We start from the raw sequence: 45,291 nt of genomic DNA, 5'->3' as shown, positions 1-45,291 counted from the left end.
ACCACTGGAACGAGCCCGACGCCGGGGCACCGGAGACCTCGGTGCCCGAGCTGTTCGAGGCCGCGGTGGCGGCCGACCCGGCGGCGGTGGCCCTGGTCGCGGACGGGGCCGAGATGTCCTACGGCGAACTGGACGCCCGCGCCAACCGGCTGGCCCGGCTGCTGTCCGGGCTCGGCGTCGGCCCCGAGACGCGGGTGGCGGTGGCGCTGCCGCGCGGGGCGGACCTGGTGGCCACGCTGCTCGCGGTGGGGAAGACCGGCGGTGCGTACATCCCGCTGGACCCCGAATACCCGGCCGAGCGCGTCGAGTACATCATGACCGACGCCGCGCCCGCGGTGGTGGTGACCGACTCCTCGGTGACCTCGGTGCCCGCGGCCGACGCGGTGGCGCGGGTGCTGCTGGACGACCCGGCGGTCCGCGACCGGCTGGCCGCCCTGTCCGGCGAGACCCCGGGGCTCGCCCCGGTGGCGGGTGACCACCCCGCGTACACCATCTACACCTCGGGTTCCACCGGCCGCCCCAAGGGCGTCGTCGTCACCCGGGACAACCTCACCAACTTCGTCCAGGACATGCGGGACCGGTTCGCGCTGCGGCCCGGGGACCGGCTGGCCGCCGTGACCACCATCGCCTTCGACATCGCGGGCCTGGAGCTGTACACCCCGCTGGTGTCCGGCGCCGGGGTGGTCCTGGCCACCCGGGACGAGGTGATCGACGTCCCCAGGCTCGCCGCGCTGCTGAGGAGCACCGGCGCCTCCGTCATGCAGGCGACCCCCACCCTGTGGCAGGCGCTGGTGTCCCAGCACCCCGAGGCGCTCTCCGGGCTGCGGGTGCTGGTCGGCGGTGAGGCGCTGCCCGCCGGGCTCGCCTCCCGGCTGTGCGAACTCGGCACCGAGGTGACCAACCTCTACGGCCCCACCGAGACCACCATCTGGTCGACCGCCGCCCGCCTCGCCGGGCCTGACGGCAGTGGGGTGCCGAGCATCGCACCGAGCAGTAGCGCAGTGCAGCCGACCGCCGCCTGCCTTGCCGGGCCTGACGGCAGTGGGGTGCCGAGCATCGCACCGAGCAGTAGCGCAGTGCAGCCGACCGCCGCCCGCCTCGCCGAGGTGTCCGGCCCCCCGGCCATCGGCCGGCCCATCGCGAGCACCCAGGTCTATGTCCTGGACGCCGGGCTGTCACCGGCCCCGCCCGGGGTCCTCGGCGACCTCTACATCGCCGGGCGCGGTGTGGCGCGCGGCTACGCGGGCCGCCCGGACCTGACCGCGGAGCGGTTCGTCGGCTGCCCCTTCGGCGCGCCCGGCACCCGGATGTACCGGACCGGTGACATGGCCCGGTGGACGGACGGCGGGGAGCTGGAGTTCGCCGGCCGCACCGACGACCAGGTCAAGGTGCGCGGCTTCCGTATCGAGCTGGGCGAGATCGAGACCGTGCTCGCCGAGGTGCCCGAGGTCGCCCAGGTGGCGGTCGTGGCCCGCGAGGCCGGATCGGGCGAGCAGCGGCTGGTGGCGTACGTCGTCGCGGCCCCGGACGCGGCGGTGCCGGTGCCCGCGCTGCGCCGGGCGGTCGCCGCGCGGCTGCCGGAGTACATGATCCCCTCGGCGTTCATGGTGCTCGACGAGATGCCGCTGACGCCCAACGGGAAGACCGACCGCAAGGCGCTTCCCGCGCCGGACCTCACCGCACTGTCCACGAGCGTGGCCCCGCGCACCCCGCAGGAGGAGATCCTGTGCGGCCTGTTCATGGAGGCGCTGGAGCTGGACTCGGTCGGCATCCACGACGACTTCTTCGAGCTGGGCGGGCACTCGCTGCACGCCACCCGGATGGTCAGCCGGACCCGGACGGCCTTCTCCGTGGAACTGCCGCTGCGTGCGCTGTGGGAGGCGCCCACGGTGGCGCGGCTGGCGGAACGGCTCCGTGACGCCGACACCGCGCGGCCGCCGGTGGTCCCGGTGGAGCGCCCGGAGCGGATCCCGCTGTCCTACGCCCAGCGCAGGCTGTGGTTCCTCAACCGGTTCGAGAACGGCGCCGCGGCGCACAACATCAGCCTGGGGCTGCGGCTGACGGGCACGCTGGACCACGAGGCGCTGCGGGCGGCCGTCCGGGACGTCACGGCCCGGCACGAGACGCTGCGCACGGTCTTCCCGGAGACCGGCGGCGCCGCGCGGCAGCTCATCCTGCCCCCGGACCAGTGCCCGGCCGAGATGGCCGTCACCACCGTCGAGGAGCGGACGCTGGACGCGGCGATCGCCGAACAGGCGGCGCGCGACTTCGACCTGGCGACCGAGACCCCGCTGCGGGTGACGCTGTTCCAGATGGCCCCGGACCACCATGTCCTGCTGATCATCCTGCACCACATCGCGGGTGACGGCTGGTCGGTCGGCCCCTTCGCCGCCGACCTGACCTCGGCCTATCTGGCGCGGACGGCCGGCCGGGCCCCGGACTGGGAGCCACTTGCGGTCCAGTACGCCGACTACACGATCTGGAACTACTCGGTCCTCGGCGAGGAGAGCGACTCCGGGAGCCTGGTCAGCGAGCAGCTCGAATTCTGGCGGCGGCGACTCGAGGGCGGCCCCGATGTGCTGCCGCTGCCGACCGACCGCCCGCGTCCGCCGGAGGCCGACTACACGGCCGAGACGGTCGAGGGGCGGATCTCGCCGGAGCTGCACCGCGCGCTGGCCCGCGTCGCCCGCACGACCGGGACCAGCCTGTTCATGGTGTTGCAGGCCGGTCTGGCCTCGTTGCTCTCCGCGCATGGCGCGGGCACCGACATCCCCATGGGCTCGCCGATCGCCGGGCGCAACGACAAGGCGCTCGAGGAAATGATCGGCTTCTTCGTCAACACACTGGTGCTGCGCACCGACACCTCCGGCGACCCCACCTTCCGCGAACTGCTGGACCGGGTCCGCGAGTACGACCTGGCCGCCTACGCCCACCAGGAGGTGCCCTTCGAGCGCCTGGTCGAGCTGCTCAACCCCGAGCGCTCGCTGGCCTGGCACCCGCTGTTCCAGATCTGGCTGAACGTACAAAACCTCGAGACCACCACCACCTCGCCGACCGGTCTGCCCGGGGTCGACGCCGTCGCGTATCCGGTGCCGGTCAACGCGACCCAGTTCGACCTGGCCTTCACCTTCAACGAGAACACCGGGCCCGGCGGCGCCCCGGCCGGTCTCCAGGCGCTGATCGACTTCCGGCTCGACCTCTTCGACCGGGAGACGGTCGAGGCCCTGTTCGAGCGTCTGACGCGGCTTCTGGAGCGGGTCACCGAGGACCCGGACCTGCGGGTGGGCGACATCTCCCCGCTCACCGAGGAAGAGCGCGCCGTGCTGGCCGCCGCGAACGACACCGCGCGCGACCTCCCCCCGGCGACCTTCCCCGAGCTGTTCGCCCGCCGGGTGGTCGAGGCGCCCGACGACCCCGCGGTGGCCTTCGAGGGCCGCGAGATGTCGTTCGCCGAACTGGACCGCAGGGCCAACCGGATCGCGCATGTGCTGCGCGCCGAGGGCGCGGCCCCCGAGCGGTTCGTCGCACTGGCGCTTCCCCGGTCCCTCGACTGGCCGGCCGCGGTACTGGCCGTGCACAAGGCGGGCGCGGCCTATCTGCCGCTCGATCCGGCGTACCCCGCCGAGCGCCTCGCCTATATGCTCTCCGACGCCCGGCCCGGCGTGGTCGTCACCACCCGGCCGATCGCCGAGACCCTGCCCCCCATGGGCGACACCACGGTCCTCCTGCTCGACGACGAGGCCACCGGGGCCAGGATCGCGAAGGCGCCGGAGACCGCGCCGGAGGTCCGGCTGTCGGTGGACCACCCGGCCTATCTGATCTACACCTCCGGCTCCACCGGCAGGCCGAAGGGCGTGGTGGTCCCGCACACCGGCTTCGCCAGTCTGCTCACCGGCTATGCGGAGGCGCTCGGACTCGGTCCGGGCAGCCGCGTCCTCCAGTTCGCCTCGCCGAGCTTCGACGCCGCCTTCGCGGAGCTGTGCAAGGCGCTCCTCTCCGGCTCCACGCTGGTGATGGCGCCGTCCGAGCGCCTGGACCCCGGCGCCCCGCTGGCCGCGCTGCTCGCCGAGCAGCGCGTCACCCAGGCGACCATCCCGCCGGCCGCGCTCGGTGTGATGACGGACGGTGAGGTGCCCGCGAACATCACCCTGCTGGTGGCGGGCGAGGCGACCCCGCCGGAGCTGGCCGGCCGCTGGTCGGCGGGGCGGCGGATGGTGAACGCGTACGGTCCGACCGAGGCGACGGTGTGCGCCACCATCAGCGCGCCGCTGTCCGGCGTGGCCGAACCGCCCCTCGGCACACCGATCCCCAACGCCCGGGTGCGGGTGCTCGACGCGGCGCTGCGGCCGACGGCCCCCGGGGTGGTCGGCGAGCTGTACCTCTCGGGTCCCGGGATCGCCCGCGGCTACCTCAACCGGCCCGCAACGAGCGCGGAGCGCTTCGTCGCCGATCCGTTCGGCCCGCCCGGCACCCGGATGTACCGCACGGGTGACCTGGCCAAGTGGACCCGCGACGGGGTGCTGATGTTCGTCGGCCGCGCCGACGAGCAGGTCAAGCTGCACGGCTTCCGGATCGAGCTCGGCGAGATCCGCTCGGTGCTGCTGCGCCGGTCCTCGGTCCGGCAGGCCGAGGTGATGGTGCGCGAGGACCGCCCCGGTGAGCCGCGGCTGGTGGCCTACGCGGTGGCCGAGGGCGCGGCCGGGCCGCTCACCGGTGCCGACCTGCGCGCCCAACTGGCCGCGGAGCTGCCCGAGTACATGGTCCCCGCCGCGGTGGTGGTGCTCGACTCGCTGCCGGTGACCCCGAACGGCAAGACCGACCGCAAGGCGCTTCCGGCGCCGGAGTACACCACGGCCACCGCCCCCGCCGACGAACCGCGCACCCCCCACGAGGAGCTGCTGCGCGGGCTGTTCGCGGAGGTCCTCGGGCTGCCGCGGGTCGGCATCCACGACAGCTTCTTCGACACCGGCGGGGACAGCATCATGTCCATCCAGCTAGTCCGCCGGGCCCGGGACGCGGGCGTCAAGCTGACGCCGCGGGATGTGTTCGAGCACAAGACGGTGGCCGCGCTGGCCAAGGCCACGGCCGTCGAGGAGGCTCCCGCGGAGGTCGCCGCGGCCGAGCCCGTGGCGGTCTCCGCGGGGGTCGGCGACGTACCGCTGACGCCGATCATCCACTGGATGCGCGAACGGGGCGGCCGCCCCGACCGGTTCAGCCAGACCAACATGATCGTGGTCCCGGCGGACGTCGGCGAGCAGCGCCTGCGGTCCGCGTTGCAGACGGTGCTCGACCACCACGACGCGCTGCGGATGCGGCTGCGCCGCACCGGTGGCGTGGTGTGGGGTCTGGAGGTGCCCGAGCGCGGCGCGGTCCGGGTGGCGGACTGTCTGCGCCGGGTCGATCTGACCGGTCTGGACGAGGAGCGGGCGCGTGCCCGGATGGTGGAGGAGACCAAGGGCGCCTGGGACCGGCTCGACCCCGAGGCGGGGCTGATGCTCCAGGCGGTCTGGTTCGACGCCGGCCCGGACGTCTCCGGCAGGCTGCTACTCACCGTCCATCACCTGGCGGTCGACGGCGTGTCCTGGCGCATCCTGCTGCCGGACCTGACCGCCGCGTGGTCCGCGCAGACGGACGGCGGCGGCTCCGGGCTCGACGCCGTCGGCACCTCGTTCCGGGAGTGGGCGCAGCGGCTCTCCGACGCCGCCCAGCGGCCGGAACGGATCGAGGAGCTGGAGTTCTGGCTGGACACCCTCGCCGAGCCCGACGCGGCGCTCGCCGACCGGCCGCTCGACCCCCGGCGGGACATCACCGCGACGGCGAAGCGGCTGATGCTCACGCTGCCGGCCGAGGAGACCTCGGCCCTGCTCACCACGGTGCCCGCCGCGTTCCACGCCCGGATCAACGACGTCCTGCTGAGCGCGTTCGCGACCGCCGTCGCCCAGTGGCGCGCACAGCGGGGCCACCAGGCCGGCCATGTCCTGGTCAACCTGGAGGGCCACGGCCGTGAGGAGCTCGACGAGGGCGTCGACCTGTCCCGGACCGTCGGCTGGTTCACCAGCCTGTTCCCGGTACGGCTCGACCCCGGCCCGCACGACTGGGCCGAGTACCGCGCGGGCGGTCCGGCGACCGGCCGGGTGCTCAAGCGGGTCAAGGAGCAGTTGCGCGCCCTGCCGGACAACGGGATCGGTTTCGGTCTGCTGCGGTACCTCAACCCGCAGACCGCTCCGGTGCTCACCCGGCTGCCCGAGCCCCAGATCAGCTTCAACTACCTGGGGCGCTTCCCCGGCGCCGTGGCGACCGAGAAGGCCACCCCGGCCGACTGGGGGCCTGCCCCGGAGGGCTTCGACCTCGACGGGGGCAGCGACCCCGGGCGCCCGCTCGCGCACACCGTCGACATCACCGCGATGACCCAGGACCTGCCGGACGGCCCGCATCTGGTAGCCGATGTGTCCTGGGCGGGCGAGCTGCTGAGCGAGGACGAGGTCAACGAGCTGGGCCAGAACTGGCTGACCGCGCTCACCGCTCTGGTCAGGCACGCCGAGGGGCCGGAGGCGGGCGGCTACAGCCCCTCCGACCTGACGCTGGTCCCGCTGACCCAGGACGAGATCGACGCGGTCGAGTCCGCGGGGGCGGAGCGGCTGGAGGACGTCCTGCCGCTCACGCCGATGCAGGAGGGGCTGCTCTTCCACGCCCAGTTCGACGAGGACGAGCCCGACCTCTACACCGTGCAGCTCGGCATCGACCTCGCGGGCCCCCTGGACGCGGAGCGGCTGCGCGGCGCGGCGCGGACCCTGCTGCGGCGCCACGCCAACCTGCGCGCGGGCTTCCGCCAGCAGGGCCTGAGCCGCCCCGTACAGGTGGTGGCCGCCGACTTCGAACTGCCCTGGGTAGAGCTGGACTTCGGCCATCTGCCCGAGGCGGAGCGGGCCGCCCGGCTGGACGCGCTGATGGACGAGGACCGGGTGCTCCGGTTCGACCCCGAGCGGCCGCCGCTGCTGCGCTTCACCCTGATCCACATGGGCGACAAGCTGGCCCGGTTCCTGATGACCAACCACCATCTGCTGCTCGACGGCTGGTCGGGCCCGCTGCTGATGCGTGAGCTGTTCACGCTGTACGAGGCGGACGGCGACGAGTCGGCGCTGCCGGAGGTCACCCCGTACCGCGACTATCTCGCGTGGCTCGGCCGGCAGGACAGGCAGGCGGCACGCGAGGCATGGCGCACGGTGCTCTCCGGGGTGGACGGCGCGACGCTCATCGCACCCGACAGCGACGGACGGACCGTCGAGGTCCCCGGCGACCTGCTCGTGGAACTCCCCGAGCACACCACCACGGAGCTGACCGCGCTGGCCCGACGCCATGACGCGACCCTGAACACGGTCGTGCAGGCGGCCTGGAGCGTGGTGCTCTCCGGGCTGACCGGCCGCACCGACGTGGTGTTCGGCGCCACCGTCTCCGGCCGCCCCGCGGACCTCCCGGGTGTGGAGACCATGGTCGGCCTGTTCATCAACACCGTCCCGGTCCGCGCCGAGCTGAGGACGACCGACACCTGGATGACGCTGCTTGAGCGGCTGCGGGGCCAGCAGACGGCGGTGATGGACCACCACTACCTGGGCCTCCAGGACGTGCTGCGCCTGGTCGAGCCGGACACGCTGTTCGACACGATCGTGGTGACCGAGAACTATCCGCTGGACGGCGACGGAATGCCCGCAGTCGAGGACGGGCTGCGCATCATCGGCCTGTACGGCTCGGACGCCAACCACTACCCGATCAGTCTGGTGGCGATGCCGGGACGCACCCTGCGGCTGCGTCTCGGCTACCGGCCGGACCTCGTGGCCCCCGACGCCGTGGCGGCCATCGGCGGCCGGCTGGTCCGCGCGTTCGACGCCATGATCGGCGCGCCGGAGCAGCCGGTGAACCGGGTCGACCTGCTGGCCGCGGACGAACGTCGCACACTGCTGGAGGAGTTCACCGCCACGGCGCGGCCCGAGCCCGTCGCCCTGGTGCCCGAGCGCTTCCAGGCCCAGGCCGCCCGCACCCCGGACGCCCCGGCGCTGCTGGCCGCGGACGGCACCCGGCTCAGCTACGCGGGGCTCGACGCGGCCGCCGACCGGCTGGCCGCCGAGCTGATCGGGGCCGGAGTGGGTCCCGAGCGGCTGGTGGCGCTGGCCCTGCCGCGCTCGGCCGACCTGGTGATCGCCGCCCTCGCGGTGCTCAAGGCGGGCGGCGGCTATCTGCCGGTGGACCCGGGCGACCCGGAGGACCGGCTGGCGCACGTGCTCACCGACGCGACTCCGGTGCTGGTGCTGACCCGCTCGGACATCGCGCCCGGCCTGCCGCGGACGGCGGCGCCGGTGCGGCTGCTGGACCGGCCGTCGGACGGGCCCGCTGGTTCCGGCGGTCGCTGGTGGGATGCGCAGACGGCGCCGGTGCGGCTGCTGGACGAGGCGGTTACGAGTGAGTCGGCCGGGCCCGCCCCCGCCGCCTCCGGCGGCCCCCGGTGGCGGGCGCAGAGCCCCGCGTATGTGATCTACACCTCGGGGTCCACCGGGCGGCCCAAGGGCGTGGTGGTGGAGCACCGTTCGTTCGCCCAGTACCTCGACTACGCCGCCGAGGCGTACCCGTCGCTGGGCGAGCGGGCCCTGCTGCACTCGCCGGTCTCCTTCGACATGGCCGTCACCTCGCTGTTCGGCCCGCTGACCACCGGCGGCTGTGTGCATGTGGCGGAGCTGGAGCAGCCCGCGCAGGGGCGGGTCCGGCCGACGTTCTGCAAGGTCACCCCCTCCCATCTGCCGCTGCTGGCCGGGGTGGACCCGGAGTGCTCCCCGACCCGTGAGCTGGTGATCGGCGGTGAGCAACTGCTGGGCGAGGCGCTGGCCCCCTGGCGCGCCGCCCACCCGGACGTGGCCGTGGTGAACGAGTACGGGCCCACCGAGGCCACCGTCGGCTGCGCGGTGCTGCGGCTGGAGCCGGGCGAGGAGACCCCGTCCGGCGCGGTGCCGATCGGCCGGCCCACTCCGAACACCCGGCTGTATGTGCTGGACGCGGGGCTGCGGCCCGCGCCGCTCGGCGCCGTCGGTGAGCTGTACATCGGCGGCGGCCAGTTGGCCCGCGGCTATCTGGGCCGGCCCGCGCTGACGGCGGCCCGGTTCGTGGCCGATCCGTTCGGCGCGCCGGGCGGCCGGCTGTACCGCACCGGCGACCTGGCGCGCTGGAACGCGGACGGGCAACTGGAGTACCTGGGCCGGGTGGACGAGCAGGTCAAGATCCGCGGCTACCGGGTGGAACTCGGCGAGATCGAGGCCGCGCTGGCCCGGGACCCCGAGGTGGCCCAGGCCACGGTCGTGCTGCGCACCGACGAGGGCGCGGGCAAGCGGCTGGCCGCCTATCTGGTGCCGGCGGCGGGCGGCGGGCTGGACGCCGCCGCGGTGCGCGAGCGGCTGGCCGCGGCCGTCCCGGACTATATGGTCCCGGCCGCGTTCATGGTCCTCGACGAGCTGCCGCTGAACGCCAACGGAAAGGTCGACCGCAAGGCGCTGCCCGCACCCGACTACAACCCCCGGGAGTGGAGCGGACCGCGCACCCCGCAGGAGGAGATCCTGTGCGGGCTGTTCCGGGAGGCGCTCGGTCTTGACGTGGTGGGTGTCCACGACAGCTTCTTCGACCTGGGCGGCGACAGCATCATGTCGATGGGCCTGGTCAACCGGATCCGGTCGGCGTTCGGCGTGAAGCTCGGCATGCGGACGGTGCTGACCGCGCCCACCGTCGCCGAACTGGCCCAGAAGCTCACCGGCGACGCGGAGCAGGACTCGCTCGATGTGCTGCTTCCGCTGCGCGAGCACGGCAGCCGCACCCCGCTGTTCTGTGTCCACCCCGCGGGCGGGCTGAGCTGGAGCTACTCGGCGCTGCTGCGGAGCGTGGACGCCGAGCATCCGGTCTACGGCCTCCAGTGCCGAGGACTCAACGGCGAGAGGGACGCGCTCCCCGCGACCCTGGAGGAGATGGCGGCCGACTATGTCGCCCAGATCCGCCGGGTCCGGCCCACCGGACCGTACGCCCTGCTCGGCTGGTCGCTCGGCGGCACGGTCATCCACGCCATGGCGGCGCTGCTCCAGGCCGAAGGCGAGGAGGTGGCGCTGCTGGTCAACCTGGACGAGTACCCGCTCGACCGCTCCCAGCCGCTGCCCGACCGGCTGCCGGACGAACAGGACGCGCTGCGGGTGCTGCTGGACTTCGAGGGCTACGACGTGGACGCCCTGGGCGACGCCCCGCTGACCCACGGCCAGGTGGTGACCATGCTGCGGGAGCGGCAGTCCGTGCTGGCCAGCCTGGACGAGGACAACGTGGCCGCCCTGGCCCGTGCCTTCGCCAACAACCGCCGGCTCTTCCTGGCCTATGAACCGGCCCCCTACCGGGGCGATCTGCTGGTGCTGGTGGCCGAGGAGGACCCGTCGGTGCCCGCGGCCGACCTGGCCGGGCGCGCCGAGCGGTGGCGGCCGCATGTCGACGGACGGATCGAGTACCGGCGGATCACTCACGCCCATCCGTACCTGATGCGGCCCGAACCGGCCGCCGAGATCGGCCGCGTACTCAACGAGAAGCTCCGGGAACTCAAGTGACCCGATTGGTGGAGAGATGAGCGTGCAGACAGCGATGAGCCGCGACGGGATACCGGAGGAGATCTCGGCCATCAACCTGGTCGATACCGGGACCTACCTCGAGCACGATATGGACGCGTACTGGCGCCGGCTGCGCGCCGACCACCCGCTGTACTGGCATCCGCCGGCCGACGGCACACCCGGCTTCTGGGTGGTCAGCCGCTACGCCGATGTGATGGCGCTCTACCGGGACAACCAGCGGCTCACCTCGGAGAAGGGCAACGTCCTGGTGACGCTGCTGGCGGGCGGCGACTCGGCGGCCGGCCAGATGCTGGCGGTGACCGACGGCCGGCGCCACAAGGACCTGCGCAATGTGATGCTCAAGGCGTTCTCGCCGCGAGCCCTGTCCAAGGTCGCGGAGCTGGTCCGGGTCAACGCCCGCCGGATGATCGCCGACGCGGTCCGGCGGGGGGAGGGGGACTTCGCGGCCGAGGTGGCCTCGGTGATCCCGCTGACCACCGTGGGCGGCCTGCTCGGGGTGCCGGTCAAGGACCACGCCTATCTGCTGAACCTGACCAAGTCCTCGCTCAGCTCGGACGAGGCGGACCAGGCCCCGGAGGAGGCGTTCCTGGCGCGCAACGAGATCCTGCTGTACTTCAGCGATCTGGTCGCCGAGCGGCGCGCCGATCCGCAGGACGACGTGATCAGCACGCTCACCGCCAGTGACATCAACGGCGTGCCGCTGACCGATCAGGACATCGTCTTCAACTGCTACAGCCTCATCCTGGGCGGCGATGAGACCAGCCGGCTCACGATGATCGACTCCCTCTACAACCTCAGCCGCGAGCCGGAGCAGTGGAAGCGGCTCAAGGAGGGCTCGGTGACGCTGGAGTCGGCCACCGAGGAGGCGCTGCGCTGGGCCACCCCCGCGATGAACTTCGGCCGCACCGCGCTGGTCGACATCGAGATCGCCGGGGGGACCATCAAGGCGGGCGACGTGGTGACGCTGTGGAACACCTCGGCCAACCGCGACGAGTCGGTCTTCGACGACCCGTACGTCCTGGACCTGGGCCGTTCGCCGAACAAGCACATCACCTTCGGCTACGGTCCGCACTTCTGCCTCGGCGCCTATCTGGCGCGGGTCGAGGTGAAGGAGATGCTGGACGCGATGCGGACGTTCAGCAATGGCATCGAGCTCACCGGTGAGCCGCGCCGGATCCACTCCAATCTGATGGCCGGGATGTCGACCCTGCCGGTCCGGTTCCTGCCGGACGAGGCGGGGCTGGCCACCGCCGCCGACGGCTGACCGGCCCCGGCACCGCACCCGGACGAACGGCCGCCCGGCGCCCCCTCCCACGAGGGGGGCGCCGGGCGGCCGTGTTGTCCGTCGTCGGGCCCGTCAGCCCGTCAGGGCGGCCCCGGTCTGCCGGGAATCGACGGCCGGGGGCCGGGCGGAGCGCCGTCGCCGGTAGTAGTGCACGGTCAGGACGGCGAGCAGCGGTCCCCAGGCGACCAGCGGCGCGTACGCGATCCAGAAGGCCACGGACTGCCAGCCGTGGATGACCAGTCCGAGCGGCTCCCCGGTGATCTTCATGTCGAAGGCGACCATGGTCAGTGCGTAGGGGAAGATCAGCAGCACCAGCGAGCCGAGACCAGCCGGGATGACGGCCGCCAGGACCGGCACCCGGCGCCCGCGCAGCCCCGGCATCCAGTTCGGCCACACCTCGCCCCACCGTGCGACCAGCCCGAACGACAGGAACGCCAGCGCCTCGCTGAAGACGCTGAGTCCGATGACGTACCACCAGCCGCCGTCGAAGACATGCGGGGCTTCCGGGGAGCCGGGGGCTGATGAGTTGTGCTCCAGCAGCGGCGCGCCCAGGTTGATGCCCGCGATCCGCCAGATGCAGGAGGGCAGCGTGGTCAGGGTGATGGCGTAAGCGGTGCGCACCGCCCAGCGGGGCACGTCCGCCGCCACCCGGCCGTGCAGCTTCGTCAGGATGGTGTGGGCGGTCATGGGGCGTCCTCCTCGTCCGGATGCCGGGTCGGTGCGGAGGACCGAGTGCTTCCGCCGACCCGGCCGGCGGTGCCTGCCTGTGTCTCTCTTAAAAGGTCGCAGCGACCGCTGCCCCGCACATCCACCGCAGGAAGGGCCCAACTCAGCCGCACGGGGGAGGCGGTCTGCGCCGCACGCAGGAGGGGCACCCGGCCCGCGCCCTGAGCGGGTGCCGGGCTCAGCCGACGCGCAGCGGAAGCGCTTCGAGCAGTCGCGCGGGGAACACCTTGTGCTGTAGCTCCTCCGCGGGCACCGCCAGCTCGATCCGCTCGTACCGGTCGAGCAGGGCCGTGAGGGCCGCCTCGGCCTGGATCTTGCCGAGCGAGGTGCCCAGGCAGTGGTGGATGCCGTGGCCGAAGCCGAGGTGGCCGGCGGTGTTGCCGCGGATGTCGAAGACATCGGGATCCGCCCGGTAGGCCGGGTCCCGGTTGGCCGCGCCGGGCGAGACGACGACGAAGTCGTTCTCCGCGATCGGCGCGCCCCCGAGTTCGAACGGCTCCGCGGCGACGGACGGCATGGCGATATGCACCGTCGTGTCGTACCGGGCGATCTCGTCGACGGCGGCGGGTACCAGGGAACGGTCCGCGCGCACCATCTCCATCTGCTCGGGGTGGCGCACCAGCGCCGAGACGCCGTTGCCGATCAGATGGCTGGTCGGGCCGAAGCCCGCGCTCATGACCTGGAACACCATGGAGGCGAGCTCCGCCAGGGTGAGCCGGTCCTCCAGGTCATGGGCCCGGACCAGCTCGGTGAGCAGATCGTCCGCTGGTTCCGTGCGGCGCAGCTCCACCCAGGTCAGCACCAGCTCCGCCAGGTCTTCCCCGACCTGCCGCATCTCCTCGGGCCCCACGAAGTTCAGCGCGTTGCACAGCTCCTTGAACCGTGGCTGCGCCGCCGCGGGGACGCCCAGCAACTCGCCGAGCACGGCGACCGGCAGCGGGTACGCGAGGGCCTCCAGCAGGTCCAGCTCGGTCCGCCCGGCGACCGCGTCGAGGAGCTCGCCGATCACCTGCTCGATCCGCGGCCGCAGCGCCTGGATCCGGCGCATGGTGAACGCCTTGCCGACGAGTGTGCGCAGCCGGGTGTGGTCCGGCGGGTCCATTGTCAGCAGGTGGCTGGTGAGCACCTGCTCGCCGAAGGTCTTCTCCTCCGGCACCGGCAGGTGCTCGACACCGGCGGTCGCCGCTGCGGCCCGCAGCATCCGGCCCTGGTCCTTCACCAGGCGCGGATCGGACAGCGCCGCCCGCGCCGCGGTGTACCCGACGACCAGCCACACCGGTGTCGGGCCCAGGCCGACCCGGACCACCGGGCCCCGCTCGCGCAGCCGTGCGTAGAACGGATACGGGTCGCGGTAGAACTCCGGCCCCAGTTCCTCCAGCACTTCGACAGTGGATTGCGTCATCGCATGCCTTTCCCATCCTGGCTGTGACTCCGTTACGAAATGTGTTCGCCGCCACGTTTATCAGTCACCTCGGAACCGCTCCACGGCACATCGAAATATTTACTCTTTGCTTTCCTCCGGAATTCGTGATCCGGAATATGGGATTCGGAATATGGGATTCGGAATACGGGATTCGGGGTGCGGGATTCCGAGTGCTGGATTCGGAGTACTGGATTCGGAGCGTCCGGCTCTTGTTCGCCATTCGAGCAGTTCGAATATCGTCGGGTCATTGATGGCATCAAGCTGTCATCTCGGTGGTCACTTTCCCGGGGGCCAGGAATACTCCTCGGAACTGATGGGTCTGAACTCCGCGTTCCGCATGGTCGAGGCCGCGCAGGGCGCCGTCGAGAGCAGTATTTTCACGGAATTCGAAATTCCTGTAACAGTTGAGGAAGGGCTTCAGTGGCCACTGACGGAAATATCGACGCAGTACCCCATGCCCTCGGACGGATCGATGGTGACTGAGGAATGTCGCATGGATTCTCGATCGGCGTCGTCGGGGGCGGCGCGGCGGCGGTCTGCCTGATCGACGCCCTGGCCCGGGCCCGAGGCGGGCCGGGGAGCATTACGGTGTTCGAGCCATCGCCCCATCTGTGGCGCGGACGCGCGTACCAGGTCGACACCGGGACCCTGAAGGTGAACGCGGCACCGGACGACATGTCGGTGCGCGCCGGTGACCCCGGCCATTTCGAACGATGGCTGGAGATCCGGGACCGCGCCGTCGGCGTCCAGGAGGGCATCGACGGCCGGTCCGGCGTCCGCTTCGCGCCGCGCGCCGTTTACGGCGAGTACCTGGAGCAGAGCGCCTACACGGCATTCGCCGATCTGCGCCGCCAGGGCTGGCAGGTGAATCTCATCGGGGAGTCGGTCGAGGCCGCCGGCCGGACCGCCGACGGGGTGGAACTGCGCTCCGGCCGGGGGAACGTCCGCTCCTTCGACTATGTGGTCCTCTGCGTCGGCGGCGACGGCCCCAAGGACGTCTACGGCCTCGCCGCCGCGCCGGGATTCGTGGCCGACCCCTATCCGGTCCTGGGTGCGCTCCAGGAGATCGGGGACCAGGACCACATCACCGTCGTCGGTAGCGGTCTGACCGCCGTCGACATCGTCCTCTCGCTCGCCGCCCGGGGACACCGAGGCCGGATCGCCCTGGTCTCCCGGCGCGGTCTGCTCCCCGGGGTGCGGCAACGGCCGGTCCCGTTCACCCCGCGGCACTTCACCCGGGAGCGGATGCGGTCGCTGGCCCGGCGCGGGCGGGAGCTCTCCCTCTGCGAACTCGGCGCGATCATGCGAGCGGAGTTCCGGGACGCCGGTGCCGACCTCGATGCGGTGGTCTCCGGCATCCTGCGGGCCGACCGGGAAGACCCGGTGGACCGCCTGCGGTGTGAGCTCGCCGAGGTCGACTCGCCCCAGATGGGGCTGCGCATCCTGCGGCATGCCGTACCGGAGGCCGGTCCGGACGTATGGCCCCTGCTGCGGGCGCGCGACAGGGCCCGGATACTGCGTGCCCACCACCGCACCGTCATGAGCCTGTGCTGCCCGATGCCGCCGGACAGCGCCGCCGGGCTGCTGGAGCTGTTCGCGGCGGGACAACTGGCGAATCACTCCGGCCTGCGGAGCATCACCCCGAGCCCCGGCGGCGGCTTCGACGTCGTCGCCGCGCCCGGTACCGGTTTCACCACCGACAGGGTGATCAGCGCGGTCAACGCCGCCGGGAGCAGGATCCCCACCGCCGCCCGGCCCCTGGTCTCGTCGCTGACGCGCGGCCGGGCCGCCAGCCGCCATCCGTACGGCGGACTGCACCTGGCCCGTGCCACCAGCCGGCTCACCGTCGACGGCAGACCGGACCCGCGGCTGTACGGACTCGGCGACATCGGGGCCGGAACGCTCTTCTTCACCTGGGGCATCCCGTCGCTGGTGGACAGGAGCACCGACATCGTCGCCGCGATCCTCGGCCACGCCGAAGGGCTGACCGCCGCCCGGTCCGCGGACGTCCTCGTCACCACCTGAGATTTCCACCCCGTTCCGTCCAGAGAGGAAACGAACCGTCATGACCACTACGGCCGCCGCACCGGATGCCGCATACCTGGCCGACACCGCCACCGGACTCCCCATCCCGGGTGAACCGGTCTTCACCAGCCCGGACGAGGCCCGGCGCCACCGCAAGCAGCGACTCGCCGCGGCCCTGCGGCTGTTCGGCAAGTACGGCTTCGGCGAGGGCATCTCGGGCCATATCTCGGTCCGCGACCCCGAGCACCCCGACCAGTTCTGGGTCAACCCCTTCGGGGTCTCCTTCAAACAGGTGAAGGTCGCCGACCTGATCTGTGTGGACTCCACCGGCCGGGTCGTCCAGGGCAGACACCGGGTCAACCCCAGCGCCTTCGTGATCCACTCCGAGATCCATGAGCGCCACCCCGGCGCCACCGCCGCGGCCCACGGCCACACGGCGCACTCCCGTGCACTCGGCGCGCTCGGCAGGCTGCTGGATCCCATCGACCAGGAGTCCGCGGCGTTCTACGGGCGCCAGGTTCTCTACGACGAGTACCAGGGCCCCTCGGTCTCCCTGGAGCAGGGCCGTGACATCGCCGAGCGGCTCGGCGACAACCGTGCCATTCTGCTGCGCCACCACGGGCTGATCACGGTCGGCGACTCGCTGGACGAGGCCGTGCACTGGTTCTTCACCTACGATAGCTGCGCCCAGGTGCAACTGCTGGCCCATGCGGCCGGTACCCCGAAGGCGTTCACCCATGAGCAGGCCCTGGCCGCCGCCGCAGGGTTCGGGGACGCCCAACTCGGCTGGTTCAGCTTCCAGTTGCTGTGGAACGAGATCGTCGCCGAACAGCCCGACCTGCTCGAGGAGTAGGCCCGCGAACCGGGCCGCACCGGCCCGGGCTCCGGGCGTACTCAATTCTTTGCACTGTCGTTGTCGCACCTCACGGGCGTCGGACAGGCTGCGAAGCGTGAAGGCTGTTCAGCCGACCGTCTCCTTTCTCCCATCGAATGTGGAGTGAGTGCATGTCTCTCCCGCAGGGTGTTCGATTCCGCTTGACCGACGGCCAGCGGGGAATCTGGTACGCCGTCCAGGGCGACTCCGCCAATCCGCTCTTCGGCCTGGCGGAGCGGGTGGACATCCAGGGCCCCGTCGACGCCGGGCTGTTCGAGGCCGCCCTGCGCCGGGTGGTGGACGAGACCGAGGCCCTGCGGGTGTCCTTCGGCGCGGACGCCGACGGCCCGTACCAGGTGGTGGCGCCCGGCCTCGACTGGCCGTTCCACCTCGTGGACGTGTCGGGGCAGGACGATCCGGAAGCCGCCGTGCGCGACTGGACGTCGGCCGACCAGCGGCGGCCGGTGGACCTCACCGCCGGACCGCTGTTCACCTTCGCGCTGTTCCGGCTCGCCGAGGACCGGTACGTCTGGTACCAGCGCCATCACCACATCGCGCTGGACGGCCTGAGCGTGGGCATGGTCGCGCGCCGGGTCGCCACCGTGTACTCGGCCGCCGCGGCGGGTGAGCGGTGCCCGGAGTCCGGCCACGGCGGGCTGCGGGAACTGATCGAGGCCGACGCCGCGTACGGCGACTCCGAGGAGATCGCCGGCGACCGGCGGTACTGGGCCGAGCAGTTGGCCGACCGCCCCGAGGCCCAGGGCCTGACCGCACAGCCCACCCGCTATCCGGACGGCCCCCTGCTGCGGGTCGTGTCCACGCTGGAGCCGGCCGCCGTCGAGTCGATCCGGTCGCTGGCCCGCGAGGTGGGTACGGCCTGGCCGACGGTGGCCGTCGCCGCCCAGGCGCTGTATCTGCACCGGATCACCGGCCGTACCGATGTCGTCCTCGCCCTCCCGGTCGCGGCCCGGCCCGGCGGCGACGCCGCGAACGTGCCCGGCATGGTGTCCAACCTGGTGCCGCTGCGGCTGTCCGTACGGCCCGGGGACACCGTCGCCGAGCTGCTGGGCCAGGTCTCCCGGCGGATGCGCGGCGCCCTGCGCCACCAGCGCTACCGCTATGAGGAGCTGCGCCGCGACGTCGGCGCGCTGGCGGACGGCAGGCGGCTGGTCGGCCCGCGCGTCAACCTCATCATGTTCGACTACGACCTGGACTTCGGCGGCCACCCGGGCGTGGTGCACAACCTGACCATCGGCCACGACGACGATCTGACCGTCGTCGTCGACAACCGGGCGGGCGACGGCGGGCTGCGGGTGGAGCTGAACGCCAGCCCCGAGCTGTACTCCGCCGCCGAGGTGGAGCGCCACGGCGAGCGGCTGACCGGACTGCTGCGCGCCCTGGCCGGCGGTGCGCCGGACCGGCCGCTCGGCGCGCTGGACATCGCCACCGAGGCCGAACGCCGCCAGGTGCTGGTGGACTTCACCGGCGACCCGGCGGCCACCGACGTGCTGCCCGCGGCGGCGGACGGTGGCACGGCCCCGGACGCCACCGCCACCCTCACCGAGCTGTTCGAGGCGCGGGTGCGGGAATGCCCCGAGGCGCCCGCGGTGTCCCTCGGCGCGGACACGCTGACCTACGCCGAGCTGAACACGCGGGCGAACGCGCTGGCCCGGCTGCTGGTCGCGCGGGGCGCCGGTCCTGGCCGGTTCGTCGGATTGGTGCTGCCCCGCTCGGTCGACCTGGTGGTGGCGCTGCTGGCGGTGGTGAAGTCGGGCGCCGCCTATGTGCCCATCGACCCCGCGTATCCGGCCGACCGGATCGCGTACACCGTCTCCGATGTGGACCTGACCCTGCTGGTGACGGACACCACGGCCGAGGTGGCGCTCCCCGAGGGCGTGGCGCGGGTGGTGCTTGGCGAGGAGGAGGTGCGGGCGCGGCTCGCCGCCCTGCCCGGCACCGATCTGACCGATGCCGAACGGCCCTCGCCGCTGCTGCCCCTCGCCCCCGCGTACGTCATCTACACCTCCGGTTCCACCGGGCGCCCCAAGGGTGTCGTGGTCTCCCACCGGAATGTGGTCCGGCTGTTCGCCGCCACCCGCCGGTGGTTCCCCTTCGGCGCCGACGAGGTGTGGACCCTGTTCCACTCCTATGCCTTCGACTTCTCGGTATGGGAGCTGTGGGGGCCGCTGCTGCACGGCGGGCGGCTCGTGGTGGTCCCGTTCGAGGTGTCGCGCTCGCCCGAGCGCTTCCTGCGGCTGCTGGCGGACGAGCGGGTGACCTTCCTCAACCAGACTCCGTCGGCCTTCTACCAGCTCGTGGGCGCCGACCGGGAGGACCCGGCGACCGGTGACCGGCTGGCGCTGCGCCATGTGGTCTTCGGCGGTGAGGCGCTGGACCTGGGGCGGCTGGCCGACTGGTACGAACGGCACGGCGACGGCGCTCCCTGCGCACCGCTGCTGGTCAACATGTACGGCATCACCGAGACCACGGTGCATGTCAGCCATCTCGCCCTGGACGCCGAACTCGCCGCCGCCGGCGCCGGTTCGCTGATCGGCCGGTCCATCCCCGATCTGCGGGTGCGGGTGCTGGACGGCGCGCTGCGCCCGGCGCCCCCCGGCGTGGCCGGGGAGATGTATGTGGCGGGCGCCGGTGTCGCGCAGGGCTATCTGAAGCGGCCGGGTCTGAGCGCCTCCCGGTTCGTGGCCGACCCGTTCGCGGGCGACGGCAGCCGGCTGTACCGCACCGGTGACCTGGCGCGCTGGACCGCGGACGGGCTGCTGGAGTATCTGGGCCGCGCCGACGACCAGGTGAAGATCCGGGGATTCCGGATCGAGACCGGCGAGATCGCGGCCGCGCTGTCGGCCTGCCAGGGTGTCGCCGACTGCGCCGTGGTCGCCCGCGACGACCGGGGCGGTGAGCGGCGGCTGGTGGCCTATGTGGTGCCGCGGGACCCCGGTGAGGCGTTGGATCCGGCATCTTCTTTTGGTACCTGGGCTGTTGGGTCCGCGCCGCGGGACCCCGGTGAGGTGCTGGATCCCGGACTGCTGCGCAAGAAGCTCGGCGAGTCGCTGCCGGACTATATGCTGCCCGCCGCGTTCGTCGCCCTGCCCGCGCTGCCCCTGACCCCCAGCGGCAAGCTCGACGCCCGGGCGCTGCCGGAGCCCGAGGTGGCCGGCGGGGCGGCCGGACGCGACGCCCGCACCCCGGGCGAGCAGGTGCTCGCCGGGCTGTTCGCCGAGGTGCTCGGCGTGCCCCGGGTCGGGGTGGACGACAACTTCTTCGCCCTCGGCGGTCATTCGCTGGCCGCCACCCGGCTCGCCGGCCGGGCCCGCTCGGTGCTCGGCGTGGAACTCGCCGTGCACGAGGTGTTCGACCGGCCCACCGTGGCCGCCCTCGCCGAACTGCTGGACACCGCGCGGGCGGCGCGGACCGCGCTGGTCCCGGTGGACCGGCCCGAGCCCATGCCGCTGTCGTTCGCCCAGGCCCGGCTCTGGTTCCTGGACCGGCTCGACGGCCCCAACCCCACGTACAACATCCCCTTCCTGCTGCGGATGTCCGGTGACCTGGACGTGGCGGCGCTGCGGGCGGCGCTGCGCGATGTGCTGCTGCGGCACGAGGGCCTGCGCACCGTCTTCCCGGACACGGCGGGTGAGCCCCGGCAGCATCTGGTGGCCGCCGAGGAGCTGCCGCCGCTGCCGTACGCCCGCGAGGTCACCGCCGCCGACCTGCCCGCGGCCCTCGCGGCCGCCGCGAGCCACAGCTTCCGGCTCGCCACCGAACTGCCGCTGCGCGCCGAGCTGTTCCACCTCGGCGACGGTGAGCATGTGCTGTCCGTCGTCGTCCACCACATCGCCGGGGACGGCTGGTCCCTGGCCCCGCTGGTGCGCGATCTGTCGGCCGCCTACACCGCCCGCTGCGACGGCCGGGCCCCCGGCTGGGAGCCGCTGCCGGTCACCTACGCCGACTACACCCTGTGGCAGCGGTCGCTGCTGGGCGAGGACTCCGACGAGACCAGCCCGCTGGCCCGCCAACTGGCGTACTGGAAGAGCGCGCTGGCCGGTCTCCCCGAGGAGCTGGCCCTGCCCACCGACCGGCCCCGGCCCGCCGTGGCGAGCCACTCCGGCGCCGTACTGGACTGCGAGATCGGCCCCGAACTCCACCGTGAGCTGCTCGCCGTCGCCCACGCCGGGGGCGCCAGCGTGTTCATGGTGCTCCAGGCGGCGCTGGCCGTGCTGCTGTCCAAGCTCGGCGCGGGCGACGACATCCCGGTCGGCAGCCCGATCGCCGGACGGACCGACGAGGCCCTGGACGACATGGTCGGGTTCTTCGTCAACACGCTGGTGCTGCGCACCGACACCTCCGGGCGGCCGTCCTTCACCGACCTCGTGGACCGGGTCCGCCGGGCCGACCTGGCGGCCTACGCCCATCAGGACGTGCCGTTCGAGCGGCTGGTCGAGGTGCTCAACCCGGACCGCTCGCGGTCCCGGCACCCGCTGTTCCAGATCCTGCTGAGCATGCAGGACCACCCGGACCGCACGCTGGAGCTGCCCGGGCTGACCGCCTCGGTGGCCCCGGGCGACCTCACCATCGCCAAGTTCGACCTGCAATTCGACTTCAGCGAGCGGCGGGACGAGGCGGGAGCGCCCGCCGGGATCGGCGGACAGGTGCTGTACGCCACCGATCTGTACGACGCCGAAACCGTGGGCCGGATGGTGCGGCGGTTCCTGAAGGTGCTGGAGTCGGCCGTCGCCCGGCCCGGGACGAGCATCGCCGAGATCGACGTCCTGGCGCCCGAGGAGACCCGCCGGCTGGCCGTGGAGTGGGCCGGTCCGGTCCGCGAAGTGCCCGCGCTCAGCGGCTCGGTCCCCGCCCGGTTCGCCGAGCGGGTGGCCGCCGCCCCGGACGCGACCGCGCTCATCGCCGCCGACGGCACCGAGATCGGCTACCGGGAGCTGGAGACGCGCGCCAACCGGCTCGCGCACCGGCTGCTCGCCGCGGGCGTGGGCCCGGAGGCGCGGGTGGCCGTGCTCCAGCAGCGCTCGGTGGAGCTGGTCGTCTCGCTGCTCGCCGTGCTCAAGGCCGGCGCCGCGTATGTGCCGCTGGACTCGCGCGCCCCGCAGAGCCGCTGGGAGCAGGTGATGGAGCGGACCGAACCGTCGGTGCTGCTCGTCGACCGGGCCCAGCCGGAGCTGGAGTTCGGCCACCGGGCCACCACCCTCGTGGTGGACGGCGACCTCGATGACCTCGCCGTCCAGCCCGACCAGCCCCCCGCCGTGGCCGTCCAGTCCGACCAGCCGCCCGCCGTGGCCGTCCAGCCCGACCAGCCCCCCGCCGTGGCCGTCCAGCCCGAGCGGCTCGCGTATGTGATGTTCACCTCCGGCTCCACCGGCCGCCCCAAGGGCGTCGCGGTCACCCACCGCGATCTGCTGGCGTTCGCCCTGGACGGCTGCTTCGCCGCGGACGCCCACCGCCGGGTGCTGCTGCACGCGCCGCACGCCTTCGACGCCGCCAACTACGAGCTGTGGGTGCCGCTGCTCACCGGCGGCACGGTGGTCATCGCCCCGCCGCAGGACATGGACGTCCGCACCCTGCGCCGGATGATCGCCGACCACGGCATCACCGGACTGCATCTGACCGCCGGGCTGTTCCGCGTCGTGGCCGAGAACGACCTGGACTGCCTGACCGGTGTACGGGAGCTGCTGGCCGGCGGCGACGTCGTGCCCGGCACGGCGGTGCGCGCCCTGCTGGAGCGCTTCCCCGGCATGGTGTTCAAGGACACCTACGGCCCGACCGAGACCACCTCCTTCGCCACCGCCCACCGGGTGACCTCCGCCGACCGGGTGCCCGATGTCGTACCGATCGGTGCCCCGCTGGACAACACCCGGGCCCAGGTCCTGGACGGCCAGTTGCGCCGGGTGCCGCCGGGCGTCGTCGGCGAGCTGTACATCGCGGGCGAGGGCCTGGCGCGCGGCTACTGGCGGGCGCCCGCGCTCAGCGCGGAGCGGTTCGTCGCCGACCCGTACGGTCCGGCGGGGAGCCGGATGTACCGGGTGGGCGACCTCGCCCGCTGGACCGGCGAGGGCGTGCTGGAGTTCGCCGGCCGCGCCGACGACCAGGTGAAGATCCGCGGCTTCCGGATCGAACCCGGTGAGGTGGAGGCCGCGGTCGCCCGCGGGCCCGGTGTCGCCTCCGCGGCCGTGATCGTGCGCGAGGACCGCCCCGGGGACAAGCGGCTGGTCGCCTACGCGGTGCCCGCCCCGGGCCACCGCCTGGACACTTCCGCGCTGCGCGACCAGCTCGCCGAGGCGCTGCCCGACTACATGGTGCCCGCCGCCGTACTGGCCCTGGACGCCCTTCCGCTCACCCCCAACGGCAAGCTCGACCGCAAGGCCCTGCCGGAGCCGGAGCTGACCGGCGAGGGAGCGGGCCGGGCGCCGCGCACCCCGCAGGAGCAGGTGCTGTGCGGCCTCTTCGCCGAGATCCTCGAACTGGCCTCGGTGTCGGTGGACGACAACTTCTTCTCCCTGGGCGGGCACTCGCTGCTCGCCACCCGGCTGGTGCTGCGCATCCAGGCCGTCCTGGGCGCCGATGTGGCGGTGCGCGACCTGTTCGACGCGCCGACCGTCGCCGAGCTGGCCCGGCTGGTCGACCGGGCCACCGGGGCGCGCACCCCGCTGACGCCCCGGGAGCGCCCGGAGCCGGTGCCGCTGGCGTACCCGCAGCGCGGACTGTGGTTCATCAACCAACTGGACCGCGCGGACGGCACCTACAACCTGGGGGTGTCGCTGCGCTTCACCGGACGGCTCGACCGCGGCGCGCTCTACACCGCGCTGCACGACGTCATCGCCCGGCACGAGAGCCTGCGCACCCTCTTCCCCGACCACGACGGAGTGCCCTCCCAGGTGGTGCTGGACGCCGACGGGGCCGAGGCCCAGATCCGGGTCTCCGAAGTGGCCGAGGAGAAGCTGGACGAGGCGCTGTCGGAGGTGGCGCGGCGCGGTTTCGACCTCGCCTCCGAGCTGCCGATCCGCGCGGATCTGCTGGTGCTGAGCCCCACCGAGCACGTCTTCCTGATCGTGGTGCACCACATCGTCGCCGACGGCTGGTCGTTCGGCCCGCTGGTGGACGACCTGGTCGCCGCCTACACCGCGCGGCGCACCGGATCCGCCCCCACTTGGCGGCCGCTGCCGGTGCAGTACGCCGACTACACGCTGTGGCAGGCCGAACTGCTGGGCGCCGAGGACGACCCCAAGAGCCTGCTGGGCCGTCAGCTCGACTACTGGAAGCGGACCCTGACCGGTCTGCCCGAGCAGTTGGAGCTCCCCACCGACCGGCCCCGCCCGGCGGTGCTGAGCAACGACGGCGACCGGCTGCCGCTGTCCCTGAGCCCCGAGCTCCAGACCGCGCTGACCGATATCGCCCGCTCCAGCGGCGCCAGCCTCTTCATGGTGGTGCAGGCGGGCCTGGTCGCGCTGCTGTCCCGGCTGGGCGCGGGCGAGGACATCCCGATCGGCACGGCCATCGCGGGCCGCAACGACGAGTCCCTGGTGGACGGCATCGGCTTCTTCGTCAATACGCTGGTGCTGCGCAACGACCTGTCCGGCGACCCCACCTTCCGGCAACTGGTCGAGCGGGTCCGGGAAGCGGACCTGGCCGCCTACGCCCACCAGGAGGTGCCGTTCGACCTGTTGGTGGAGACCCTGAGCCCGGACCGGTCGCTCTCCCGGCACCCGCTGTTCCAGACCATGCTGACGTTCGAGAACATCCCCGAGCTGACGCTGCGATTCCCCGGCCTGGACACCCGGCTGCACCCCGCCAACAACCGCACGGCCAAGTTCGACCTCGACTTCGCCATCGGCGAGACCTTCGACGCCGACGGCTCCCCGGCCGGGATGACCGGCACGCTGGTCTACAACACCGACCTGTACGACCGGGCGGGCGCGCAGGCGCTGGCCGACCGCTTCGTACGCCTCCTGGAGACGGTGGCGGCCAACCCGGCCGTCCGCGTCACCCAGATCGACCTGCTCTCCGAGGCGGAGCGCCGACGGGTGCTGGTGGAGTGGAACGGGGCCGCGGCCGGTGCGGCCGTGGTCACGCTTCCGGAACTGTTCGAGGCACGGGTGCGGGAGTGTCCCGGCGCGCGGGCGGTGTCCCTGGGCGCGGACGGGTTGACCTACGCCGAGCTGAACGCGCGGGCCAACGCGCTGGCGCGGCTGCTGGTCGAGCGGGGCGCGGGTCCTGGCCGGTTCGTGGGTCTGGTACTGCCGCGGTCGATCGACCTGGTGGTGGCGCTACTGGCGGTGGTGAAGTCGGGTGCCGCGTATGTGCCGATCGACCCCGCGTATCCGGCGGACCGCATCGCGTACACGGTCTCGGACGTGGACTTGGCGCTGCTGGTGACGGATGCCCGGGTCGAGGTGGCGCTTCCGGAGGGCGTGGCGCGGGTGGTGCTGGGCGAGGAGTCGGTCGCGGGCCGGCTCGCCGGACTGCCGGATACGGACCTGACGGACGCCGACCGGATCGCGCCGCTCGTACCGGATGCGCCCGCGTATGTGATCTACACATCGGGTTCGACGGGGCGCCCCAAGGGCGTCGTGGTCTCGCACGGCAATGTGGTGCGGCTCTTCGAGCACACGCGGCAGTGGTTCGCGTTCGGCCCGGACGAGGTGTGGACGCTGTTCCACTCGTACGCGTTCGACTTCTCGGTGTGGGAGCTGTGGGGGCCGCTGCTGCACGGCGGGCGGCTCGTGGTGGTCCCGTTCGAGGTGTCGCGCTCGCCGGAGCGCTTTCTGCGGCTGCTGGTGGATGAGCGGGTGACGTTCCTCAACCAGACTCCGTCGGCCTTCTACCAGCTCGTGGGCGCCGACCGGGAGGACCCGGCGACCGGTGACCGGCTGGCGCTGCGCCATGTGGTCTTCGGCGGTGAGGCGCTCGATCTGGGGCGGCTGGCGGACTGGTACGAACGGCACGGCGAGGGCGCCGCCTGCGCACCGCTGCTGGTCAACATGTACGGCATCACCGAGACCACGGTCCACGTCAGCCATCTGCCGCTGAACGAACAGCTAGCGGCCTCCGGCGCGGGCTCGCTCATCGGCCGGGGCATTCCGGACCTGCGGATCTATGTGCTGGACGGCGCGCTGCGCCCGGTGCCCCCGGGGGTGGCGGGAGAGATGTACGTCGCCGGTGGCGGCGTGGCGCAGGGGTATCTGAAGCGGCCGGGGCTGAGCGCGTCGCGGTTCGTGGCCGATCCCTTCGCGGGTGATGGTTCGCGGATGTACCGGACCGGTGATCTGGCGCGCTGGACCGTGGACGGGCTGCTGGAGTACCTGGGCCGGGCGGACGACCAGGTGAAGATCCGGGGCTTCCGGATCGAGACCGGCGAGATCGCCGCCGTGCTCTCCGCCTGCCCGGGCGTGGCCGACTGCGCGGTGGTCGCCCGGGACGACCGGAGCGGCGAACGCCGGCTGGTCGCCTACGTGGTGCCGCAGGACCCGCGCGAGGCACCGGAACCGGGCCTGCTGCGCACGACGCTCGCCGCGTCGCTGCCCGACTACATGCTGCCGTCCGCGTTCGTGGTGCTGGAAGCCCTGCCCCTGAACGCCAGCGGCAAGCTCGACCGCAAGGCGCTGCCCGCCCCGGAGTACGCGCCGGCGTCGGCCGGCCGTGCGGCGGGCACACCCCGCGAGGAGATCCTCTGCGGTCTGTTCGCCGATGTGCTCGGCGTGCCCGCGGTCGGCGTGGACGACAACTTCTTCGACCTGGGCGGCCATTCGCTGCTGGCCGCGCGGCTGGTCAACCGGATCCGTACGGCGCTGGACGCCGAACTGTCGGTACGCACCCTGTTCGAGGCGCCGACCGTGGCCGCGCTCGCGAGCGCGCTGGACGGGCAGGCGGCCGCCCGGCAGCCGCTGACAGCCCGCGAGCGGCCCGAGGTGCTACCGCTGTCCTTCGCCCAGCGCAGGCTGTGGTTCCTCAACCGGATGGAGGGGCCGAGCGCCACCTACAACGTGCCGGTGGTGCTCCGGCTGTCCGGCGCGCTGGACCGGGCGGCGCTGGAGCTGGCGCTGTCCGATCTGCTCGGCCGGCACGAGAGCCTGCGCACGGTCTTCCCCGAGACCGACGGCTCGCCCCGGCAGCAGGTGTGGGAGCCGGACGCGGTGCGCGTTCCGCTGACCGTGGTGGAGACGACCGAGGCCGCGCTGCCGGAGCAGCTCCGGGCGACCGCCACCCGCGGTTTCGATCTGACCGTCCAACTCCCGCTGCGCACCACCCTGTTCGCGCTCGGCGAGAGCGAGTACGTCCTGGCCCTGGTGATCCATCACATCACCACCGACGGCTGGTCCACGGCGCCGCTGGTACGCGACCTGTCGGCCGCCTACGCCGCCCGCTGCGACGGCCGGGCCCCGGGCTGGGCGCCGCTGCCGCTGAGCTACGCCGACTACACCCTCTGGCAGCGCGACCACCTCGGCGACGAGGACGACCCGCAGAGCCTGGCCGCCCGCCAACTGGCCTACTGGCGCCAGGCGCTCGCCGGACTCCCGGACGAGCTGACCCTGCCCACCGACCGGCCCCGGCCGGCCGTGGCAGGCCATCACGGCCGCACCCTGGACTTCGCGCTGGAACCCGCGCTGCACGACCGGCTCACCGCGCTGGCCCGGGCCCGCGGGGCCAGCACCTTCATGGTGCTCCAGTCGGCGCTGGCCCTGCTGCTGACCAAGCTGGGCGCCGGAGCGGACATCCCGGTCGGCAGCCCCATCGCCGGCCGCTCCGACCAGGCCCTGGAGGACCTGATCGGCGTCTTCCTGAACACGCTGGTGCTGCGCACCGACACCTCGGGCGACCCGACGTTCGACCAACTGCTGGACCGGGTGCGGCGCACCGCGCTGGACGCCTACGCCCACCAGGACGTTCCGTTCGAGCGGCTGGTGGAGGTGGTCGACCCGGAGCGGTCCCTGGCCCGGCATCCGCTGTTCCAGGTCATGCTGATGGTCCAGAACATGCCGGCCGCCGAAACCGCGCTGGGCGGGCTGGCCCTGCGGCCCGAACTGGTCGACCTGGGCGTCGCCAAGGTCGATCTGAGCTTCGCCTTCGGTGAGCGGCCGGAGCGGCCGGGCGCGCTGTCCGGCGTCTGCGAGTACAGCACCGAGCTGTTCGACGAGGACAGCGTGGCGACGCTGGTCCGGCGGCTGATCCAGGTGCTGGAGGCGGTGACCGGCGACCCGGGGCTGCGGATCAGCGAGGTCGACGTGCTGTCGGCGGCCGAGCGCGAGCGGGTGCTGGTCGAATGGAACGACACCGCGCGTCCGCTGCCCGCCCGCCGGGTCCACGAGCTGTACGAGGCGCAGGCCGCCCGTACGCCGTCGGCCGTCGCGGTGGTCTCCGGCGGTGTCGAGCTGACCTACGCCCAGTTGGACGAGCGGGCCAACCGGCTCGCCGCGCTGCTGACCGCCCGCGGGGTGGGCCCCGAGCGGCTGGTGGCCGTGGCGCTGCCGCGCTCCGCGGAGCTGCTCGTCGCCCTGCTCGCCGTGCTCAAGACCGGGGCGGCCTATCTGCCGCTGGACCCGGAGCACCCGAAGGACCGGATCGGCTACACCCTCCAGGACGCCCGCCCCGCGCTGGCCCTGGTCACCTCGGGCACCGCGCCGCTGCTCACGGCGGGCGACGGGGGCGACGGTGGGGAGGCCACCGCGACCGTACCGGCGCTGGTGCTGGACGACCCGGCCACCGTCGCCGAGCTGGCGGCGGCACCCACGGCCGCGCCCGGTGTGGTGTGCTCGCCGGACCACCCGGCGTATGTCATCTACACCTCCGGTTCGACCGGCCGCCCGAAGGGCGTGGTCGTCCCGCATGGCGCGCTGAGCAACTTCCTGGACGACATGGCCGAGCGGTTCGGCCTCGGCCCCGCCGACCGGCTGCTCGCGGTCACCACGGTGTCGTTCGACATCGCGGGGCTGGAGCTGTATCTGCCGCTGCTGTGCGGCGCGGGCGTGGTGATCGCCGACCGGGACACCGTGCGCGACCCGGCCGCGCTGCTGCGGATGGCCGAGGAGACCGGGGCGGGCATCGTCCAGGCGACGCCGTCGCTGTGGCAGGCCATGGTCACCGCGTCGCCGGAGGGTGTGCGCGGGCTGCGGGTGCTGGTCGGCGGCGAGGCGCTGCCGGAGGCCCTGGCCGCGCGGCTGCGTACGTCGGCCGCCGGGCTGACCAACCTCTACGGACCGACCGAGACCACCATCTGGTCGACGGCCGCGGACCTGACGGACGACCACGGCGTGCCCTCGATCGGCACCCCGATCGCCAACACCCGGGTCCATGTGCTGGACGACCGGCTGCGGCCGGTCGCCCCCGGGGTGCCGGGCGAGCTGTACATCGCCGGTGCGGGCGTCGTACGGGGCTACCACAACCGGCCCGCGCTGACCGCGGAGCGGTTCGTGGCCTGCCCGTTCGGCGGCCCCGGCGAGCGGATGTACCGCACGGGCGACATCGTCCGCCGGACCGCCGACGGCCGGCTGGAGTTCTCGGGCCGGGCCGACCACCAGGTGAAGGTGCGCGGTTTCCGGATCGAGCTCGGGGAGATCGAGACGGTGCTGACCGCCCATGAGGCGGTCGGCCAGGCCGTGGCGCTGGCCCGCGCCGACCAGGGCGACAGCGCGCGCCTGGTGGCGTACGTGGTGCCCCGGACCCCCGGTGCGGCGCTGGATGCCGGACTGCTGCGTACGACGCTCGGCGAGTCGCTGCCGGAGTACATGATCCCGTCCGCGTTCGTGGTCCTGGACCGGCTGCCGCTCACCCCGAACGGCAAGCTGGACCGCAAGGCGCTGCCCGCGCCGAGCTTCGGCGCGGCGGCCGATTCGCGGCCCCCGCGGAACCCGGTCGAGGAGACGCTGTGCGCGGTCTTCGCCGAGGTGCTCAGGCTGTCCTCGGTCGGCATCGACGACAGCTTCTTCGAGCTGGGCGGCGACAGCATCGTCTCGATGCAGCTCATCGCCCGCGCCCGCGCGGCGGGTCTGGTCCTCGCCGTCAACGATGTCTTCGAGCACAAGACGGTGGCCGGGCTGGCGGCGGTGGCCGAGGTGCTCGACGACGCGGTCTCCCGTGAACCGGACAACCCCGTCGGCGAGTTCGCCGCCACGCCGATCATGCACTGGCTGCGGGAGCGCGGCGGTGCGATCGACTCCTTCAGCCAGCCGATGCTCGTCCGGACCCCGGCGGGCCTGGACCTGGCGACGCTCACCACCGCGCTCCAGGCGCTGCACGACCGGCACGATGTGCTGCGCGCCCGGCTGGTCGAGGACGACGAGGGCGGCTGGCGGCTGAGCGTGCCACCGGCCGGGGCGGTGTCCTGCGCGGACCGCGTCCGCCGGGTCCACATCGCCGAGGCCGCGGCCGGGGATCTCGCCCCGCTGTACGACCGCGCCCTGGCCGAGGCCCGTGCGGAGCTGGCGCCCCGGGACGGCGAGATGGTGCGCGCGGTGTGGTTCGACGCCGGTCCCGGACGGCCGGGACGGCTGCTGCTCGTCGCCCACCACCTGGTGGTCGACGGGGTGTCCTGGCGGATCCTGCTGCGGGACCTCGCCGGCATCGCGACGGCCGTCGCCGCCGGACGGGAGCCCGAGCCGACCCCGGTGGGCACCTCGGTGCGCCGCTGGAGCGAACAGTTGGCGGCCGAGGTGCGCAGGCCGGAACGGCGGGCGGAACTCCCGCTGTGGACGGACATCCTCTCCGCCCCGGACGCCCAACTCGGCGCCCCGGACGCCCAGCCGGGCGGGGCCCAAGCCGCCCCCGGGCACGACCCGGCCGGGCCGGTCGCCCGCGTCACCATGACGCTGCCGGCCGCCCGGACCGCGCCGCTGCTCGGCCAGGTGCCGTCGGTGTTCCACTGCGGGGTGGACGATGTGCTGCTGAGCGCGCTGGCGCTGGCCGTCGCCGACCGGCGCCGCAGGCTCGGCTCGTCGGCCACCTCGGTACTGGTCGCCGTGGAGGGGCACGGCCGGGACGAGAGCGTCGGGGGGGTGGATCTCTCCCGTACGGTCGGTTGGTTCACCAGCCTCCACCCGGTGCGGCTGGACCCCGGCCAGGTGCAGTGGGGCGACCTGTGGTCGGGCGGCCCGGCCACCGGGCGGGTGGTCAAGCGGATCAAGGAACAGTTGCGCGCGGTGCCCGGCAGCGGGATCGGCTACGGCCTGCTGCGCCATCTGGACCGGGAGACGGCCGCGGAGCTGGCCGGGCTGGCCGTGCCGCGGATCGGCTTCAACTATCTGGGCCGGGTCGAGTTCCCCGACGGGCCCGGGGGCGACTGGCGCCCGGCCTCGGAGGCGCTCGGGCTCGACCTCGGCACCGACGGCCCGCTCACCCCGTACGGACTGGAGCTGAACGCCGTCACCATCGACCGCCCCGGTGGCCCGGAGCTGATGGTGACGTGGACCTACGCCCTGGATGTGCTGTCCGAGGCGGAGGTACGGGAGGTCGGCGAGGCGTGGCTGCGCGCCCTGGAGGGGATGGCGCTCCATGCGGCCGGACCCGGCGCGGGCGGCCACACCCCCTCGGACCTCGCCCTGTCGAATCTGGAGCAGGAGGAGATCGAGTTGCTGGAGGACGAGTGGTGAAACGTCGATGACCATCACCTCTGAGGAGTTCACCCGGACCATGGCCCGGGTGCCCGCCCCCGTGACGGTGGCCACGACGGTCGACGCGTCCGGGCGCAGATGGGGGTTCACGGGCAGCTCGTTCAGCTCGCTGTCGCTGGCCCCGCCACTGGTGCTGATCTGCCTGGGCAAGACCGCGAGCACCCATGAGGCGTTCACCACCACCGGGAGTTTCATGATCAACATCCTGGCGGAGGGACAGGCGGACATCGCGAGGCGCTTCGCCGCCTCCGGTGCGGACCGGTTCGCGGCGGGGGACACCCTGCCGATGGAGCTGGGGCTGCCGGGCATACCGGAGGCGGTCGCCCGGGTCGCCTGCGCACTGCACCGCGTGGTGGACGGCGGCGACCACTCCGTCCTCATCGGCCGGGTCGTGGCGGCCCACGTCGGCGAGGACGCCCCGCTGGTCTACTACGACCGGTCCTTCCAGCGCCCGGTGTCGGTGGCCGAAACGGCCCCCGGGGCCGCGGTCTGGTGAGCGCGGCCCCCGGAGCCGGGGACTGACCGATCGTGGGGGTTCGGTGCTTCGGGCTCAGTGCCCCCGGGTGATCTGTTTGCCTGGTCGGGGTGTGGGTTTCTCGATCGAGGGGGTTCGGTGCTTCGGGCTCAGGGCCCCCGGGTGATCTGTTTGCCTGGTCGGGGTGTGGGTTTCTCGATCGAGGGGGTTCGGTGCTTCGGGCTCAGGGCCCCCGGGTGATCTGTTTGCCTGGTCGGGGTGTGGGTTTCTCGATCGAGGGGGTTCGGTGCTTCGGGCTCAGTGCCCCCGGGTGATCTGTTTGCCTTGTCGGGGTGTGGGTTTCTCGATCGTGGGGGTTCGGTGCTTCGGGCTCAGTGCCCCCGGGGGATCTGGTTGGCTTGTCGGGGTGTGGGTTTCTCGATCGTGGGGGTGCGGTGCTTCGGGCTCAGTGCCCCCGGGGGATCTGGTTGGCTTGTCGGGGTGTGGGTTTCTCGATCGTGGGGGTGCGGTGCTTCGGGCTCAGTGCCCCCGGGGGATCTGGTTGGCTTGTCGGGGTGTGGGTTTCTCGATCGTGGGGGTGCGGTGCTTCGGGCTCAGTGCCCCCGGGGGATCTGGTTGGCTTGTCGGGGTGTGGGTTTCTCGGTCGCGGGGGTTCGGTGCTTCGGGCTCAGTGCCCCCGGGTGATCTGCTTGTCTTGTCGGGGTGTGGGTTTCTCGGTCGCGGGGGTTCGGTGCTTCGGGCTCAGTGCCCCCGTGCGATCTGCTTGTCTTGTCGGGGTGTGGGTTTCTCGATCGTGGGGGTTCGGTGCTTCGGGCTCAGTGCCCCCGGGTGATCTGGTTGGCTTGTCGGGGTGTGGGTTTCTCGGTCGCGGGGGTTCGGTGCTTCGGGCTCAGTGCCCCCGGGCGATCTGCTTGTCTTGTCGGGGTGTGGGTTTCTCGATCGTGGGGGTTCGGTGCTCCGGGCTCAGTGCCCCCGCGCGATCCACTCGTCCAGGTGCGGGGCCTCGTCTCCGATGACCGTGGAGTCACCGTGGCCGGTGCGGACCAGCGTTTCCGCGGGCAGCGTCAGCAGCCGCTCCCGGATCGACTCGATGATCGTCGGGAAGGACGAGTAGGAGCGCCCGGTCGCGCCGGGGCCGCCCTGGAAGAGGGTGTCCCCGGAGAAGACCGTGGTCAGCGCGGGGGCGTGCAGACAGACCGCACCCAGGGAGTGGCCGGGGGTGTGCAGCACCCGCAGCTCGGTCCCCGCGACGGTGAGGACGTCGCCGTCGGCCAGCGGCTTGTCCGGGGCGCGGTCCGGGTGGCGCATCCGCCACAGCACCTCGTCCTCCGGGTGCAGCAGGATCGGCGCGCCGGTGCGGTCGGCGAGGGCCGGGGCCGCGTCGATGTGGTCGTCGTGGCCGTGGGTGCAGATGATGCCGAGCAGCCGGCGGTCGCCGATGGCGGCCGCGATGGCGTCGGCGTCATGCGCGGCGTCGATCACGTACACCTCGTGGTCGTCGCCGATCAGCCACACGTTGTTGGCCACCTCCCAGGTGCCGCCGTCCAGCGAGAAGGTGCCGGAGGTGACGAGGTGGTCGACGCGTACGGGCGGAGGGGTCATCAGAACATCACCACCGAGCGGAGCACCTCGCCGCGGTGCATCTTGGCGAACGCCTCCTCGATGTCCTCGAGCCCGATCGTCTCGCTGACGAACGCGTCCAGGTCGAGGCGGCCCTGCTGGTAGAGGTCGATCAGCATGGGGAAGTCGCGGTCCGGCAGACAGTCCCCGTACCAGGAGGACTTGAGCGCCCCGCCGCGCCCGAAGACGTCCAGGAGCGGCAGCTCCAGCTTCATCTCGGGGGTGGGGACGCCGACCAGGACGACCGTGCCGGCCAGATCGCGGGCGTAGAACGCCTGCTGGTACGTCTCGGGGCGGCCCACCGCCTCGATGACGACGTCGGCGCCGTTGCCGTCGGTCAGCTCCCGGATGGCCTCGACGACATCGGCACTGCCCGCGTGGAGGGTGTGGGTGGCGCCCAACGAACGGGCCCACTCCAGTTTCCGCTCGTCCAGGTCCACCGCGATGATCTTCGCGGCCCCGGCCAGCCGCGCCCCGGCGACCGAGGCGGTGCCGACACCGCCGCAGCCGATCACGGCGACGGAGTCACCGCGCTGGACGTTGCCGGTGTTGAGCGCGGCGCCGATGCCGGCCATCACACCGCAGCCGAGCAGCCCGGCCGCGGCGGGCGCGGCCGAGGGGTCGACCTTGGTGCACTGCCCGGCGGCCACCAGCGTCTTCTCGGCGAACGCGCCGATGCCGAGCGCCGGGGTCAGCGCGGTGCCGTCGGCCAGGGTCATGGGCTGCTTCGCGTTGTGGGTGTTGAAGCAGTACCAGGGACGGCCGCGGCGGCAGGCCCGGCACTCGTGGCAGACGGCCCGCCAGTTGAGGATCACGAAGTCGCCGGGGGCCACCTCCGTGACGCCCTCGCCCACGGACTCCACGATGCCCGCCGCCTCATGGCCGAGCAGGAAGGGGAACTCATCGTTGATTCCGCCCTCCCGGTAGTGCAGATCGGTGTGGCAGACGCCGCACGCCTGGACCTTCACCACCGCTTCGCCGGGGCCGGCGTCCGGCACCACGATCGTCTCGATCCTGACCTTCTCGCCCTTGCCGGGGGCCACCACGCCGCGTACCTGTTGAGTCATGACAGCAGCGTAAGTGCCGACCACCGGCTACGACAGGCGATCAGCGGCTACGACAGGCCATCGGCTACGACAGGCCAGCGGCTACGACACGGATGACGGGGCACGTCCGGAACGGGCCGCACCGGTGTTCCCCGGTGCGGCCCGTCACCGCTTCGGCGGACCGCTTACTTCACGTTGATCGCGGTCCAGGCGGCGGCGACCGCCTTGTACTCGGTGGAGTTGGCCCCGTAGAGGTCGGACGCGGCACTGAGGGTGCCGGTACGGGCGCCCGCGTACTTGGTCGTCGAGGTCCAGTACGTGGTCAGGGCCCGGTACCAGATCTTGATGGCCTTGTCCCGGCCGATCCCGGTGACGGTCGAGCCGTCGTAGGTCGGGCTGTTGTAGCTCACGCCGTTGATCACCTTCGCGCCGCTGCCCTCGGACAGCAGGTAGAAGAAGTGGTTGGCGGGACCGGAGGAGTAGTGGACGTCGATGTTGCCGAGCGTCGAGGACCAGTAGTCCTTGGACGCCCCGTCCTTGCTGGGCTTGTCCTGGTAGCGCAGCGGGGTGCCGTTGCCATTGATGTTGATCTTCTCGCCGATGAGGTAGTCACCGACGTCCGCGGAGTTGCCCGAGTAGAACTCCACCGCGGTGGCCATGATGTCGGAGGTGGCCTCGTTGAGGCCGCCCGGCTCACCGGCGTAGTTGAGGTTGGCCGTGGCCGCGGTCACGCCGTGGCTCATCTCGTGGCCGGCCACGTCCATGGCGGTCAGCGCGTTGGCGTTGCCCGAGCCGTCGCCGTAGGTCATGCAGAAGCAGGAGTCCTGCCAGAAGGCGTTCACGTAGTTGTTGCCGTAGTGGACGCGGGAGTACGAGCCCACGCCGTTGTTCTTGATGCCGTTGCGGCCCAGGAACTCCTTGTAGAAGTCCCAGGTCTCGGCCGCGCCGTAGTGCGCGTCGACGCCGGCGGTCTGGCGCCCGCCGCCCCATACGTCGTCCGCGTCGGTGAACAGGGTGCCGGTTCCCGAGCTGCCCTGGTTCAGGTCATAGGTCTTGTGGTTGCCACGGGTGGCGTCCGTGAGGCTGTACGTGGAGCCGCTCTTGGTGGTGCCCAGGGGCACCGTGCCGCTGTACTTGCTGGTGCCGGTGCCGGTCTCGACGCCCTCCCACTGGGACAGCTTCGCGCCCGTGGCGGCGTCGGTGACGACGTGCAGCTCGCTCGGGGTGCCGTCGGCCTGCGTTCCGGTGACGACGGTCTCCCAGGCCAGGACGGGCTTGCCGGTGGCCGCCCAGACCACCTTCCGCGGCGACTTGGCCTTCTCGCCGGTGGTCGCCTTCGGCGCGGCCTTCAGCGCGGTGCCGGAGGCGGCCTGGGGCGTCACGGCGGCGTCGGTGCTCTTGACCGCTATCCGGGCGCCGGTGGCCTTGTTGACGGAGCGCGCGCCGCCGGCCTTCTCGTGGACGACCAGGTCGCCACCGAGGACCGGCAGCCCCGCGTAGGTGCGCTCGTAGCGGGTGTGAACGGTTCCGTCCGCGTCCTTGATGACGTCGCGGACGAGGAGCTTCTCCTTGGCCCCGAGTCCGAGGGACTCGGCCTGCGCGGAGGCGTCGGCCTGGGCCGCCTTGATCGCGGTGGCGCGCTCGCCCGCGGTCAGCGGCAGCGCCGTGGCGCCCGCCTCGCGGGAGCGCTCCGGCTGGGCGCTGGCCTGGCCGGACTGCACACCGATGACGACCATGGCGGCGGAGGCGACGAGCGCCGCCACGCGGACGGTCTTCTTACGGGGGGAGGAAGCGATGGGTCTCACTCGGTCTCCTTGCCTTGGGGCCGCCGGGTCGCGGCCCTGCGTAGGGGGTACGGACGGCCATGGGTGGGCCGTCCGGTCGAGCAGGAGTGGTGCGAGTGGTGCGCATAGCGGTGCGTGATGTCCCTACTGCGGAGTCGGAGGACGCGCAGCGGGCCGACCAGAGATTGTCATCGAACTATCGATTCGGGTAGGCGCGTAACAAGAATTTGACTCCACGTTGTTCAAGTGGGGGCGAATTCGGTCAGCGAGCCATGAGGCAACAACAGTTGTTTGATGCCGACTTATGCCGCTACGTCATGCCCCTGTTGGATCGGCGCCGCCGGCCGCCCCGGGGGCCGGGACCGGCCAACCGCCCAGGTGGCGAGCGCGGCGGGCCGGTTGGCGGCGCCGGAGGGCCGCGTTGCCGTGTACGCGACGAGAAGACGATCTGTGTGCCGAGCGGCGCGCGGCCGCGCTTTCCGCGGCGGGATTCCGCCGTCCTGTGGGCCCGTTCGGGGCGAGATGCCTCCTGTCCGCGGCGAGCAGCGTCCGCGGCGGGGCGGGCACCCGGCCCGGTGTCGGCGGCGGCCCCCACCCGCACCGTCCCGCCGCTCGACGGTGGCCTCCGCCAACACGGCGTGGGCCAGGGCGGCGGGGACGGGCGCGACCCCGCTTCGGGAGGCGAGCGGCCTCGGCGTCCGGGAGGCGTGCGGCCCCGGCTCAGAACTCCAACACCGCGCGATAGCGGGCGCGTCCGTGGCGGACATGGTCGAGCGCCTCGTCCAGGCGCGCGACCGGGAAAGTCTCGACGGCCGGGCGGATGCCGTGCCGCGCCGCGAAGTCCAGCATCCGCCGGTTCTCCGCCGGTGACCCCACGAGGCCGCCGACGAGCCGCTTCTCGCCCAGCAGCAGGCTCAACGGCTGGAAGCCGAACGGCCCGTGGGGAACGCCGACCACGCACAGCGTCCCGTGCGGGCGCAGCGCCGCGAGATACGCGTCCCACGGCAGATCGGCCGAGACGGTCGAGAGGATGAAGTCGAACGAGCCCGAGACCCGCTGGAGCCCCTCCTGCGCGGCGACGAACTCATGGGCGCCGAACCGGCGGCTGTCGTCCGCCTTCGCCGCCGTCGAGGAGATGGCGGTCACCTGGCAGCCCCACTTGGCGAGGAACTGGATCGCGAGATGGCCCAGACCGCCCACCCCCACCACGGCGACCCGGTCGGTGGGCCGGACGCCGTTCCGGGTGATCGCCGAGAACACGGTGATCCCGGCGCACAGGAGCGGCGCCGCGTGCTCGGAGGCGAGGGAGTCGGGTATCGGCTGGACGTAGCGCCAGTCGCTCGCCCGCACCCGGGTGGCGAACGCGCCGCGGTCGCCGCGCAGCACCGTGTCGTCCTTGTCCGCGCACAGATACTGCCGACCGCTGAGGCACCATTCGCAGGCGAAGCACGCCCCCGCCACCGCGCCGACGCCCACCCGCCGGCCGACGGCGAGCTGCCCACCGTCGACGGCGCTGCCCACGGCCGCGATCACGCCGACCGCCTCATGGCCCGCGACCAGCGGGTACCGGGAGTAGCCGTGCGCGTCGTCGACCATGCCGACGTCGGTCTGGCAGACGCCGCAGTGCGTCACGGCGACATCGACCTCCAGCGGCCCCAGGGGCTCCGGCTCGTACTCGAGCCGCTGAACAGGGCCACCGGCCCGCTCCACCGCGTATGCGCGCACGGTCATGCGCCCCACCCCATTTCTAACTAACTAGTTGGTTGGATTTTTGTACGCTACGCGGCAGCGCCCCCGCCGGCAACTAACCGGTTGGTAATCTGAGCCCCGTGTCTCCCCGGAAAAGCGATGCCACCCGCCGCCGCCTGCTCGAGGCGGCCACCGCCGACTTCGCCGCCCATGGCATCGCGGGCGCCCGGGTCGACCGCATCGCGGCCGCCGCGGGCATCAACAAGGCGCAGCTCTATGCCTACTTCGGAGACAAGCTCGGCCTCTTCGGCGCCGTCTTCCGCCGCCATGCCGATGTCGTCGTCGACTCCGTGCCGTTCACGGCCGACGACCTCCCTCAGTACGCCGTGCGGCTCTACGACACCGCCGTGGAGCGGCCGGAGCTGATCCGCCTGGCCACCTGGGCGAGGCTCGAAGGGGTGGCCACCAACAATCTGGTGACCGAGTCATCGGCCACCGTCGCCGGCAAACTCCAGGCGATCGCCGATGCCCAGCGCGAGGGCCGCCTCACCGCCTCGATGGACCCCCAGGACGTCCTCGCGCTGGTGCTCGCCATGGCCCTGACCTGGTCCGCCTCCGGACTCTCCGCCACAGCCGCCCCGGACGACCCGCCCGCGGCCCACGACCGCCGCAAGCGGGCCCTCTCCCAGGCGGTCTCGGGCGCCTTCGGCACGCGGGGCTGATCGTCCTCCGAACGGGTGACTACGGGCCGGACCGCCCGGGACCGCTCGCCTACGCTGGAACCATCGCTCCGTACGAAGGAGGTCCACCGTGGTACTGACGGCCCCCGAGCGCGAGGCGCGCGCGGACAGTGGCGAGAGCACCGCTTCATCGGTCGAGGAAGCCTTCGTGGCGTTGAGCGCGGCAGCCCCCGAGGGATGGCGCGTGGAACTGATCGAAGGAGAAATCCACGTGGTGCCTCCCGCTAACGGTGAGCACGAAGAGATTGTGTCGGAAGTGACTGGGCAGGTACGCGACCACAGGAAGGACCTGGGGCGTTACACCGGCGTCGGACTCCGCGTTCCGGATGCGTCACCAACCGGCAAGGTCGTTCCTGATTTCGTCATCGCGCCGAAGGGGAGCTTCGGTGACTCCTTGGAGTACCACGACCCGGGAGCGGTGATGCTCGTCGGCGAGGTCACCTCGCATTCGACCGCCGACAACGACCGGGGGCCCAAGCTGCGGGGCTACGCGGCGGCGGGCATTCCGTTCTATCTGCTGATCGACCGGGAACGGAAGCAGGCCGTGCTGCACTCGCTGCCCGCCGGGAAGAGGTACACCCGCAAGGTCGAGGTCGACATCTCCCAGCCGCTGTCGCTGCCCGAACCGCTCGGGTTCGACCTGGACACCAGCGAGTTCTGACCCCGGTCCCACCTCCTTCCCCTACAAGCCTCTATGAGCGCCCTATGAGCGCCCTATGAGCGCCTTATGGGCGCCGATATGGCGAGGGCCGCCCCTGGTGTGGGGCGGCCCTCAGTGTTTCCGCGCCGGTGAAACCTCAGACGTTGACGCCGAAGTCCTGGGCGATGCCCACGAGACCGGCGGCGTAGCCCTGGCCCACGGCACGGAACTTCCACTCCGCGCCATTGCGGTACAGCTCGCCGAAGACCATGGCGGTCTCGGTCGCGGCGTCCTCGCTCAGGTCGTAGCGGGCGATCTCGGTGCCGCCGGCCTGGTTGACGATGCGGATGAACGCGTTCCGCACCTGGCCGAAGTTCTGGCTGCGGGACTCGGCGTCGTAGATCGAGACCGGGAAGACGATCTTCTCCACGTCGGCCGGCAGACCGGCCAGGTTGACGTTGATCTGCTCGTCGTCGCCCTCGCCCTGGCCGGTGACGTTGTCACCGGTGTGGACGATGGTCTGGTCCGGCGTGGACTTGTTGTTGAAGAACACGAAGTGCTGGTCGGAGTAGACCTTGCCGTTCGCGTTCACGGCGATGGCACTCGCGTCGAGGTCGAAGTCGGTGCCCGTGGTGGTGCGGACGTCCCAGCCGAGGCCGACCGTGACGGCGGTCAGGCCCGGTGCCTCCTTGGTGAGCGAGACGTTGCCGCCCTTGGACAGGCTTACAGCCATGGGGAGTCCCTTTCGTGGTCTCGATGATTCGAGGCGACGGGCGAAGCCGTCGTCACCCTCCACAACGCCATGAACAGCCCGACAGGTTCCAGCTCCCTTTACTTTCTTTGCCAAACCCTGATGCGGCGGTGTGACGAGATAACCGGATGACGCCGCCGGGGTCGGCAGGCGACCATGGACGCATGCCCGCGCCCTATGTCATCCGAGGTTCGGTCTCCTTGCCGGAGGCCGAGCTGATGTGGCGTTTCTCGCGGTCCTCCGGACCCGGAGGACAGCACGTCAACACCAGCGACAGCCGGGTCGAGTTGCGCTTCGACCTCGCCCGCACCGAGGCGCTGCCGCCCGTGTGGAAGGAGCGCGCGCTGGAGCGGCTGGCGGGCAAGCTGGTGGACGGGGTGGTGACCGTACGGGCCGCCGAGCACCGTTCGCAGTGGCGCAACCGTGAGACGGCCGCCATAAGGCTCGCATCGCTGCTCGCGGAGGCGACCGCGCCACCGCCCAAACCGCGCCGCCCCACCCGGATCCCCCGGGGCCTCAACGAGCGGCGGCTGCGCGAGAAGAAGCAGCGCGGTGACGTCAAGCGGGGGCGTACGGGGCGGGGCTGGACGTAACACCGGACCCGGGACGTAATTCCGGACCCGGGACGTAACACCGGACCCGGGGCGTAACACCGGCCCGGGACGTAACACCGGCCCGGGACGTAACACCGGACCCGGGACCGACGGGGATCGAGCCGACCGGACTCCCCGCTCTCCCCGCTCTCCGTGCTCTTTGGCGGCCACCCCTTGCCGCCCTCACCCCAGCGTCCGGTAGCGCCCCCTGAAGTACGTCAGCGGCCCGCCCTCCGCGGCCGGTGCCGCCGCGGTGAGCACCCGTGCCACCACCAGCGTGTGGTCCCCGGCCGTCACCCGCTGCTCGGTGCGGCACTCCAGTACCGCCAGCGCGCCCACCGCGAGCGGGGCGTCGGTGTGCTCGCCCCGCACCACGGGCATGTCCTCGAACAGCAACCTGTCGCTGATGCGCCCCTTCATGGCGAATCGTCCCGCGATGTGCCGCTGACCTTCCGACAGGACCGATACCGCCCAATGCGGCTGTCGCTCCAGCAGCTCGTCCATCCGTGAACCGTTGCGAACGCTCACCATCACCAGCGGCGGGTCAAGTGACACTGACATGAACGCGGTGGCCGTCATGCCGACGTCCTCGCCGCGCGGCCCCTCCTCCGGGTCGTGCGCGGTCACCAGCACCACGCCCGCGGTGAGCCGCGCCAGCGCGGCACGGAATTCGTCCTCGCTCACCCCACCAGCATGGGGGACGGCGGGCTCGGCTGGACTGGAAGGAGTCGTCGGGAACACCCTTCGACGCTAACCGCCCCCGCCCCCTCCCCGCATCGGACCCGGGGACCACGGTGGGCTAGGCCATCGGCCGTAGGCCGGGCGCCGGCCGGAGGGTGCTCGGGCGGTGAAGGCGGCTGCCTTGCATGGCCAGGTATCGCCGTTCCGGAATTTGCGTTCACAAAAACTAGGAGCGCTCCCATCCCCGCCGTTAAAGAAGTGAATACGTTCTGTGACATGAATCACAGCAGCCAGTAATTGTTGACCCTGTGTACCGAGTGAACAGCTCGCTGTGATTCAGTGGCCGTGGCAATCGGACGACAAGACGCCAGGAGTTTGCTGTCGAGGTCTCGGGGGAGTGCGATCGATGGAGACCGAGTCGGAGCCGTACATCCGCCTTACGACACTGCGGCAGTTGCACCAGGTAGTGGCCGATCTGAACACCGCCCGCAGCCTCGCCGACACGCTTCAGGCCGTCGCCGACGGCGTCATCGCCGGGCTCGGGTTCGAGCTGTCGGCCGTCAACCTCGTCCGTCCCGACGGAGACCTCGTCGTGGCCGCCGTCGGCGGCAGCGCCGGGGCCGAGGCGCTGATGGCCGGGCGGGTCGGCTCCCGCTGCTCCTGGGAGCGCCGGCTGTCCATGGGCGACCGCTGGGGCGATCTGCGCTTCATCCCGTACAGCGAGGGCTGGGTCCTCGACGACGACGATGTCCCGCAGTGGCACACCCCCGGCCCCGCGCCCCGCTTTCCCGACGAATGGCACCCCATGGACCGCCTGTTCGCCCCGCTCTACGCGGCGGGTGCCGCCGGCGGCGAGCTGATCGGCGTCATCTCCGTCGACAAACCGCGCAACGGCCGCCGCCCCGGCGCCTGGGGCCGCGAGGCCCTCCAGATGTACGCCTTCCACGCCGCCGTCGCGATCGGCAACGCCCGGCTGCGCGGCAATATGCAGCGCGCCCTGCTGCGCCTGGAGCGCGAGCAGCAGGCGCTGCGGGCCAGCGAGGAGTCCTTCCGGCAGGCGTTCGAGTACGCGCCCAGCGGTATGGCCATCGCCGAGATGGGCGGCGATCAGCACGGCCGGCTGCTGCGCACCAACGACGCCCTGTGCCGGCTGCTGGGCCGCCCCGCCTCCGCGATGCGCCGCTTCTCCTTCTCCGACCTCGTCCACCCCGAGGACATCGGCACCCTGCTGCGCACCTCCGCCGAGGGCGGCCGCGCCGAGCTGCGGCTGACCCGCCGCGACGGTTCGTACCTCTGGGTCTCGCTGCGCAACTCGGTGGTGGCCGACGCCGCCGACGGCCCGCGCTTCCTGCTCACCCATGTCGAGGACATCGAGGAGCGCAAGCGCCATGAGCTCCAGCTCGCCCACCGCGCCAGCCATGACTCCCTGACCGGCCTGCCCAACAGCGCCGAGCTGCGCGCCCGGCTCGCCGCCCGGCTGTGCGCCACCCCGCCCCGGCCGGGCGGGCACTACGACGACGCGGCCGGCTCGCCCGACGGCGGGTTCGCGGGCGGCGGCGGGGTCTATGTCGACGCGGCGGGGCATCTGCACGGCTTCGACGACTTCGAGTGCTTCGGCACCCCGCCGCCCGCCGAGAGCGTCCCGTTCGACGGCCATGTGCACATCATCCCGCCCAACGAGGACTCCAACGCCGATGACGGCCATAAGGGGCTCGCGGTGCTCTTCTGCGACCTCGACGGCTTCAAGTCCATCAACGACCGCTTCGGGCACCACGCGGGCGACGCCGTGCTCATCGAGGTCGCCCGCCGGCTGACCAACGGCGTCCGCGAAGGGGATACGGTCGCCCGGCTCGGCGGCGACGAGTTCGTCGTCCTCGCCGACGGCCTCGGCCGGGCCGACGCCCAGGATCTGGCGGTGCGGCTGCGCAATGCGATCACCCCGCCCATCCGGGTCGACGGCCGGGCCGTCCGGGTGGGTGCCAGCTTCGGTATCGGCTGGGCGGGCTGCGGAATGTCGGCCGAAGAGGTGCTGCACTCCGCTGACCAGCGCATGTATATCGAGAAGCGGTCCCGCTCCAAGGAGCGCCGCCGGGCCGGGTAGCTAGGCCGGTGGGAGGTTGTGAGATATGTCGGGGGGTAGGAGGGGTGCACCGACAGGCCGAATGAGGTGTGGGAGCGGTCGGTCGCGGTAGGCTGCGCCGATGCGGCCCTGCCGCCGACAGTGAACCGATCGTGAATATTGGCCATCCGGACAGCACACGCCCTGTTGAGGCCCTCTCGACCCTGATATGAGCTGTCGTGGCGCGTTCTGATCCTGCGCCGATGGCCATATGCATAGGGGAGTGACGAGGGATGACGGCCGGCAACAACGGCTCGGGCACACCGGAGAACGACGACCCGTTCGCCTACCTGTACCGCTCGGAAGGCGACCAGGGGGACCAGGGCGGTCAGTCGGGTCAGCCGGGTCAGCAGGGTGCCGCCCCCCGCGCCGGTGGCTACGGCTACCCAGGTCCGGCCCAGCCAGGGGTTCCCCGCACCTCCTACAACCAGGTCCGTGCGGTGGGCGAGCGCACCTACGGCCAGCAGATCCCGAACCAGCCGCCGCAGGGGTACGGCCAGCAGCAGGGCGGCTACGGTCGGCAGAACGCCCACTACGCCGCCCCCGAGACGCTGCCCGGCGGGGCACCCCGCCAGCCCGGTGCGGCCGCCCCGCGCGGCGGCCATGGGGGAGGCGGTCGCGGCCCCAACAACAAGGGGCTGCTGATCGGCGCGCTCGCCGTGGTCGCGGTGGTCCTCGTGGGCATCGGCGTCGCCATGATCACCAACGGTGACGACAAGAAGGACGACCAGGCCGATCCGACGAACCAGCCCACCGCGGGCTCCAGCGTCGAGCCGGGCGAGTCCTCCGGGCCCTCCAAGGCCCCGGAGGGGAATCTGCCCACCGAGGACGCCTCGAAGATGCGGCTGGCCGGCGGCGCGGCCCCCGCGACCGACATCCAGGGCGCCAAGGCCGACGGCGGCTCCTACGTGGGCGTCAACGCCCCGGGCGCGTCCGTGACCTGGAGCGTGGACGTGGACAAGGCGAAGTCGTACCGGCTGTACGTCACGTACAGCGTGCCCGGCGAGGACCAGAGCATGTCGCTGACGATCAACGGCAAGAAGGAGTCGCGGCCGCTCAACATGCAGAACTTCACGGGCGCGCCGAAGGGCGACTTCGAGAAGGGCTGGACGGAGACCTGGTCGATCGTCCAGCTCAGCCACGGCACCAACACGATCACCGTGTCGTGCGAGAGCGGCGACAAGTGCAACGCCAACATCGACCAGATGCGGCTGGCCAAGGCCAAGGGCTAGGCGCGGGACTGGCACGGGTCGGGGCCCCGGAGAGGTGCCGGGGCCCCAAGCCGGGGCCCAAGAGGCTGCGGGGCTTCCGAGCCTGCGGCGGTGTTCACGGCGGCCTCGCGCCGCCGTGGTCGCCCCGCCGTCGCCCTCACGCCGCCGCCGGGTGCTCCGTCACCTCGACGCCCGCCAGCACCTCGTCGTAGACCGCCCGGTCGAACTCGCCCGCCACCGGGGACCGTACGGCCGCCGCCGACAGGGCCACCGCGCGGGCGAGCCGGTCCGGCCACGGCGCCTCCTCGACCAGCCCGGACAGCAGCCCCGCGACCGCCGCGTCCC

Annotated in this window: 19 protein-coding genes and 1 pseudogene; 11 read left to right on the top strand and 9 right to left on the bottom strand. The window is 72.3% G+C overall.

Annotated features, from left to right (window positions below):
- Window positions 1-41 precede the first annotated feature (41 nt).
- Together KN815_RS12625 and KN815_RS12620 are read left to right on the top strand one after the other, a co-directional pair.
- The gene (locus tag KN815_RS12625; protein ID WP_216341878.1) at window positions 42-10,616 is read left to right on the top strand and encodes a non-ribosomal peptide synthetase; all 10,575 of its coding nucleotides are present in this window, start codon (window positions 42-44) and stop codon (window positions 10,614-10,616) included.
- A 16-nt stretch (window positions 10,617-10,632) separates the two neighbouring features.
- On the top strand, window positions 10,633-11,901 hold the full coding sequence (locus tag KN815_RS12620) for a cytochrome P450 (protein ID WP_216341877.1): 1,269 nt from the start codon (window positions 10,633-10,635) through the stop codon (window positions 11,899-11,901).
- A 93-nt stretch (window positions 11,902-11,994) separates the two neighbouring features.
- Here the strand turns inward: KN815_RS12620 and KN815_RS12615 are convergent, their stop codons facing one another.
- A complete protein-coding gene (locus KN815_RS12615) occupies window positions 11,995-12,609 on the bottom strand; it encodes a hypothetical protein (protein ID WP_216341876.1) in 615 nt (204 codons plus the stop codon).
- Window positions 12,610-12,826: 217 nt separating this feature from the next.
- Window positions 12,827-14,050 (bottom strand): cytochrome P450 family protein, encoded by a 1,224-nt coding sequence (locus KN815_RS12610; RefSeq protein ID WP_216341875.1) that lies wholly within the window; start codon window positions 14,048-14,050, stop codon window positions 12,827-12,829.
- 507 nt (window positions 14,051-14,557) lie between these two features.
- On the opposite strand from KN815_RS12610, the gene KN815_RS12605 reads away from it, so the two are divergent.
- The 4 genes from KN815_RS12605 (at window position 14,558) to KN815_RS12590 (ending at window position 32,093) form a co-directional block, all read left to right on the top strand.
- Window positions 14,558-16,096, top strand: coding sequence for an FAD/NAD(P)-binding protein (locus KN815_RS12605; protein ID WP_216341874.1), 1,539 nt, complete (start codon window positions 14,558-14,560; stop codon window positions 16,094-16,096).
- A 40-nt stretch (window positions 16,097-16,136) separates the two neighbouring features.
- On the top strand, window positions 16,137-16,949 hold the full coding sequence (locus KN815_RS12600; RefSeq protein WP_216341873.1) for a class II aldolase/adducin family protein: 813 nt from the start codon (window positions 16,137-16,139) through the stop codon (window positions 16,947-16,949).
- 182 nt (window positions 16,950-17,131) lie between these two features.
- Complete coding sequence (locus tag KN815_RS12595) at window positions 17,132-31,576, top strand: non-ribosomal peptide synthetase (protein WP_216341872.1); 14,445 nt, start codon at window positions 17,132-17,134, stop codon at window positions 31,574-31,576.
- 7 nt (window positions 31,577-31,583) lie between these two features.
- Complete coding sequence (locus KN815_RS12590; RefSeq protein WP_216341871.1) at window positions 31,584-32,093, top strand: flavin reductase family protein; 510 nt, start codon at window positions 31,584-31,586, stop codon at window positions 32,091-32,093.
- 942 nt (window positions 32,094-33,035) lie between these two features.
- On the opposite strand, the gene KN815_RS12585 is transcribed toward KN815_RS12590, so the two are convergent.
- The 4 genes from KN815_RS12585 to KN815_RS12570 all read right to left on the bottom strand — a co-directional run bounded on the left by KN815_RS12585 (window position 33,036) and on the right by KN815_RS12570 (window position 38,253).
- A complete protein-coding gene (locus KN815_RS12585; protein ID WP_216341870.1) occupies window positions 33,036-33,674 on the bottom strand; it encodes an MBL fold metallo-hydrolase in 639 nt (212 codons plus the stop codon).
- Window positions 33,674-34,759, bottom strand: a complete 1,086-nt coding sequence (locus tag KN815_RS12580; RefSeq protein WP_216341869.1) for an S-(hydroxymethyl)mycothiol dehydrogenase — start codon at window positions 34,757-34,759, stop codon at window positions 33,674-33,676. Before KN815_RS12580 ends, KN815_RS12585 begins: the two co-directional genes overlap by 1 nt.
- Window positions 34,760-34,923: 164 nt before the next feature.
- Complete coding sequence (locus KN815_RS12575; protein ID WP_216341868.1) at window positions 34,924-36,543, bottom strand: M4 family metallopeptidase; 1,620 nt, start codon at window positions 36,541-36,543, stop codon at window positions 34,924-34,926.
- A gap of 699 nt (window positions 36,544-37,242) precedes the next feature.
- Entirely contained in the window at window positions 37,243-38,253 is a 1,011-nt protein-coding gene (locus KN815_RS12570; protein ID WP_216341867.1) for an NAD(P)-dependent alcohol dehydrogenase, read from the bottom strand.
- Between the two features lie 98 nt (window positions 38,254-38,351).
- Between KN815_RS12570 and KN815_RS12565 the strand changes: the two genes are divergently transcribed.
- Together KN815_RS12565 and KN815_RS12560 are read left to right on the top strand one after the other, a co-directional pair.
- A complete protein-coding gene (locus tag KN815_RS12565) occupies window positions 38,352-38,933 on the top strand; it encodes a TetR/AcrR family transcriptional regulator (RefSeq protein ID WP_216341866.1) in 582 nt (193 codons plus the stop codon).
- An 88-nt stretch (window positions 38,934-39,021) separates the two neighbouring features.
- Window positions 39,022-39,612: a Uma2 family endonuclease gene (locus tag KN815_RS12560; protein WP_216341865.1), complete on the top strand. Its 591-nt coding sequence runs from the start codon at window positions 39,022-39,024 to the stop codon at window positions 39,610-39,612.
- A gap of 136 nt (window positions 39,613-39,748) precedes the next feature.
- Here the strand turns inward: KN815_RS12560 and KN815_RS12555 are convergent, their stop codons facing one another.
- Window positions 39,749-40,324 carry a TerD family protein gene (locus KN815_RS12555; protein ID WP_059142734.1) on the bottom strand — a complete coding sequence of 192 codons (576 nt, stop codon included), beginning with the start codon at window positions 40,322-40,324 and terminating at the stop codon, window positions 39,749-39,751.
- 182 nt (window positions 40,325-40,506) lie between these two features.
- Between KN815_RS12555 and arfB the strand changes: the two genes are divergently transcribed.
- On the top strand, window positions 40,507-40,935 hold the full coding sequence (gene arfB, locus KN815_RS12550; RefSeq protein ID WP_216341864.1) for an alternative ribosome rescue aminoacyl-tRNA hydrolase ArfB: 429 nt from the start codon (window positions 40,507-40,509) through the stop codon (window positions 40,933-40,935).
- Between the two features lie 183 nt (window positions 40,936-41,118).
- Here the strand turns inward: arfB and KN815_RS12545 are convergent, their stop codons facing one another.
- Window positions 41,119-41,619, bottom strand: coding sequence for a flavin reductase family protein (locus KN815_RS12545; RefSeq protein WP_372458330.1), 501 nt, complete (start codon window positions 41,617-41,619; stop codon window positions 41,119-41,121).
- A gap of 403 nt (window positions 41,620-42,022) precedes the next feature.
- On the opposite strand from KN815_RS12545, the gene cdgB reads away from it, so the two are divergent.
- Window positions 42,023-43,717, top strand: a complete 1,695-nt coding sequence (cdgB, locus tag KN815_RS12540) for a diguanylate cyclase CdgB (protein WP_216341862.1) — start codon at window positions 42,023-42,025, stop codon at window positions 43,715-43,717.
- 251 nt (window positions 43,718-43,968) lie between these two features.
- Window positions 43,969-44,967, top strand: a complete 999-nt coding sequence (locus KN815_RS12535; protein WP_216341861.1) for a carbohydrate-binding protein — start codon at window positions 43,969-43,971, stop codon at window positions 44,965-44,967.
- Between the two features lie 136 nt (window positions 44,968-45,103).
- Here KN815_RS12535 and KN815_RS12530 read toward each other — a convergent pair.
- Window positions 45,104-45,291: pseudogene (locus KN815_RS12530) on the bottom strand (1-phosphofructokinase); the annotation flags it as partial.

This window comes from Streptomyces niphimycinicus, from assembly GCF_018883605.1.
Classification (GTDB): Bacteria; Actinomycetota; Actinomycetes; order Streptomycetales; family Streptomycetaceae; genus Streptomyces; species Streptomyces niphimycinicus.
Note: the sequence above shows the minus strand (reverse complement) of the source record. Positions and strands in the feature narration are given on the sequence as shown.

Coding starts and splice junctions, on each gene's coding strand:
- KN815_RS12620 (WP_216341877.1), top strand. CDS start 10,633: ATGAGCGTGCAGACAGCGATGAGCCGCGACGGGATACCGGAGGAGATC.
- KN815_RS12570 (WP_216341867.1), bottom strand. CDS start 38,253: ATGACCGTGCGCGCATACGCGGTGGAGCGGGCCGGTGGCCCTGTTCAG.
- KN815_RS12555 (WP_059142734.1), bottom strand. CDS start 40,324: ATGGCTGTAAGCCTGTCCAAGGGCGGCAACGTCTCGCTCACCAAGGAG.
- KN815_RS12535 (WP_216341861.1), top strand. CDS start 43,969: ATGACGGCCGGCAACAACGGCTCGGGCACACCGGAGAACGACGACCCG.
- cdgB (WP_216341862.1), top strand. CDS start 42,023: ATGGAGACCGAGTCGGAGCCGTACATCCGCCTTACGACACTGCGGCAG.
- KN815_RS12585 (WP_216341870.1), bottom strand. CDS start 33,674: ATGACCCCTCCGCCCGTACGCGTCGACCACCTCGTCACCTCCGGCACC.
- KN815_RS12610 (WP_216341875.1), bottom strand. CDS start 14,050: ATGACGCAATCCACTGTCGAAGTGCTGGAGGAACTGGGGCCGGAGTTC.
- arfB (WP_216341864.1), top strand. CDS start 40,507: ATGCCCGCGCCCTATGTCATCCGAGGTTCGGTCTCCTTGCCGGAGGCC.
- KN815_RS12590 (WP_216341871.1), top strand. CDS start 31,584: ATGACCATCACCTCTGAGGAGTTCACCCGGACCATGGCCCGGGTGCCC.
- KN815_RS12615 (WP_216341876.1), bottom strand. CDS start 12,609: ATGACCGCCCACACCATCCTGACGAAGCTGCACGGCCGGGTGGCGGCG.
- KN815_RS12580 (WP_216341869.1), bottom strand. CDS start 34,759: ATGACTCAACAGGTACGCGGCGTGGTGGCCCCCGGCAAGGGCGAGAAG.
- KN815_RS12600 (WP_216341873.1), top strand. CDS start 16,137: ATGACCACTACGGCCGCCGCACCGGATGCCGCATACCTGGCCGACACC.
- KN815_RS12605 (WP_216341874.1), top strand. CDS start 14,558: ATGTCGCATGGATTCTCGATCGGCGTCGTCGGGGGCGGCGCGGCGGCG.